50 protein-coding genes (2 of these 50 cut by a window edge) are annotated in these 57,671 nt (G+C 53.9%); 16 read left to right on the top strand and 34 right to left on the bottom strand.

Going from position 1 to position 57,671, the window contains the following annotated elements:
* The 3 genes in view from ftsX to ftsY are tightly spaced (at most 5 nt apart) and all read right to left on the bottom strand, a layout consistent with a single transcriptional unit that may run on beyond the window.
* On the bottom strand, positions 1–189 hold the start of the coding sequence (ftsX, locus tag DAQ1742_RS00495; RefSeq protein WP_035345104.1) for a permease-like cell division protein FtsX. The gene continues 780 nt to the left of window position 1, outside the view; 189 of the gene's 969 nt are visible here — the first part of the coding sequence; the start codon lies at positions 187–189; its stop codon lies beyond the left edge, outside the window.
* Positions 179–847 carry a cell division ATP-binding protein FtsE gene (gene ftsE / locus DAQ1742_RS00490; RefSeq protein ID WP_035345108.1) on the bottom strand — a complete coding sequence of 223 codons (669 nt, stop codon included), beginning with the start codon at positions 845–847 and terminating at the stop codon, positions 179–181. The genes ftsX and ftsE overlap by 11 nt, the downstream gene beginning before the upstream one ends.
* Positions 848–852: 5 nt before the next feature.
* Positions 853–2,238 carry a signal recognition particle-docking protein FtsY gene (gene ftsY, locus DAQ1742_RS00485; protein ID WP_180706202.1) on the bottom strand — a complete coding sequence of 462 codons (1,386 nt, stop codon included), beginning with the start codon at positions 2,236–2,238 and terminating at the stop codon, positions 853–855.
* A 338-nt stretch (positions 2,239–2,576) separates the two neighbouring features.
* Between ftsY and rsmD the strand changes: the two genes are divergently transcribed.
* Complete coding sequence (gene rsmD / locus DAQ1742_RS00480; protein ID WP_035345115.1) at positions 2,577–3,200, top strand: 16S rRNA (guanine(966)-N(2))-methyltransferase; 624 nt, start codon at positions 2,577–2,579, stop codon at positions 3,198–3,200.
* Positions 3,190–3,471, top strand: a complete 282-nt coding sequence (locus DAQ1742_RS00475; RefSeq protein WP_035346419.1) for a DUF1145 family protein — start codon at positions 3,190–3,192, stop codon at positions 3,469–3,471. The genes rsmD and DAQ1742_RS00475 overlap by 11 nt, the downstream gene beginning before the upstream one ends.
* A 55-nt stretch (positions 3,472–3,526) precedes the next feature.
* Here DAQ1742_RS00475 and DAQ1742_RS00470 read toward each other — a convergent pair whose 3' ends face one another.
* The gene (locus tag DAQ1742_RS00470; RefSeq protein WP_035345117.1) at positions 3,527–3,847 is read right to left on the bottom strand and encodes a DUF1820 family protein; all 321 of its coding nucleotides are present in this window, start codon (positions 3,845–3,847) and stop codon (positions 3,527–3,529) included.
* A gap of 226 nt (positions 3,848–4,073) precedes the next feature.
* The gene (gene tusA, locus DAQ1742_RS00465) at positions 4,074–4,319 is read right to left on the bottom strand and encodes a sulfurtransferase TusA (RefSeq protein ID WP_035345120.1); all 246 of its coding nucleotides are present in this window, start codon (positions 4,317–4,319) and stop codon (positions 4,074–4,076) included.
* A gap of 207 nt (positions 4,320–4,526) precedes the next feature.
* Here tusA and DAQ1742_RS00460 point away from each other — a divergent pair, with 207 nt between their 5' ends.
* Entirely contained in the window at positions 4,527–5,198 is a 672-nt protein-coding gene (locus tag DAQ1742_RS00460; RefSeq protein ID WP_035345122.1) for a 7-cyano-7-deazaguanine/7-aminomethyl-7-deazaguanine transporter, read from the top strand.
* Positions 5,199–5,452: 254 nt separating this feature from the next.
* On the top strand, positions 5,453–6,022 hold the full coding sequence (locus DAQ1742_RS00455) for a DcrB family lipoprotein (RefSeq protein ID WP_035345124.1): 570 nt from the start codon (positions 5,453–5,455) through the stop codon (positions 6,020–6,022).
* A gap of 39 nt (positions 6,023–6,061) precedes the next feature.
* Here DAQ1742_RS00455 and DAQ1742_RS00450 read toward each other — a convergent pair whose 3' ends face one another.
* On the bottom strand, positions 6,062–7,255 hold the full coding sequence (locus DAQ1742_RS00450) for an MFS transporter (protein WP_035345127.1): 1,194 nt from the start codon (positions 7,253–7,255) through the stop codon (positions 6,062–6,064).
* A 140-nt stretch (positions 7,256–7,395) separates the two neighbouring features.
* On the opposite strand from DAQ1742_RS00450, the gene yhjD reads away from it, so the two are divergent.
* From yhjD to kdgK, 3 genes are all read left to right on the top strand, one after another.
* The gene (yhjD, locus tag DAQ1742_RS00445; RefSeq protein ID WP_083961115.1) at positions 7,396–8,376 is read left to right on the top strand and encodes an inner membrane protein YhjD; all 981 of its coding nucleotides are present in this window, start codon (positions 7,396–7,398) and stop codon (positions 8,374–8,376) included.
* A gap of 22 nt (positions 8,377–8,398) precedes the next feature.
* Positions 8,399–8,602, top strand: a complete 204-nt coding sequence (locus DAQ1742_RS00440) for a 2-hydroxymuconate tautomerase family protein (protein ID WP_035345133.1) — start codon at positions 8,399–8,401, stop codon at positions 8,600–8,602.
* A 182-nt stretch (positions 8,603–8,784) separates the two neighbouring features.
* Entirely contained in the window at positions 8,785–9,717 is a 933-nt protein-coding gene (kdgK, locus tag DAQ1742_RS00435; RefSeq protein WP_035345136.1) for a 2-dehydro-3-deoxygluconokinase, read from the top strand.
* Between the two features lie 97 nt (positions 9,718–9,814).
* On the opposite strand, the gene DAQ1742_RS00430 is transcribed toward kdgK, so the two are convergent.
* From DAQ1742_RS00430 to dppA, 14 genes are all read right to left on the bottom strand, one after another.
* Positions 9,815–11,263: a M16 family metallopeptidase gene (locus DAQ1742_RS00430; RefSeq protein WP_035345139.1), complete on the bottom strand. Its 1,449-nt coding sequence runs from the start codon at positions 11,261–11,263 to the stop codon at positions 9,815–9,817.
* A 408-nt stretch (positions 11,264–11,671) separates the two neighbouring features.
* Positions 11,672–12,958: a dicarboxylate/amino acid:cation symporter gene (locus DAQ1742_RS00425; RefSeq protein WP_035345142.1), complete on the bottom strand. Its 1,287-nt coding sequence runs from the start codon at positions 12,956–12,958 to the stop codon at positions 11,672–11,674.
* 419 nt (positions 12,959–13,377) lie between these two features.
* Positions 13,378–14,379 carry a glycosyl hydrolase family 8 gene (locus DAQ1742_RS00420; RefSeq protein ID WP_035345148.1) on the bottom strand — a complete coding sequence of 334 codons (1,002 nt, stop codon included), beginning with the start codon at positions 14,377–14,379 and terminating at the stop codon, positions 13,378–13,380.
* Positions 14,380–14,392: 13 nt separating this feature from the next.
* Positions 14,393–14,869, bottom strand: coding sequence for a cellulose biosynthesis protein BcsD (gene bcsD, locus DAQ1742_RS00415; RefSeq protein WP_035345151.1), 477 nt, complete (start codon positions 14,867–14,869; stop codon positions 14,393–14,395).
* A gap of 2 nt (positions 14,870–14,871) precedes the next feature.
* The gene (locus DAQ1742_RS00410; protein ID WP_180706201.1) at positions 14,872–18,969 is read right to left on the bottom strand and encodes a cellulose biosynthesis protein BcsC; all 4,098 of its coding nucleotides are present in this window, start codon (positions 18,967–18,969) and stop codon (positions 14,872–14,874) included.
* 11 nt (positions 18,970–18,980) lie between these two features.
* Positions 18,981–21,617: a cellulose biosynthesis cyclic di-GMP-binding regulatory protein BcsB gene (bcsB, locus tag DAQ1742_RS00405; protein WP_232046571.1), complete on the bottom strand. Its 2,637-nt coding sequence runs from the start codon at positions 21,615–21,617 to the stop codon at positions 18,981–18,983.
* Complete coding sequence (gene bcsA / locus DAQ1742_RS00400) at positions 21,614–23,719, bottom strand: UDP-forming cellulose synthase catalytic subunit (RefSeq protein ID WP_051124147.1); 2,106 nt, start codon at positions 23,717–23,719, stop codon at positions 21,614–21,616. The genes bcsB and bcsA overlap by 4 nt, the downstream gene beginning before the upstream one ends.
* A gap of 105 nt (positions 23,720–23,824) precedes the next feature.
* Positions 23,825–24,640: a cellulose biosynthesis protein BcsQ gene (gene bcsQ / locus DAQ1742_RS00395; RefSeq protein WP_035345157.1), complete on the bottom strand. Its 816-nt coding sequence runs from the start codon at positions 24,638–24,640 to the stop codon at positions 23,825–23,827.
* Positions 24,631–25,242, bottom strand: coding sequence for a cellulose biosynthesis protein BcsO (gene bcsO / locus DAQ1742_RS00390; RefSeq protein ID WP_035345160.1), 612 nt, complete (start codon positions 25,240–25,242; stop codon positions 24,631–24,633). Before bcsO ends, bcsQ begins: the two co-directional genes overlap by 10 nt.
* A gap of 564 nt (positions 25,243–25,806) precedes the next feature.
* Positions 25,807–26,802, bottom strand: coding sequence for a dipeptide ABC transporter ATP-binding subunit DppF (gene dppF / locus DAQ1742_RS00385; protein ID WP_180706305.1), 996 nt, complete (start codon positions 26,800–26,802; stop codon positions 25,807–25,809).
* 8 nt (positions 26,803–26,810) lie between these two features.
* Positions 26,811–27,791 (bottom strand): dipeptide ABC transporter ATP-binding protein, encoded by a 981-nt coding sequence (dppD, locus tag DAQ1742_RS00380; protein WP_035345166.1) that lies wholly within the window; start codon positions 27,789–27,791, stop codon positions 26,811–26,813.
* Between the two features lie 28 nt (positions 27,792–27,819).
* Positions 27,820–28,725: a dipeptide ABC transporter permease DppC gene (dppC, locus tag DAQ1742_RS00375; protein ID WP_035345169.1), complete on the bottom strand. Its 906-nt coding sequence runs from the start codon at positions 28,723–28,725 to the stop codon at positions 27,820–27,822.
* Between the two features lie 13 nt (positions 28,726–28,738).
* A complete protein-coding gene (gene dppB, locus DAQ1742_RS00370; RefSeq protein ID WP_035345172.1) occupies positions 28,739–29,758 on the bottom strand; it encodes a dipeptide ABC transporter permease DppB in 1,020 nt (339 codons plus the stop codon).
* A gap of 174 nt (positions 29,759–29,932) precedes the next feature.
* On the bottom strand, positions 29,933–31,540 hold the full coding sequence (dppA, locus tag DAQ1742_RS00365; protein WP_035345175.1) for a dipeptide ABC transporter periplasmic-binding protein DppA: 1,608 nt from the start codon (positions 31,538–31,540) through the stop codon (positions 29,933–29,935).
* A 1,233-nt stretch (positions 31,541–32,773) separates the two neighbouring features.
* On the opposite strand from dppA, the gene DAQ1742_RS00360 reads away from it, so the two are divergent.
* Complete coding sequence (locus DAQ1742_RS00360) at positions 32,774–34,114, top strand: 2-hydroxycarboxylate transporter family protein (RefSeq protein ID WP_035345181.1); 1,341 nt, start codon at positions 32,774–32,776, stop codon at positions 34,112–34,114.
* A gap of 106 nt (positions 34,115–34,220) precedes the next feature.
* Here DAQ1742_RS00360 and dcuR read toward each other — a convergent pair whose 3' ends face one another.
* The 5 genes from dcuR to ibpA form a co-directional block, all read right to left on the bottom strand.
* Positions 34,221–34,943 (bottom strand): two-component system response regulator DcuR, encoded by a 723-nt coding sequence (dcuR, locus tag DAQ1742_RS00355; protein ID WP_035345183.1) that lies wholly within the window; start codon positions 34,941–34,943, stop codon positions 34,221–34,223.
* 12 nt (positions 34,944–34,955) lie between these two features.
* The gene (locus DAQ1742_RS00350; RefSeq protein WP_035346425.1) at positions 34,956–36,569 is read right to left on the bottom strand and encodes a sensor histidine kinase; all 1,614 of its coding nucleotides are present in this window, start codon (positions 36,567–36,569) and stop codon (positions 34,956–34,958) included.
* Between the two features lie 132 nt (positions 36,570–36,701).
* Positions 36,702–38,114 (bottom strand): anion permease, encoded by a 1,413-nt coding sequence (locus tag DAQ1742_RS00345; RefSeq protein WP_035345186.1) that lies wholly within the window; start codon positions 38,112–38,114, stop codon positions 36,702–36,704.
* Positions 38,115–38,842: 728 nt separating this feature from the next.
* A complete protein-coding gene (gene ibpB / locus DAQ1742_RS00340) occupies positions 38,843–39,280 on the bottom strand; it encodes a small heat shock chaperone IbpB (RefSeq protein WP_035345189.1) in 438 nt (145 codons plus the stop codon).
* Between the two features lie 140 nt (positions 39,281–39,420).
* The gene (ibpA, locus tag DAQ1742_RS00335) at positions 39,421–39,834 is read right to left on the bottom strand and encodes a small heat shock chaperone IbpA (protein ID WP_035345192.1); all 414 of its coding nucleotides are present in this window, start codon (positions 39,832–39,834) and stop codon (positions 39,421–39,423) included.
* 337 nt (positions 39,835–40,171) lie between these two features.
* Between ibpA and DAQ1742_RS00330 the strand changes: the two genes are divergently transcribed.
* Positions 40,172–40,543 carry a YceK/YidQ family lipoprotein gene (locus DAQ1742_RS00330; RefSeq protein ID WP_035346428.1) on the top strand — a complete coding sequence of 124 codons (372 nt, stop codon included), beginning with the start codon at positions 40,172–40,174 and terminating at the stop codon, positions 40,541–40,543.
* 50 nt (positions 40,544–40,593) lie between these two features.
* On the opposite strand, the gene DAQ1742_RS00325 is transcribed toward DAQ1742_RS00330, so the two are convergent.
* Complete coding sequence (locus tag DAQ1742_RS00325; RefSeq protein WP_035345196.1) at positions 40,594–41,880, bottom strand: DUF3748 domain-containing protein; 1,287 nt, start codon at positions 41,878–41,880, stop codon at positions 40,594–40,596.
* 232 nt (positions 41,881–42,112) lie between these two features.
* Between DAQ1742_RS00325 and bhsA (DAQ1742_RS00320) the strand changes: the two genes are divergently transcribed.
* Positions 42,113–42,370, top strand: coding sequence for a multiple stress resistance protein BhsA (gene bhsA, locus DAQ1742_RS00320; RefSeq protein WP_035345199.1), 258 nt, complete (start codon positions 42,113–42,115; stop codon positions 42,368–42,370).
* A gap of 72 nt (positions 42,371–42,442) precedes the next feature.
* Here bhsA (DAQ1742_RS00320) and DAQ1742_RS00315 read toward each other — a convergent pair whose 3' ends face one another.
* Together DAQ1742_RS00315 and DAQ1742_RS00310 are read right to left on the bottom strand one after the other, a co-directional pair.
* Positions 42,443–43,147 carry a FadR/GntR family transcriptional regulator gene (locus DAQ1742_RS00315; protein ID WP_035345202.1) on the bottom strand — a complete coding sequence of 235 codons (705 nt, stop codon included), beginning with the start codon at positions 43,145–43,147 and terminating at the stop codon, positions 42,443–42,445.
* Between the two features lie 140 nt (positions 43,148–43,287).
* Positions 43,288–44,676 (bottom strand): glutamine synthetase family protein, encoded by a 1,389-nt coding sequence (locus DAQ1742_RS00310; protein ID WP_035345205.1) that lies wholly within the window; start codon positions 44,674–44,676, stop codon positions 43,288–43,290.
* A 486-nt stretch (positions 44,677–45,162) separates the two neighbouring features.
* Between DAQ1742_RS00310 and uxuA the strand changes: the two genes are divergently transcribed.
* A complete protein-coding gene (gene uxuA / locus DAQ1742_RS00305) occupies positions 45,163–46,347 on the top strand; it encodes a mannonate dehydratase (protein WP_035345208.1) in 1,185 nt (394 codons plus the stop codon).
* A 34-nt stretch (positions 46,348–46,381) separates the two neighbouring features.
* On the opposite strand, the gene yidA is transcribed toward uxuA, so the two are convergent.
* Positions 46,382–47,197, bottom strand: a complete 816-nt coding sequence (gene yidA, locus DAQ1742_RS00300) for a sugar-phosphatase (protein ID WP_035345209.1) — start codon at positions 47,195–47,197, stop codon at positions 46,382–46,384.
* 226 nt (positions 47,198–47,423) lie between these two features.
* On the opposite strand from yidA, the gene DAQ1742_RS00295 reads away from it, so the two are divergent.
* The gene (locus tag DAQ1742_RS00295; protein WP_035345211.1) at positions 47,424–49,433 is read left to right on the top strand and encodes a methyl-accepting chemotaxis protein; all 2,010 of its coding nucleotides are present in this window, start codon (positions 47,424–47,426) and stop codon (positions 49,431–49,433) included.
* A 113-nt stretch (positions 49,434–49,546) separates the two neighbouring features.
* Here the strand turns inward: DAQ1742_RS00295 and uspA are convergent, their stop codons facing one another.
* Entirely contained in the window at positions 49,547–49,981 is a 435-nt protein-coding gene (gene uspA, locus DAQ1742_RS00290) for a universal stress protein UspA (protein ID WP_035345213.1), read from the bottom strand.
* Positions 49,982–50,541: 560 nt separating this feature from the next.
* Between uspA and uspB the strand changes: the two genes are divergently transcribed.
* On the top strand, positions 50,542–50,877 hold the full coding sequence (gene uspB / locus DAQ1742_RS00285) for a universal stress protein UspB (protein WP_035345215.1): 336 nt from the start codon (positions 50,542–50,544) through the stop codon (positions 50,875–50,877).
* A gap of 139 nt (positions 50,878–51,016) precedes the next feature.
* On the opposite strand, the gene pitA is transcribed toward uspB, so the two are convergent.
* Positions 51,017–52,522 carry an inorganic phosphate transporter PitA gene (gene pitA, locus DAQ1742_RS00280; protein ID WP_180706200.1) on the bottom strand — a complete coding sequence of 502 codons (1,506 nt, stop codon included), beginning with the start codon at positions 52,520–52,522 and terminating at the stop codon, positions 51,017–51,019.
* Between the two features lie 416 nt (positions 52,523–52,938).
* On the opposite strand from pitA, the gene DAQ1742_RS00275 reads away from it, so the two are divergent.
* From DAQ1742_RS00275 to DAQ1742_RS00265, 3 genes are all read left to right on the top strand, one after another.
* Positions 52,939–54,123 carry a BaiN/RdsA family NAD(P)/FAD-dependent oxidoreductase gene (locus tag DAQ1742_RS00275; RefSeq protein WP_035345219.1) on the top strand — a complete coding sequence of 395 codons (1,185 nt, stop codon included), beginning with the start codon at positions 52,939–52,941 and terminating at the stop codon, positions 54,121–54,123.
* 94 nt (positions 54,124–54,217) lie between these two features.
* Positions 54,218–55,657 (top strand): AAA family ATPase, encoded by a 1,440-nt coding sequence (locus tag DAQ1742_RS00270; protein ID WP_197731763.1) that lies wholly within the window; start codon positions 54,218–54,220, stop codon positions 55,655–55,657.
* A complete protein-coding gene (locus tag DAQ1742_RS00265) occupies positions 55,641–56,273 on the top strand; it encodes an HNH endonuclease family protein (RefSeq protein ID WP_035345224.1) in 633 nt (210 codons plus the stop codon). The genes DAQ1742_RS00270 and DAQ1742_RS00265 overlap by 17 nt, the downstream gene beginning before the upstream one ends.
* 97 nt (positions 56,274–56,370) lie before the next feature.
* Here DAQ1742_RS00265 and bhsA (DAQ1742_RS00260) read toward each other — a convergent pair whose 3' ends face one another.
* From bhsA (DAQ1742_RS00260) to DAQ1742_RS00250, 3 genes are all read right to left on the bottom strand, one after another.
* Positions 56,371–56,622, bottom strand: coding sequence for a multiple stress resistance protein BhsA (gene bhsA, locus DAQ1742_RS00260; protein ID WP_035345227.1), 252 nt, complete (start codon positions 56,620–56,622; stop codon positions 56,371–56,373).
* Positions 56,623–56,774: 152 nt separating this feature from the next.
* Positions 56,775–57,029, bottom strand: coding sequence for a hypothetical protein (locus tag DAQ1742_RS00255; protein WP_035345229.1), 255 nt, complete (start codon positions 57,027–57,029; stop codon positions 56,775–56,777).
* A gap of 278 nt (positions 57,030–57,307) precedes the next feature.
* Positions 57,308–57,671: the final stretch of a hypothetical protein gene (locus tag DAQ1742_RS00250; protein ID WP_035345232.1), read on the bottom strand. It continues 692 nt past the right edge of the window; 364 of the gene's 1,056 nt are visible here — the last part of the coding sequence; the start codon falls outside the window, past its right edge; the stop codon is at positions 57,308–57,310.

The raw sequence follows: 57,671 nt of genomic DNA, 5'->3' as shown, positions 1-57,671 counted from the left end.
CAGATAGCAGATGCTCGGCAGCGTCAGGGAGATGGCTATCACCATAATGGTCAATAACGTGGCCAGCGGCTGGCGCAGCATATCGCGCAGCGTATCGGCCCAGGCATAGCGCCACTGCTCTTGCCAGCCCCCTTGCAACGAGCGGCTTTTCGGGTGGCTCGCTCTTGATGCACGGCTCTTATTCGCCATGGTGACCTCCCAGGACACGGCCCTGTGATAACGTCAACACCCGATACTGTCGGCGGGCAATCAGCCCGGTGTCATGCGTTGCCATCAGCACCGTCACACCAACGCGGTTGAACTCCTCAAACAGACGTAAAATCCCCTCAGACAACGCATCATCCAGATTACCGGTCGGTTCATCCGCCAGCAGCACCACCGGTTTATTCACCACAGCACGGGCAATGCCGACCCGTTGCTGTTCCCCGCCGGACAACTGAATCGGATAATTGCGCGCTTTATCAAGCAGCCCGACTTTATCCAGCGCGGCCGACACCCGGCGGCGGATATCTTCCGTCGTCGCCCCCGAGATGATTAATGGCATCGCGACATTTTCGTACACGGTGCGATCCATCAACAGATGATGATCCTGAAAGATCATCCCTATCTGCCGACGCAGAAACGGCACTTCGCTTTTCCGCAGGCGACTAATATCGTGCCCGCCAAACAGGATATGACCAGCACTTGGGCGTTCAATGCCACAAATCAGCTTCAGCAGGGTGCTTTTCCCTGCGCCCGAGTGACCGGTCAGAAACACCATCTCAGCCGGGCGGATGTGAAAATCCACCCCTTGCAACGCCTGACGGCCGCCAAGATAGGCTTTGCTGACCTGCTCAAACCGAATCATCCGTTTTAATCCTCACGGGCAAACAAGGCTTCAATAAAATCGTCTGCCTTGAACGGCCTCAAATCATCAATACCTTCACCCACGCCAATGTAGCGAATGGGGATACCAAACTGGTCGGCAATGGCGAAAATCACCCCGCCTTTGGCGGTACCATCCAGTTTAGTCAACGTAATACCACTCAGCCCGACCGCTTCATTAAACAGTTTGGCCTGACTGACGGCATTCTGGCCGGTGCTGGCATCCAGCGTCAGCATGACTTCGTGCGGTGCATCTTCATCGAGCTTTTTCATCACGCGCACAATCTTTTTCAGCTCTTCCATCAGGTGTGATTTGTTTTGCAAACGTCCGGCGGTGTCAGCAATTAACACATCAACCCCACGCGCTTTGGCCGCCTGCAACGCATCAAAAATCACCGAGGCAGAATCCGCGCCCGTATGCTGTGCCACCACCGGCACATTATTGCGCTGACCCCAGACCTGCAACTGCTCAACGGCGGCGGCACGGAAGGTATCACCCGCCGCCAGCATCACCGACTTACCCTGCGCCTGATACTGACGCGCCAGCTTACCAATGGTGGTGGTTTTCCCCACACCATTGACCCCGACCATCAAAATAACAAACGGCGTTTTGCGCTCAATGTCGAGCGGCGCATCCACCTTCGCCAGAATCTCGCTCATCTCGGCTTTAAGCAGCGCAATCAGCGCTTCGGCATCTTTGAGCTGCTTACGGCTGGCATGTTCTGTCAGTTGGGCGATGATCTTGCGGGTGGTTTCCACCCCGACGTCCGCTATCAGCAGTTGCTCTTCGAGTTCATCAAATAAATCATCATCGATTTTCTTACCCCGGAACAACCCGACAAATCCGGAACCTAAATTCTGACGGGTTTTCACCAGGCTGCGTTTGAGGCGGGCGAAGAACCCCTCTTTGGTCGGGCGCTCTTGCTCTTGCATCGGCAGAGCCGCTTCAACCACTTCAACCGCGTCAACCACCGGGCAGCGGCGCAACCACGCTCTGCGCCGCGACGATTTCGGCGTCCTCAGCATCTGCCGGGGCTGGTGGCGTAGGCTCGGGCAGCGCTTCAGGTTGCTGTTGCGCCTGCGGCTCTTAAGGGGGGCTTTTTCCTGCGTGTGATGCGCCTGTACCTCAGGCGTTGGCTCGACAGGCTCGGACGCAGGGGCCACCGCGTCCTGCGGCGCAGTTACTGCAACGGGCGGCTCGGCGGAAAGGGCCGCTGTGTCGGGCTGTACCGACGCAACAGGCGTCACCTCATCGGCGGTTGATGCCTGTGCGGTTGGTGCCTGCGGTTGTTCTTGTGTCTTCTCTTCTGCCTTCTCTTCCTGACGACCTAAACCCAGCCAGGAAAAAAAACCGCGCTTTTTCTCTTTCGCCATTATGTAATTGCGCTCCTGCCACCCAGTGCGGCTAATCAATAACCATGTCAATAAACATGACTCCGGCGATACGCGTGCGACCGCCACGAGTCCAATAAAACAACGAGTTTAACACTTTCCCGCCGTCAGCAACACGCACCGCGCCACCGGGCACACAGACAATCTCCGTAACCAGGTGTGTCAGGCACCACGGCATAGGCCGGATTGGGCGCATTTTCTCGCGCCGCCTCCCATTAACTGCATCTTTACATTTGCCTGACAGGTTTGCGCCGTTAGAATAACGCCTTAAAAACCCGGCTCTCAGCTGCCGGTTTCCTCTTTTTGACAAATACAAGGTTATGGCAAAACATCAAGCGACATCCGCTCCCGGCCAAATCCGCATTATTGGCGGGCAGTGGCGCGGCAGAAAACTTCCCGTTCCAGATAGCCCCGGTCTGCGCCCGACCACCGACCGTGTACGCGAAACGCTGTTTAACTGGCTGGCTCCCGTTATCCAGCAATCACGCTGCCTCGACTGCTTCGCCGGTAGCGGCGCACTGGGGCTTGAAGCCTTATCGCGCTATGCCGCTCACGCAACACTGCTCGAATCAGAACGCAATGTCGCCCGACAGTTGACGCAAAATCTGTCACTGCTGCGAACGGGCAATGCTGAGGTGATCAACATCGACACACTGCAATGGCTAAACCAGCCTGTGGCCGGGCTGCCTTATGAGGTGGTGTTTCTCGACCCGCCCTTTCGTCGCGGCCTGCTGGATGACACGGTACAACGGCTGGAAAACGGCGGCTGGCTGGCACAGGAAGCCTGGATTTATATCGAAACGGAAGCAGAAAACCACACGCTGGCCCTGCCTTCAAACTGGACGCTGCACCGCGAGAAAACCGCCGGTCAGGTTTCTTATCGCCTTTATATCCGCCACGCATCTGATGCACTCACCGGGGGCCGTGATGAACATTTGGATTAATCTTGGCCGCCTGCTCATGCTGGGGATATGGAGCTTTCTCATCCTCAACCTGATTCACCCCTTTCCGCGCCCGCTGAATATCTTCATGGTGCTGGCGATGGGGTTCATGCTGTTGATGCATGGCGTACAATTTTTGCTGCTCAAAGCCAGCCAGCCGAAGGATGCCCCCGCGCTCAGCGGCATGCTGCAATTGCGCATTTTCCTGTTTGGGGTGTTTGAGTTGCTGGACTGGCAGCGCAAGCAACCTGCTACGCCACGTAAACCACGCTAATATCCGTCCCCCCGGATAACACGGCACGCCGTATTATCCGGGCTGGCGCTAAAGATCAGGGCTTCTTACCGGGCAAATAAGGGAACGGGGTCACATTGTCCCCCAGCTCAGAAATGCGGGCAATACCGCGTTCATTGACGGCATCAATACGAATAACGGCCTGCATCGGGATATAGCTGCGTCCAACCCCCGCAAACTCTGTCTTGAGTTTTTCCGTGGTCGGGTCAACCAGCAGAGCAGACGGGTTATCAAAAACGAAGTCAGCGATTTCAATAAATCCGAACAGACTGCTTTGTACCAGTTCGCGTACATACAGCTGATAATTTTTGCCGTTATTCATGAACTGAATGCGGTAAAGGACGGGCTCATTGCTCATTAATCGTTCGTCTCCTCCGGGGTCACCGGGTATCTGAGGGTGCCTGTGACAAATTCGGGCGTTACGATAGCATGAAGCCCGGCAGGTGGCAGCCCCTGACAGGCGGCCATCAGACACGAAGGCAAGCACGAGAAATACCGCCATCATCCGTGTTGCAGTTGTTCGTCGCCACCGGGCTCACCCCATAACGAATGAGCAGGATTTTCTCCCTGCATGGTGCTCTCTGTTACGCCCCTTTGCGCAACAGATAACGATAGGGCAGCGTTTCGGTTATTTGCGCCAGTAGCTCGTGCTCCATATAGCGGCAAAAGCCGGGAATATCACGGGTTGTTGCCGGATCATCGGCAATAATCAGCAGCGTTTGTCCGGTTTCCATCTGGCGTACCGTTTTGCGTACCATCATCACCGGTTCGGGGCAGCGTAACCCCTGGGCATCGAGTGTTCGATCCGGGTTAGCAAAAATATCGGTCATACAGGTTCTCGTTACGAATATCACAGGAATCGAGGGCTAATTAGTTTACCCATCAGGGCACGGGGTGCAACCAGCATGAACGCGCGGGGATTAGCCATTGCAAAGCCTTAACAACGCGGTATGATGCCGACACGTTAGCGTTAAAAGCACGCATAACGAGGCAATTTATCTGGGTTCCCTCACCCCAATAACCAAAAAGGTCATACTATGTTTCAGTTCACTGCACAACAGCGGCTGACAGCACTGTGCTGGCTGTCCCTCTTTCATATTTTGGTGATTATCTCCAGTAACTATCTGGTGCAATTACCGATTACGATTTTCGACTTTCATACTACCTGGGGCGCATTTACGTTCCCGTTTATTTTTCTGGCGTCGGATTTAACCGTGCGAATTTTCGGTGCGCCGCTGGCACGCCGCATTATTTTGACCGTGATGGTGCCAGCGCTGATCGCCTCTTATCTGTTCTCCTCGCTGTTCTACAAAGGCGAATGGCAAGGGCTGGCGGCGCTCGGTCAGGTCAACCCAATGGTCGCTCGCATTGCCATCGCCAGCCTGATGGCATACGTTTTAGGCCAGATTCTGGACGTCCAGGTTTTCAATCGCCTGCGCCAGCTTAAAGCCTGGTGGGCCGCCCCCGCAGCGTCGGCGATATTGGGCAACCTGAGTGATACGGTGGCATTCTTCTTTATCGCGTTTTATCGCAGCACCGACCCGTTCATGGCAACACACTGGATGGAAATCGCCAAGGTGGACTACTTCTTCAAAATAGCCATCAACCTGGTCTTTTTCCTGCCGATGTATGGCGTAGTGCTCAATATGCTGCTGCGTCGCCTGAGCCAGTCTGTTAGCGGTACGCCTTATCAGGATCAAACAGCCTGATCGCCGGTTTTAGTAAAACGGATTTCTCTGCCACCGTTCGCCAATACAACGGTTCTTCGCGACAACGTGGTGATTAGGAATAACCGGAAAATTGCCTGCCTTAAGCCTGATTCAGGGCTAAAACAAGTGTGTTGACAACAAAACGCTTGTTTTTATGCCCCGAATCAGGTGCCATAGCGCCACTTCTGCTTATGTTCATATGCTTGTGCTGATATTGCGTCAGTCTGTATTCGTAATGGAAAGAAAGGATACCCATGCCAAATTTAGCGAAATATCTCGGTATTGGTCTGCTGGCCGCCACCCTGGCCGCCTGCGATGGCAACAGTGACAAGAAAACCAGCGTACCGGCGGCAAAACCGGCAGCGGCGGCAGAGAATGCCACGTCACCCAACGTGTCCCTGCTCTCCGGCAAGCTGACATTCACGCTGCCTGATGGCCTGAGCGACCAAACCGGCAAACTGGGCAACCAGAAAAACAACATGCATGTTTATGCTGACCCAAGTGGTCAGAAAACCATTATTGTCATTGTCGCGGACGACACCCCGCTGGATCTGCCAACCTTTGGCCAGCGCATTGAAGAGCAGCAACGCGGGCGTGATGCCAGCGTGCAGGTGCTGAGTAATAAACCGGTCACCTTAAGCGGCCAGCAGGTACAGCAGTTTGACAGCGTGACCACCAACAACGGCCAGAAAGCCTTCTCTTCGATTGTGATGGCTAAAGTGGACAACCATTTGGTGACGCTGCAAATCGGCTTGCCTGCTGATAACCTGCCTCAGGCGCAGAGCGATGCAGGCAAGATAATTGCCAGCCTGAAACTGAATTAATGTGAACCATGAATGCGCTGCGCATGACGCGCAGGGCATTCATGCCGCTGTTCTGGCGCGATATAACTGCGCCGTCAGCAACAGCCCGATTAGCGAAAGCCCCGCAGCGGCCAGATAAATGGCATCGACACCGGTATAGGCAATCATGCCCCCGGCCACCGGCCCGACCACGCCAAGCGATAAATCGAGAAAAATGGTGTACGTTGCCAGCGCACTGCCCTGATTCTGTGCCGAAACGGCTTTAACCGCCACCACGCCCAGCGCGGGAAACACCAACGAAAAGCCGCCGCCAGCAAGCAATGCGCCGATTTGCACCATCAACGGATTGGCCGCCTGCCACACCAGCAACAGCCCCGTCCCTTCCACCACAAAACACACCAGCGCCACCCGCAAGCCACCGAATCGGTTGATGGCATTAGGAAAGAGTAATCGCGCACCAACAAACGCCACACTAAACAGACTCAGCGTGAACTCCGCGCCAGGCCAGTGTCGGCTGGCATAAAACAGCGTAATAAACGTGGAGATGACGCCAAACCCGGCAGAGGCCAGCGACAAAATCATGCCATATAACCAGACTTTACCCAGCACCTCGCGAAAAGGCAGTTTCTTACCCGGCGTCACCTTTACCACCGGGCGAGGCAAGGCCAGCGCGATGGCCAGCGCCGCCACCAGCATGATAACCAGCGCCAGTAGCCGCAACCCGCCCTGCTGGTATATCCACACACCAAGCGGCGCGCCAACGGCCATTGCGCCGTAAGTCGCCACGCCGTTCCACGAAATCACCCGGCCAATATGCCGTGAGCCGACAATGCCAACGCCCCACAGCGTTGCACCGGTTCCGGCAAAACTCTGCCCCACACCGAGGATCAAGCGCCCGACGCATAACAATATCAGGGCCAGCATCGGCGAGCTGTCATTCCAGGCCGCCAGCGCATAAAAGCCCCCGCTCAACAGTGCCCCTGCCAGCCCTAACACCACCACCTGTTTCGGGCCTTTTTCATCAGCGTGACGCCCGGCACGCGGGCGACTGAGTAAGGTGGAGAAGTATTGCAGGCTTATCACCAGCCCGGCCCAAAATGTGCTGAATCCCAGATATTCGTGGACGTACCCCGGTAATACCGCCAGCGGCAAACCAATATTCAGGTAGCTGGCAAAATTGAACATGACCACAGACATAATGCGTACATTCAGGCGTAATGCGCCAGGCGTCGTTTCTGGTGGTGTGACAGACATGGGGCGTTAACTCGCTTTACGGCCGCGTTAGCAGACCAACACGGCAACACGGGGTTGGTATTTGGTATTTTTCAGCCTAACACACTGCAACAGGATATTGGTTATAATCAACAGGATGAATCGCCGAGGAGAGCACGCCGTTGAAGCCAGACCGCCCACGCATTCACACCGGGCAAAACGCGCCACCCAGCGCAGCTCGCCCCGCTGTCAGGCCGCTGACCGGCTTTTGGCACCGTGTGTGTGCTGTTGCGGCCATTGCCCATTTCATTCGCGCCGGCGAGCGGTTTAATGACCGGATGGGCAACCAGTTCGGTGCCGCGATTACCTATTTTTCGTTTCTGTCATTGATTCCTATTCTGATGGTGTCATTCGCCTGCGCCGGGTTTGTGCTGGCCTCCAACCCTGACCTGCTTACCGGGCTTATCAACCGTATTGTGAACAGCATCAGCGACCCAAGTCTTGCACACACCCTGAAAGACACTGTCAATACTGCCGTGCGCCAGCGCACGACCGTCGGCATAACGGGTTTGCTGATGGCACTCTATTCCGGTGTCAACTGGATAGGCAACCTGCGTGAAGCGATTCTGGCGCAGTCACGAGACGTTTGGGAACGGCAGCCTCATGAAGAGGAAAAATTCTATCTGCGCTACTTTTGGGACTTCTTATCGCTCATAGGCCTGCTGCTGGCGCTGGTGATCACCCTGTTTTTAACCTCGGTGGCAGGTAGCGCACAGGCGCTTATCGTGCAGACGCTGGGCCTTGGGGGCGTGGGCTGGTTGCGCCCGGCGCTGACGCTTATCGCACTTTCTATCTCTATTTTTGCCAACTACCTGCTATTTTTATGGATTCTGTGGGTGCTGCCGCGCCATAAACCTCGCCGCACCCCGCTATTACGCGGTACGCTGATGGCCGCAGTTGGTTTTGAGGCGTTAAAGTTCGCGATGACGATGGCATTGCCGCAACTGGCCACCTCCCCCTCAGGGGCCGCCTTTGGTTCAGTGATAGGCCTGATGACATTTTTCTATTTTTTTGCCCGTCTGACGCTGTTTTGCGCCGCCTGGATAGCCACTGCGCTGCCTCAAAGCACAACAGATAAACCGGTGCCGCTTACGCGCACCTGACCCCGACACCACAGGAGCCAGCATGCCTTTTGTTAACATTCGTATCACTAAAGACGGCGCAACCGCCGAGCAAAAACAGCAGTTAATCGCGGGAGTCACCCAGCTATTGGTCGATACACTGGGTAAAAACCCGGCGACAACCGTGGTGATTATCGATGAGGTGGAAACCGATAACTGGGGAATTGCCGGAGAAAGCGTGACAACCCGGCGGCAAAAAGGGTTATAAGGGCAAAGATCGCGCTCAAATAGCAACCTGCCGTTCAGGAGAGGGATTACCACAGGTTTTCCCGATCCATATCATGAAAAAATAAAACATCGTTTCATCACTATTGACTACGCGCCATGTAATGTTGAGACTGGCGCTAATTTCCACTTACATCCCCATCTCTTTTTTACAGGTCAGCGGTCATGACGACGAAGAACATTGCGATTATTGGCGAATGCATGATTGAACTGTCACAGAAAGGCACGGATCTCAACCGTGGCTTCGGTGGCGATACCCTCAACACAGCGGTTTACCTTTCCCGTCAGGTAAAGGCTGACGCGCTTGGCGTGCACTATGTCACCGCACTGGGCACCGACTCGTTTAGCAGCGAAATGCTGGCTATCTGGCAGAAGGAAGGGGTAAAAACCGACCTGACGCAACGTCTGGACAATAAACTGCCGGGGTTATATTTCATCGAAACCGATGCCAGCGGCGAGCGCACATTCTACTACTGGCGTAATGATGCCGCCGCCCGCTACTGGCTGGAAAGCGCAGAGGCTGACGCCGTTAGCCAGCAACTGGCGAAATTTGATTATCTGTACCTGAGCGGTATCAGTCTTGCCATTCTGAATGCCGCCAGCCGCGAGCGCCTGCTGGCCGTGCTGCGCGCGTGCCGCGCCAACGGCGGTAAAGTGATTTTCGACAACAACTACCGCCCACGCCTGTGGCAGAGCAAAGAAGAAACCCGGCAAGCGTACAGCGACATTCTGGCCTGTACCGATATCGCGTTCCTGACGCTCGATGATGAAGACATGCTGTGGGGCGAGTTGCCGATAGAGGACGTACTGGCGCGCACTCACGGCGCTGGCGTGACCGAAGTGGTTATCAAACGCGGTGCGGATGCGTGTCTGGTTTCCATTCAGGGCGAAGCCTTGCAGGAAATCCCGGCCATCAAGCTGCCCAAAGAGAGCGTTGTCGATACTACCGCCGCAGGCGATTCGTTCAGCGCAGGCTACCTGTCAGTCCGTCTTAACGGCGGCAGCGCCGCAGACGCTGCAAAACGCGGGCATTTGACCGCCAGCACAGTGATTCAATATCGCGGCGCGATTATTCCACTGGACGCGATGCCAGCGTAAGTTAAGAAATCCCGTCAGGCTTTCTGCCCAGAGAGCCTGAAAACGAAAACGCCGGTTAAGTGATACACGCTTAACCGGCGTTTTTACTGTGGCGGCACTACGGTGTTGCTGGCGCAGCGCTGTCTTGTTTCATCAACTCTGAATAAGTTTCCTGCAACGCTTTCATGTTCGCCTCGGGTTCCCCCTGCGGTTGCAGCATAATGAGCGTGGCATCCTGGGACAATTGCTGATGCAGTTCCTGATTAAGCCGCTCCAGCGTCAGCGATGCCAGATAATTCTGACGCAGTTTTTGGTATTGCTCCGGTGCAATATCCACCACGCCATTCTTCTGAGAACGCAGGCGCTGATCGATCAAAATATCGGTACTGGTGCGCGCATAAGTCGCAAACAGTTTACTCAGTTCTTCTGTCTTGCGAGCCATTAACGTCTCAAACTCTGCGGCTGACAGCCCCTTATCACGCAAGGTGCGCAGCTCTTTACCGAGGAAGGTCACGCCCGCCAGCGCAGACTCGCTGGTGACATTATCGAGATGGATGGCGCACTGGGCGCGGCCATACACCACATTGCAGTCAAAACGGACATTGGTTTCCTTGAGCGGGCTTTTACCCAGCGACTGCTGGACATGCCAGAACAACGCTTCACGCGCCACATCACTTTGCCAGTAACGGGCCAGCGCCTGCGAATCGCGGATCGGCTGCCACGGCATATCCCACACCAGCGACAACGTATCCTGTTTAATGCTGCTATCCATCAGGCTAATCGGCGCAGAAGGCATCGCCGACAGCACCGGCAAGGGAGAAGGCGTTCCCCGTTTGCCCTGAAGCGGCGAAAACGCTTTTTCGATCTGCTCGCCTATCATACGGCTGTCCACATTACCTGCGATATACAGCGTCATGGCATCCGGCGTGTACCAGGTTTTGTAGTATTTACTCACCTGCTCCGCGGTTGCCGAGGCTTTCAGTGGCTGCCCTGGCGCAAACGACAACAAGGATGAGCCTTTCAGGCGATAGCGCCAGGAGGTGTCCTGCGGGTTGGTGGGCGCAGTGGCTACCGGATCTATCATCTTCGTGGCTGCGGCAATACGCTTCTCATTAATTGGCAATTTTCCCGCCGTCTCTGCCAGCCAGCTCAAGGCTTCTTTTAACAGATCTGGCCGGTTATTCGGCAGGCTCAGGTTGTAAGACGTGAAATCATAAGAGGTTGTTGCCGGTGGTAGTGGCCGGATTTCACTCTCGGACTGCTGCCACATTGAAGGCAACTGAGCCGCAGAAAACGTATCACGCGGCAGTAATGCCAGACGTGGAATAAGATGAGAGAACCCCGTTTGCTGCGTACTTTCCGTCAGCGAGCCGGTGTTAACCATTAAACGCAGCTCGATGCGATCACTCGGACGCTGGGGGGTCGAAAGCAGTTGCCAGTTAAAGCCGTTATCCAGCTTACCCTGTTGCCACGCGGGATCGGGTTGTAGTGCTTCAGCCTGCACGTTACCAGCAACCAGCGCCAGCAACACGCCACCAACGAAAAGACCAGATTTGGTGCCCTGCATGTGAACCCCTACTTTAATCACTATCCAATACGATGTTTTTGTGAATTCGGACGGCCTTATCCTGCCGTCTGACGTGTTATACCCCAAGTCACTTACATTACAGAAAGACAACACCCTGACGAGGAACCCGATGCCGAATACATAACAAACCGGTGCCCGCAAAGGCCGTCAACGCGCCTGCAAGGTAAACTATGACGGGTATGTTCGCCACACTCTTTCGCCACGCAATAAAGAGAGGCGAAGTGTACCACCCCGTTAGACAGCGTGCTTTCGTCTATGTCACTCAACAGCGTGAAATAAGAGTAAAAAAAATCGGCGGCGAACAAATTTAGCACAGAATGAATGAAAAACACCCACCGTTCGCCAGACGAACGGTGGGTGAGGCAAGCGTCAACAACCGCTATCTAATCAGGAGGGACGGGACGGGGCGACAGCATCGCCATCGCGGCCAGACAGCACGTTATCCATCTTATTGCTGTCGAGTTGCTTACACCATTTGGCAACCACGACGGTGGCCACACCGTTACCCACAAGGTTGGTCAGGGCGCGGGCCTCGGACATAAAGCGGTCGATACCCAGAATCAGCGCCAGACCGGCAATCGGCAAATGACCGACGGCTGAAATCGTTGCCGCCAGAACGATAAACCCGCTACCTGTGACACCCGCGGCACCTTTAGAAGAGAGCAGTAACACAACCAGCAGCGTTATCTGATGCCAGATATCCATGTGGCTGTTGGTTGCCTGGGCGATAAACACCGCGGCCATCGTCAGGTAAATAGACGTACCATCAAGGTTGAACGAATAGCCGGTCGGAATGACCAAGCCCACGACCGATTTTTTACAGCCCAGTTTTTCCATCTTCTCCAGCATACGCGGCAGCGCAGACTCAGAAGATGATGTCCCCAGCACGATCAGCAACTCTTCACGGATGTAGCGAATAAACTTGAAGATACTAAAACCGGTGGCTCTGGCAATAGAACCCAGCACCAGTACCACAAACAGAATACAGGTAATGTAGAAGCAGATAATCAACTGCCCGAGCTGTATCAGCGTACCCACACCGTATTTACCGATGGTGAACGCCATGGCACCAAACGCCCCCAGCGGAGCCAGACGCATAATCATGTTGATGATGCCAAACACCACTCTGGAGAAGCTGTCTATCACATCAAAAATCAGCGCGCCCTTCTCACCGAGGTGATGCAGCGCAAAACCAAACATCACGGCAAACAGCAGCACCTGCAAAATATTGCCGCTGGCAAACGCCCCAATCACGCTGGAAGGAATAACATCCATCAGGAACGGCACCACACCCTGCTTACCGGCTTCAGTGGCATAATTGGCCACTGCCGCCGCATTCAAGGATGACGGGTCAACGTTCATCCCCACGCCCGGCTGTAAAACGTTAACGACCACCAGCCCAATGATAAGCGCCAGTGTACTGACAATTTCAAAGTAGAGCAGCGCGACAGCACCCGTACGGCCGACGGCTTTCATGCTTTCCATGCCGGCAATACCAGTGACGACGGTACAGAAGATGACGGGCGCAATCACCATTTTGATGAGTTTTACGAATCCATCGCCCAGAGGCTGCATCTGCTGCCCCAGTGCCGGGTAGAAGTGACCCAACAATATCCCAACAGTAATCGCTAAAAGAACTTGAAAATAAAGGCTTTTGAATATTGATGTTTTCATAGTGTGACGTCCTTTGATGGAAAAACACACGGAGGACAAAGAACGAAAAGTTGCCGCCTGTGCTTGCGCCGGAAAATAACACCCCGATAACAGGCCGGATACTTTTATAACTTTAGTTTGTGAACATCAGGTTAAAAACAAGAGCTGAATCGCTTCAACCAAATCATATTTAAAACATTAAATTAATTTATAAGCAACATCACCCCGAAAGAGACGGCGATCATTCCCCGAAAGCGCGCTCCGTTAAGCTATTCTGCGCGGATTCATAAGCATCGTTTGTGAATAAGATCACAAGTAACAATTTAGTTAACGGCGGGTAAAATATTGCATCAACACACGCTGGCACAGGTAATGCCAGCGGCAGGAGGCGGCGAGGCAACTCCTTCGCCGTACTTATCTGGCGCATTGAAGCGCCATTCTTATCTGCTGTTTTTGGCCAACAGAGCAAGCAAATGCAGGCTGGATGAATAGTAATCTTCTGAGGGGCCCAAATCGCTCTCAATGCCTGCCAGATTGCCCATCGTCAGATCGCGTACCGCCAGCAACCCACCCTGCATCGCGTAAGGCGCGACATTGCTATTCAGCACATCAATCCAGGCCGGAGTGCTAAGGCGGGCATAATTGCGCCAGTAGAGCTGGAACGGCACCAGCGCCGTGGTTTTCGCATCATACCAGTACAGGTAGAGCGGAATGCGGATGGCGTCATAACTAAAGCGTGACGGCCAGGCGGTCGCCGGGGCCATCGAGCCATCGGCATTCAGTGCCACCCAGTCTGTCGGCAGACCGACTGAGCCAAATCGCATATCGCCAACCAGCGATAAACCGTCATCGATCAACTGCCGCCACACTTGCAGGTGGCTGCGATTGGCAAAATCACGCCAGGCCGGGAATAAAAAGTAGGAAGGATTGAGAATGACATAGCTGTTTTTATTAAAGCCATACGCCCCCGGTAACATGACGGTGCGCCCGGCAAATTGCAGCACATTGCCCGCCAGAATGGCTTTTTGAATACTGTCCGAGGCTTGCAGATATTCGGCGTTCTGCCATGTTGTACCGGCTTTTAACAACGCCCAGGCTATCAGTACGTCACCGTCCGAGGCGTTGTTTTTATCGGCTACCGGCGTGGTGGATGCCGGATCATAGCGCCAGTAAAACAGGCCGCTGGTGTTATTTTTAAGATTCGCCCGCGTCCAGTTCCACAGATTATCAAACGCAACCCGATCGCCGTATTGTACCGCCATCAGCATGGCGAACCCCTGACCTTCGGTATGGCTGATGTTTTTATTGCCGGTATCCATTACCCGCCCTTCCGGCGTCATAAAACGGCTTTTATAGCTTTCCCAACCGGTTGCTGCACTTGCCGAGGCACTCAACCACACCATCAACACCCATACCCAGCCACGCCATATTGGCTTTACCATGACATCTCCCGTTTCAGCGCATTTCGCCGTGGTAATGAAATACCAGGCCAGACTCGCTGTTAATCCCTTCACAAGACAACACGACATGCTCGGCCCCGCCTTGCTCACGCAACCAGCGACCGTAGACACCTTGTAGCACCGCGGCCATCGACATCCGCCAGCGGGCACCCCGCCCTTCCCCTACCGGTTCAGGGAGCGCCAGATGATGAATTTCAAGCCGGGTTTCACGCGGCTGCAAGTCAACACAGCCCCAGTCAAACAACGACAACACCCGGTTCATTTCTCGCTCCAGATCCATCACCGTTTCAGCCTGCGCAAGCGGATAACGCCCCGCCAGTTGAATCCCCATCTGGCGCAAAAACGCCAGCCCGTCCTGTTCACCGGCGTTATCCATCATGCCATCAATAATGACCCCGAGCAGATCCGCCCAGCCGGGTGGCAATTGTTGCTGGCGATAATAATTCAGCGCATGTTGCGGTAATTCCATCATGCTTATTTGCCTCCCAGCCCATAGCGGAAATAGAGTTGACCGGTGGTTTCATTATAGTTGCCAAAGGTGTCATAACCCATCTGCCCGCCTACGGTAATATCTTTGGTCACGCGGTAATCCGCTCCAACATGCACGTTATAGCCAACACCGCTCTTGCTATCACTGGCATAATGCGACTCTTTGGCAAACCCGTTGGTCACCGCATTATCCAGAAATGCCTGCCAGTCCGGGTTATTCGGGAAATAATCGCTCTTATCGCGCGTATAGGACTGATAGCCCACAGAAACACCCGCCTTAATATTCAGGTCATCGTATCGTTGGCTCCACTCGATGGGCACGGAAACCGACACATAATTCTGCGGGCTAAAATAGCCGCCCTGACCGTAGCTGTAATAACTCAGGTTCTTGTCAAAATCCATCCAGCTCAGACTGATGCCGGTTTTCAACTCGCGGTCACGATCGTGTACCGGGCGAATATAGGCACCGGCATTCGCCATCAATGCCCGGTTGCTTTTAACATTCTCACCAAGATAGCTGTAGGCTCCGCCACCACCATAGAAGCCGACATCGCCGTTATCATAGCTCAGTAACACGTTACCGCCATTCTTGGTGACTTGCCCCCAGCGCTGGCCGCTAAACGCCTCTTTGCTGCCAACATAAGAGAGCAGGCTATCCGTCACCGCGCGGCGCTCGCCTGTCACCACCAGCGTAAGAAAGTCCGTCAGTTTTGGCGACCACTGCACCCCACCGACCAGCGTGTTCAGCTCCTGGCCAAGCGGCGTGCTGCCGAAATCCAGTTTGTAGTTTTTGCCGATCAACGCCAGATTCAGCTCAACGCCGGAGGCTTTTTGGGTATCTGTTGCGCTGGAGCTTGCGGTATTAACATTCGGCTTATTCGACGAGGCCAGAAGATAGTTTCGAATCGCGGTATTACCGTTAAGTGCCGTCAGATTGGCTTGCCCCTGAGTGGTCAAAGGATTCAAGGTGTCAAAATTAATGGTATTTACAGTTGCAGGATCAATATTCTGACTGCGTAACAAGGTAGCGAATGCAGACGTATTACCGCTGGCAAGCTGCGCCTGCATGTTACGAATCTCTGCATTGATTGTGTCAACCATACCTTGTACCGCCTGCGCCCCGGCACCGGCACCGTAACGCCGATAGGCATCGCCGCTGGCACTGCCAGAGTTCATGGTCATTGGCGTCACGCTAAAATTGATGCGGGTATCGCTAAACGAGCTGCTCGACCAGGTCAGCGGCGCTTTGGCTTCGGTCAGGCGGCTCAGGCCGGACTCCCCATCACGGGATCGCACCTGCACGCCGCCCTGTAGCCAGCCGCCGCTGTCGCGCTCCAAATCATCCATCATTGGTGTTGATTTGGTTAAGCGTCGCAGCCTGTTGTTGGGTGGTGGCGGATACCACCACCGCAGTGTCGCCAATGGCGACACTGCGGTGGTGGTATCCGCCACCACCGCAGTGTCGCCAATGGCGACACTGCCGCGTTGCTGCCACGGCAGCACACGGCCGTAAGAAGACGCAGTCTGGCTCGTGCCCGCGGCACTCGCACGATGAATAAACGGGTTATCCGCCATCGCCAACCCGCCAATTGTCGTGGCCTTGCCGGATGCGACGCCATCCAGTCCCACCGCTTTAGCGCGGGCAGAACGCAAATAGGCTAGTGCCTGATCGCGGTTGCCCTGCGCATCAGCAAGCCGCGCCAGCAGCAAGAGTCGATCCGGCGTTGGCTCACCCTGTAAACCGGCCGACAGCGTATGGGCTTTCGCCACATCATTGCGGGCCAGTGCCATATTAATGGCTCCGACGCGGGCTTCCTGCGTCGGCGAATCATGCGACAGCAGATAGTCATACACATCGGCAGCTTCTTTATTCATCTTGCTCGACTGATAGAGCCGCGCCATAGCAAACATCAAATCGGTGTTTTTCGGTGAGCGCTGCAACGCCCGCGCCAGCGTGTCGTAAGCCTGAGCATATTGCTGGTTTTCACGCAGACGGTCAGCATCACGAATGACAAAACCGGTGCGTAAATCATCAAGCTGGGCGGCGGTGCTGCGTGCCACCAGTTCAGGGCGATTGAGCCACGATTGCGCCTCATCGCTCAGCCCGGCCTGATTGAGTACGCCAATCTGGGCGGCATAATCACCGGCATTGCCCTGCACGCCACGCTGCATGTTGTTACGCACGACAGAAACCGCTGCCGGTGTCTCCCCGGCGGCCGCCAGCGATTGCGCGAGCTTACCGGCATCGACCGGATTCTCGGGCGGTGTTGCCGACAATGCCCTTAATGTATTGGCCGCTGCGGCATTTTCCCCGCGAGACAGGTACGTCTGCGCGGTGGCCATCTGGAGATTGAAATTCACCCGGCGCGCCAGCGCACGCGTCTCTTCGTTCTGGTTGTGAGCCGGAATACGCGCAAGCAGTGTGCTGGCTTGTTGCCAGGCGCTGTTTTCACTGGCAAACAGCGCAGCCGCGTATAAATCATCCGCACTGGCCGCAGGCCGAAATAACGGCTGCATCAGCGCGGTGGCTTCAGCGGTATTGCCCTGCTGCTGGTAAATCCGCGCCAGATCAAGCCTGAGCCAGCCGTCATTAGGGAAACGCGCAATCCCTTGTTGCAACAGTGCGATGGCACGCGCCCTGTCGCCGGCTGCCAGCGCCTGCTGCGCCTCTTTACGCACCGGCGAGCTGGTCACGACCACGGCCGGACGCGGTGTCATACTCTGGCGCACGCTTTCAGGCAGTGCGGAAAACAGGGTATTGGCCTCTGCGCTGCGGTTTTGCTCTCGCAACACATAAAACAGGCCTTCTTTGGCGCTGCGGTTATCTGCATCGGCTTGCAGAATGTCGCGGTACAACCGTTCAGCCTGGGCAAAATTATTGGTACGGCGCAGCACATCGGCGCGGAACAGTTTTGCCGCCAGTCCCTTCTCCCCGCTGGCCTGAACCAAGGGTTCGCTTATCGCCAGCGCCTGGGTGGTATCACCGTTTTTCATGGCTTGCTGGGCGGAGGCGAGCTGGGCATAGAAACGGGCATCCTCCGCCTGCTGCTGACGCTGGGCGCTGTTTTCACCGCCCTGACGCGCCGCACGCTCCAGATACGCCGCGGCGGAGGCAAAATCGCCGCGGCGCTGGGCGGCGTAACCCATGCCCGCCAGCGCATCCGCATCTTGCGGATTGGCTTTCAATACCTGATCAAACGCCGTCTGGGCGCTGGAAATATCGCCGCTATTGAGTGCGGTAAACCCTTTGTCTTTTTCTGCACCACCGACGTTTTTACGGTAGTAATCCATGACCGCCGAATCCTGCGGATGACGCTGCTGATAAAGCTGATACAACGACGCATCGTCACTTTTGGGCGACAACCACAGCAGGGCCTGACGCATCGACTGATCGGCATCTGCACTACCGGAAGCCAGCCCGCTTAATATCTGCAATCCTTCACGCCGGGTCGGCTCCTGATAGGTGAGTGCTTTGCCAAGCGCCACGCTGGCATTGGTGTCTTGCGGGTGGGCGGCGACAAATTCCCGCAGGTGGTCAACCGCCTGCGGCAACAAGGTGCGATCGCCTGCCATCGTCAGATAATATTCTGCCGCAATGCTGGCGGGCGGCTGTGCGCCGCTAAACAGGTTGCGCCAGGTCTGTAATGAAGCGCTGATGTTGCCGCTGCGCGCCTGCTGACGCGCCAGTGCCAGCTGCGCCTGCGGCACGGTAGCCGCCTGCCGCGCATTATCCAGTGCCTGTAAACGCGAGTCTTGCGGCGAGGCTTTACTGAGCCGCTCACGCCACTTTGCCGCTTCCGTATTGTCACCGTTGTTTTGCGCGTACAACGCCATCAAATACAGCGCCTGCGTATTGTTGGCATCCACCATCAGGATTTTCTGCAACGCATCGCGAGCCAGATCATCATGAGAACGCTGGTGCCAGTAATCGGCCTGATCAAACAACGCCTGTAGCGCCGGGTTTGTCTGGGCGGCCAGTGCCGGGGTCAAGAACACGCCCCCCATCACCGCTGCCGTGCTTATCATCACCGAGGTAAACGCGCACGCCTGACGAATTCGGGCCGTTAATGTCGTAATCTTCATAAGTGGCTCGCTTATTTTTTACCTGAACCCGCATCACGCCGGGTAGACAGCCGTTTCTCTGCCTGCATTCTGAGCAGGGATGTCAGCCCAGCCCCGATTACCGCGGCCAGCAACAACGCACTGAGCGCCAGCAATACCGAGTGCTGGTTGGCATACCAGATAATCATCATATACCAGGGCATTTCGCCCACCGGGAACTGCGGCCCGACCCGGAAACTGCGCACGCCATTTTCGTTGGTGATAATTGCCGTATCACCGCGAATGGCCGCATTAATACCCGGCGAATTCAAATCGCTGTAGAGGTGCGATAACTGCTCATCACTGCTGCCGGTGGCCACCACCACGACCCGTCCGTTATTCCACGGCGAGCGGTAGCTCAGGAACCCACGCCAGGCTTCGTTCGATGAAAAATAGCGATCGGCATCGATTGGCGTGCGATCCCAGTCGCCGGTCAACAACGTGCGCACATGTTCCCAGCTACTCTGGGTTCTGACCGAGAAGGCGCGATCGTTCACACCAAAAGGAGAGTCCGCCAGCAGGCTCTTGTTAAACGCGCTCTGCCCAAGGGATGTCACTGCCAGCACATCGCTGTTCTCAAGCTTCAGGCGATCGCCCGCATTGGCAGGCAGGCCAAACATCACTTTAGCCGCATTAAGGCTGACGCCGGTGGCATCACCCGCCCGGCCCGCCAAATCCAGCAGCAGGCCAATCTCCGCATTGGTGGGTTTTTCCGGCAGCAACATCACCGTCTGGGCGTAATCCGCCAGCCGGGAGAACGGGAACGCAGCCCCGACAAAGTAAGACAGGTTAGGCAACAGCGTGAAATGGCGCGTCCGGCTTAAGTCGATAGAGGCGCTGTCTGCAATCTGACTTTTGATGTTGTTATTTTGCAACACACTGCACGGGGCATCATCTTTGGCGCGAATATTAAAATAGAGCTGGAACTGGTTGTAACCGTAGATAAGGTAAGGATCGACCTTAAGCGTGTAGGTTTCCTGACGGCTGTCGCCGCCCATTTCCCGCCATGCCCGCTGCAATAACCCCACTTTGTTGACCGTCAGGTTACGCAGAAACGTGCCGTTGAGCATCACATTGAGGTAGGAGCGATCTTCATCAATCCAGCTCTCTGAAGGAAAACGGTAATCCACTTTTACCGGAATGGTGTCGCCATCCCACAAGAACAGATCCGGGGCCGCCCGAAAGTTGATACGTAACGCTTCATGCCAGATACCGCTGACCGTCATGTTCTGGTCTTTACGCAGCAGTTCGCTAAACCGCACCGGACGGTCAGTATTGATCCAGCGCGGCGCATCATACGGGCGGCGGGGCGTGATGGTCTGAGGCGGCACCGACAGCGTCGCCCCGTCACCGTCCAGCGGTTGGCTGACCAGACGGTAAGCGGCCTGACGCAACTGTACTTCGTCCTGACCAATGACCAGCATCAGCTTGTAGACCGGGTTTACCGGGTTATCCACCAGTTGCAGCGTAGGGCCGCTCACCGGCGGCAACACCAGCGTCCCCACTTTGTCACCGGGGTGGCCAAACACGATGCCGCTTTTCTCCGGCAGCGCATCGCGTATCACCGGAAAGCTCGCGCCGTAACCATCCATACGCATACCAAGCCAGGAAGCCACCAGCGATGCCGCACCAACCTGGCCTGGGTTTACCTGCTCGGGGAACACCATCGGCACCACCGCTGGCGTCATTTGCAGCGGGTCAATAAACGGGCGCGGGAAGTTGCTCAAGCGGGTGCCGATATCTAACTGCTGGCCTTCGAGTTGCAAGGTCGTTTCAGGCAAAATAGTCAGGTTATAACGGGTCGCGCTGTCGCGCTCACACAGCAGGCGCTCGGCATCATTAATACGAAAACTGAGGTTATTGCTCGACACCACCATCGCGGCGGGAATATCGAGCTGAAAGCGGGTACTTTCACCGGTTGCCGCACTCAGCGGCACCGTGCCAAGCGGCTGGCCATTGAGCATCAGTTGCATCGACGCATTAAGTGCCGCCAGCTCCGGTGACACCCGCAGCGATAAATCCAGCATCGCATTGGTCACAACCTGGTCGCCCGGCAGGGTAAACATTACACCCGCCTGCGTCTGGCCACCGGCCAGTGTAATCCCGTGGGACTGCCCCATTTGGGCAACGGAAACCCGGCTGGCCAGCGGCTGATACCCGGCATCGCCGCCCACAGGCAGTGGCATTGATGGCGTCGTTGCGCCCGCGGCATCCGTCGTCGCGTTATCCGGTGCGACGATGGCAGGAAGCGGCGGCGTGGTGGCAGGCAAATCCGCACGGGTAGCATCACCGCCCGGTGCAGGCACAGCCGGAACAGACGAGTCCGACGGCACAAAAAACGGCGAGGTTACTGCTGGTGAGGCCGAAGGGGTAGCAACCGGCGGTGACACAATGGGCGGCATCGCCGGAATATTAGCCGGGCCCGTCGCCGGGGTCGTCACCGCATGCTGGGCTGCATTCCCGCCAGGGCTTAACATCATCGGCAACGGCGCGTCATCATTCTCTGGCGCAGCCAGTACCGCGGCTGAACTCAGGGCCATCACACCGGCTATCCACAAAGACAGCGGCAGTCTCGCTGCCAGCGCGTTCGCGTTAACACGCAGGGTAGTCAAAAAACCGGGTGTCATCATGTTGCGGCATCCTCTTTTTTCACATCCACCGGTGCAGACGCCGGTTTTTTACTGCGCGTTGTGAGACTGAGCCAGAAGAACTCGCACACCGTTTTGACCACCGCCCACAGTGAACGCAACGGGCGATCCTGAGCATAGGGCGGATTGATCCAGGCATCGGCACGCGAGAGCACCACCCGCACCAGCGCCCGGCGCTGGGAGAGCGGAATATCATCAAAACGCAGGCGAATTTTGCCATCATCGGCCGCCACAGACTGCACCGGCAGGCAAATCTCGCTCGATTGCAGTAACAGCTCAATGGCTTCGATTTCATCATGCTCGTGGCGTTTGTCCGGGGCGTTTAGCTGCGCACCGCCCATCGACAGGTTGACCGTGGTGGTACGTGATGCAATGCCACTGGCATAGTGAATAATCGCCGGAACATCCACATCAACGCGGATGGTTTTACGCACCTGTTTGGTTTCCCGCGCCACGGCAATCGCTGCCAGTAACGTCAGCAGACTAAACATCGCCCACACCAGATTGAGCACAATCACATAGGGGTCAACGTTGAAATAATCATGGGCGACGATGCGGGTAATCCCGGCCACGACCCCAGCCCCAAGCAGCAGCGACGCGATGAGATGCGGCCGGACGATACGAAAATCAAAAAAGCCTTCGTCCAGCAAGCCGCCTTTATCGGTCACGTTGAATTTGCCATGTTTGGGTGAAATCAGCGTCACCAGCGTTGGGATAACCAAATGAAACGCCATCACCGTTTCATAAATTTCACCCCAGAAACTGTAGCGAAAGCGCCCGGTCATCCGTGAGTTGACGTACATCGAAATCACCAGATGCGGCAGCGCATAGGCAAAAATCATCAACGCCGATGAGTGAATGATATTGAGATTAAACAGCAAATAAGCGAGCGGAGCCGTCAGGAAGGCGACTCGCGGCAAACCAAACTGAAAGTGCAGCATGGCATTGAGATAGCACAAACGCTGCGGCAACGTCAGCCCGCGCCCCAGCAACGGGTTATCCACCCGGAAAATTTGCGCCATGCCGCGCGCCCAGCGGGTACGCTGAATCACATGCAACACCAAACGTTCGGTAGCCAGGCCCGCAGCCAGCGGAATCGCCAAAAACGCGGATTTCCACCCTTTACGCTGCATTTTCATCGCGGTGTGCGCATCTTCGGTCACGGTTTCAACCGCGAACCCGCCGATGTCATCTAACGCGGAACGGCGAATCACCGCACAAGAGCCACAGAAAAAGGCCGCATCCCACAAATCATTGCCTTGCTGCACCGGGCCGTAAAACAGCGCCCCTTCGTTGGGGATCTGCCGCGCCGCGCGCAGGTTACGTTCAAACGGGTCGGGCGAGTAAAAATAGTGCGGCGTCTGTAACAGCGCCAGTTTCGGGTCTGACAGGAACGGGGCGACGGTCGCTTGCAGGAAGATTCGCTTGGCTACGTGGTCGCAGTCAAACACGCAAATCAGCTCACCTTGTGTCAGTTTCAGGGCATGATTGAGGTTGCCTGCTTTGGCATGGGCATTGTTATCACGAGTGATATACCCGACCCCTGCCTGAGCGGCGAAAACGGCAAATTCGCTGCGCTTACCGTCATCAAGCAGGTAAACCTTCATTTTATCGCGTGGGTAATCAATACATTGCGCCGCCAGCACGGTATCGCGTACCACATCCAGGCTTTCGTTATAGGTGGGAACATATACGTCCACCGTTGGCCACACGTCCGTGTCTTGCGGCATCGGCTCGATAGTGCGTTCCAGCGGCCAGGTGGTTTGCAAAAAGCCCAGCATCAGAATGACCCATACGTACAACTCGGCGACAAACAGCCCGATGCCCAGAATCGCTTCGATTTCCGAGTTAAAGTGCAGGGTTTCCGTCGCCCGCCAATAGATATAGCGAGTAGACGTCAGTGTCGCCATCACCACCAGTATGACGGTCACCGTCCGGCGTTTGCTCTGCCCTAATAAAAGCATCAATCCGATACTGATCAGGCCGAAGATATATTGTTTTTCACTGTCCATCGGGGTGATAACCACCACCACCGCAACCGGCAGCAAAACCAACAATAACGCCAAAAACAGGATCTTTTTCATAGATTATCCTGAAGTCGATGGATGAAAAAAGTCCGTAAGAACATGCCCTGCCCCCACAAAGGGCCAGGGATGTGAGTCCATGCAGGGTGTCAGGTTATGTTCGCATTATCGACCTGACACGGCCTGATATGCAGGAAAATCAGCCTGTACTTCGCCATTACCGATGCGGATATCCAGCAACGCTGCCACACGCTTTCCGATAAGCTCAATATCAAACGCCGCCGCAGACACCGGGCTGAAATCAAAAATCGAACGCTGGGAGGCATTGGCTTCAGCAACGCTCTCATCACGGTGTACGCTGCCTATCAGTTTGTCCGGCATACGCTGCTGAACAAACGAGGCCACCTGACTACAGAGCGCACGGCGATTATCCGTCTGATTTAAAAGCAGATAAGTGCCTTTTTTGCGGTTGAGCTCCTGACCGGTCAGTTTGTTGTTCTCAATCTGTGGCATTAACGATAACGAAGCAGTATCCGCCATCATCACCACCAGATGGAGATCGGCAAGCTCGGTCATGGCTTTCAGCGCCGGACTCGGGCCGGGTGGAAAATCGGCAATCACCACCAGGCCGGGATAATTCATCACGGTACTCAGGCCACGACGCAAAAACAGCGGGTCATTGGCCAGATTATGCTCAAACGCCAGCCGCTGTTCTTCCGTTACGCCGCCGTAAGGCAGCACAAAAATATTGTCGTCACTGGTCAGAATGGACTGGCTCCAGTCCGGCGTTTCAGCGGATTTGGCGACGAATCCCCGCTCGTCGGTAAGCGGCACACCAAAATGCAGGCGCAATGAATTTTGTACATCAAAATCAATCGCCAGCACTTTACTTCCCCCACGGGCTAACGCATAAGCCAGATTGGCTGCCATGGTGGTTTTTCCGACACCCCCTTTCGGAGAACACACACACACTAACGGCATAACGCAATCTTCTCCAGCAAGGGTTTTAATAACATCGTTTTTGATAATGAGGGGGTATTGTCTGGTTGGCTGCGGCTACTGAACAACGCCCTAAAACGACCGTTTTCCGCCGCCTCCCCAGCGGCGGCGGCAAAGGCCGCCGGGCGCACCGCAAGCGGAGCAGCCGGTGTTTGCCATTGCTCTTTATGCAGCAGCGTGACCTCAGCCACCGGCTCAGCAGGTGCACTCACCGGTTGTGGCAGTGATGGTTGCACTGGCGCGACCGGCTTTGTTGCCACCACAGGCGGCAGCGACGCGGCCACGGCACTCAACAGCGAAGGCGCGGCATCCGGCACGGCCGTTTTCGGCGTTAAACGAGGGAGATGAGGCGCGGCAGCCGCCGGTTCGTTAAATAACGAAGCGCTGACCAGCACAGGTTGCGCCACACCGGTTAATTGCGTACCAGACAATGAGTTATCCTCAGCCGGGTTGCGCAACAACTGTTTCATCAATGGCCATGCAACAGCATCTGACTGCAACATCTGGCTGGACATGTCCCTGAAATCAATATCTTTTATTTGGGCTTTGTCCCTAAAGCGCTGCATATCATCATAACTGTTCATCTGACTGTCATTTCCCTGGGAAAGGGTGGCCGAAATACGCCGCCGGGCGGCAGCGCAAAAAACAATCTTTTAAGATTAGTCTTATACCTATGTTTGTGACGAAGGTAAATTCCCTCTGAAAAATAAATAAGTATCCTGTAAGTAATCCGGCCTTTAATACGAATAAACAGCACAATTACTTATGCGACCATAAATTTATGTGATGGACTGTCAAAAGGTCGATAATCACCGTATAAATTAATCTATTCACGCCGAGCACTTCATAAAAATTAAAATGAAATTTACATATTTCACAAAAAAACAGCGGCGATTAGCCTGCAAAACAGTAAAATAAATTAATCATTCTTATTAGAATCACAGCTTATTTATTGAATTTTTCTAAAGGTTATTGCGTTTCTCTCCGCGTCGCCTCATGAAACAGGCACAATACAGGGATACAAATAGGGAACATCAGGCGCGAAAGATCCAAAACGCCTCATCAATGATGAACGGGCCGATGTTTGTGCATAAAAAAACGGCCCCGCTGGTTAACCGGAGCCGTCCTGATGCTTCACTGCCCGCAGGTCAGCTTGCCTGACTGTCTTCCTGCTCTACCGCAAAGCAGGCGACCAGTTGCTCGCCGTGCGGTTTCAACTGCGGTTGCAACTGGGTGCAGGTGCCGAAACGGTGCTGGCAACGTGCGTTGAAGGCGCAGCCCGGCGGCGGACTGAGCGGGCTTGGCAGCTCGCCGGTCAGCTTGATGCGCTCACGGCGCGCGTCCGGGTTCAGGCGCGGCGTCGCAGACAACAGCGCCTGGGTGTACGGGTGGCGCGGGTTGTTGAAAATCGCGTCTTTGCTGCCTTTTTCGACGCAGCGGCCCAGATACATCACCATCACCTCATCCGCGATGTGCTCCACCACCGACAGGTCGTGCGAAATAAACACGTAAGACAGCCCCAGTTCCTGCTGCAAGTCCATCATCAGGTTTAGCACCTGTGCGCGCACCGACACGTCGAGCGCAGACACCGGTTCATCAGCGATCACCACATCCGGGTCAAGCATCAGCCCGCGAGCGATAGCGATACGCTGGCGCTGGCCGCCGGAAAACATGTGCGGGTAGCGGTCGTAATGCTCGGTTTTCAGCCCCACTTTCGCCATCATCGCCAGCGCTTTTTCGCGCCGTTCGGCTTTGGTGAGCTCGGTGTTGATAACCAGCGGCTCTTCCAGGATCTGCCCGACCTTTTTACGCGGGTTGAGCGACGCATACGGGTTCTGGAACACGATCTGAATTTTCTGGCGACGCAGCTTCTGCGCCGCCGGGTCTGGCTTGAGCAGATCCTGACCCTGATAATACAGCTCGCCGTGTGACGGCGTTTCAATCATGGTCAGCAGGCGGCCCAGCGTGGACTTGCCGCAGCCAGACTCGCCCACTACTGCCAGCGTTTTGCCGCGCTCCAGCGTGAACGAAACGCCATCGAGCGCTTTCACCAGTCGCTCCGGCGCGAATAGCCCTTTTTTCACCGGGTAGTGTTTTTTCAAATCAATCGCTTCCAGCAGGTATGGCTGCCCGGCAGCGTTCATGGTCTGGCTCATACGCTTGGCCTCCCGGCATCATCCAGCGGTGTGTGACATTTCACCTGACGACCGGGAATGTCCCGCATCTCAGGCTCTTCCTGACGGCAACGATCGCTGGCATAAGGACAGCGCGGATTGAGCAAACAGCCGTTCGGCCGGTCATATTTCCCCGGTACCACGCCCGGCAGCGACGCCAGCCGTGATTTGTCTGCGGCAAATTCCGGCAGCGCGCGCAGCAGCGCCTGGGTGTAGGGGTGGCGCGGGGCGCGGAAAATGTCCGCCGCCTTGCCCGATTCCACCACCTGCCCGGCGTACATCACGATGATGTGGTGCGCCGCTTCCGCCACCAGCGCCAAATCGTGGGTAATCAGGATCAGCGCCATGTTCTCTTTTTGCTGCAACTCCAGCAGCAGTTCGATGATCTGCGCCTGAATGGTCACATCGAGCGCGGTGGTCGGTTCGTCTGCTATCAACAACTTCGGCCGACAGGCGATCGCCATCGCAATCATGACGCGCTGGCTCATCCCGCCCGACAACTGGTGCGGATACACATCCAGCCGCGATTCCGGGTCAGGAATCCCCACCTGATTGAGCAAATCAATCGCGCGCGCGCGCCGGGTTTTACGGTTGCCACCCTGATGCACTTTGATGGCTTCCATAATCTGGTAGCCCACGGTGTAACACGGGTTAAGGCTGGTCATCGGGTCCTGGAAGATCATCGCCACTTCCGCGCCCACCAGCTGACGCCGCTCCTTATCAGAGAGCGTCTGTAAATCACGCTGGTTGAACTCCAGCTTACCGGCCATCACTTTGCCGGGGAAATCAATCAGCCCCATGATAGCCAGTGAACTGACCGATTTGCCGGAGCCGGACTCACCGACGATACCGACCACCTGCCCTTGTTCCACCTGATAGCTGATGCGGTCTACCGCACGAAACGGCAGCGCCCCCTCGCCAAAGTGCACCGACAGTTTATCTACATTGAGTAACGCCATCTCTCTACCTCTATCGCCGCTTGCGCTGTCACTGCTTGAGTTTGGGGTCGAGAGCATCACGCAGGCCGTCCCCCATCAGGTTAAATGCCAATACCGTCAGCAAAATCGCCAGTCCGGGGAACGTCACCACCCACCAGGCGCTCTGCGCAAATTGCAGCACGTCGGAGAGCATGGTGCCCCATTCCGGTGTAGGTGGCTGTGCACCCATGCCGAGGAACCCAAGCGCAGCCATATCGAGAATGGCATTGGAAAAGCCCATCGATGCCTGCACAATCAGCGGTGCCAGGCAGTTGGGAAAAATGTTGATAAACATCTGGCGCAGCGCCCCTGCGCCCGCCACGCGTGATGCGGTCACATAATCACGGTTGACCTCCATCAGCACCGCCGCGCGGGTCAGGCGCACATAGTGCGGCAATGACACGAAGGTCAGCGCCAGTGAGGCGTTGAAAATGGAGGGGCCGAAAATCGCCACCAGCACCAGCGCCAGCAGCAGGCTCGGCAACGCCAGCATGATATCCACCAGCCGCATGATGCCAGCATCTATCGAACCGCCGAAGTAACCGGCTACCAGCCCGAACACAATGCCCAGCACCAGTGACATCAGTACCACCAGGCAGCCGACCAGTAACGACAGGCGTGCGCCGTACATCAGGCGTGACAGCACATCGCGCCCGACATCATCGGTGCCAAGAATAAACTGCCAGCTGCCGCCTTCCTGCCAGACCGGCGGCTTTAACAGCGCCTCACGGAACTGTTCGGCAGGCGCATGGGGAGCCAGCACACTGGCCCCGACAGCCACGATCAGCATCAAAACAATGTAAACCAGGCCGACGACGGCCCCTTTGTTGCGTTTGAAATAGTGCCAGAACTCCTGAAGCGGGGTCATCGGCGCTGGCGCAGCCGTTTGTGCTGCGGGTTGCGTGATTTGCGTCATTCTGCGCCTCCTGTTATTTCTTATGCCGGATACGCGGGTTCACCACGCCGTATGTCAGGTCTACCAGCAGGTTCACCAGAATTATCATGGTGGCAACCAGCAATACCCCCCCTTGCACCACCGGATAGTCACGGCGTTGCAGCGCATCAATCAGCCAGCGCCCGAGCCCCGGCCAGGAGAAAATGGTTTCCGTCAGGATCGCGCCAGCGAGCATGGTGCCCACCTGCAAGCCAATCACCGTCACCACCGGCAGCATGGCGTTGCGTAGCGCATGTACCACAATCACCCGCAGGCGGCTTAATCCTTTGGCACGGGCAGTACGGATATAATCCTCACCCAACACTTCCAGCATTGCCGAGCGCGTCATACGCACAATCACCGCCAGCGGAATGGTGCCCAGCACCACCGCGGGCAGCACCATGTGCATTACCGCATCCTTGAAGTCACCGTCCGCGCCCCAGATTAGGGTATCGATCAGCATAAAGCCGGTCAGCGGCAGGGCATCATCTAAAAACACCGTATCGCCAACGCGCCCGGACACCGGCGTCAAGTTCAGTTGCACGGAAACCAGCATGATAAGCATCATGCCCCACCAGAAAATCGGCATGGAGTAACCGGTCAGCGCCACACTGACAGCGGTATGATCGAACACGGAACCGCGTTTGACCGCCGCCAGCACCCCGACCGGAATACCGATGATCACCGCGAAAATCATCGCGCAAACACCCAGTTCCAGCGTGGCTTTAAAGCGCGGTACGAACTCGTCCAACACCGGTATCCGGCTTTTCAGTGACATGCCTAAATCACCGTGCAGCACGCCATAAATGTAATGCAGGTATTGCTCCCACAACGGCTTGTTAAGCCCAAGCTCTGCCATTAACTGCGCATGGCGCTCTGGAGAAATACCGCGCTCCCCTGCCATGATCATTACCGGGTCACCGGGGATCATGTGCACGAAAGCGAAAGTCAGTAGGGTAATACCGATAAACGTTGGGATAACCAGCCCCAAACGCCGGAGTATGAACTGCAACATATCCCGAACTCTCTGTGCGTTCTCTTATTAGAGATAAAGGGCCCAGCGGTCTCGCCGCCGAGCCTGACATGGCTCACTGAAAAAACGGACGCCGAAGCCTCCCCGCTATTCCCCGATAGAAACAGCAGGGGCGATAGCACAGCTATCGCCCGTGAATATAACGTATATGGATGATTACTCTACGGATACGTGATTAAAGTTATGCACACCGCGTGGCTCGATAACATAGCCTTTCACGTTTTTACGAATCGGTTCATACACGGTGGAGTGGGCAACAATCAGCGCCGGAGCCTGATCGTGCATCACTACCTGAGACTGCTTGTACAGCTCAATACGCTTGGCCTGATCGGATACGGAACGCGCTGGCTGAATCAAGTCTTCAAACGGCTTGTAACACCATTTGGAGTAGTTGGAGCCTTTTTTCGCCGCATCGCAGCTAAACAGCGTCGCCAGGAAGTTGTCCGGGTCCCCGTTGTCGCCAGTCCAGCCCATCAGCACCGTCTGGTGTTCACCGGCTTTGGCACGTTTGAGATACTCACCCCACTCGTAGGTCACGATTTTGGCTTTCACGCCGACTTTGGCCCAGTCAGCCTGGATCATCTCGGCCATACGGCGCGCATTCGGGTTGTACGGACGCTGTACCGGCATCGCCCACAGATCAATCTCAAAACCGTTTTCCACACCCGCTTCTTTGAGCAGTGCTTTGGCTTTGGCAGGGTCATAGGCGTAATCTTTCACGTCATCGTTATAACCCCACATGGTTGGCGGGATCAGGTTCTTCGCAGCCTGACCGGCCCCCTGATAGACCGCATCAATGATGGCCTGCTTGTTCACCGCATAGGTCAGCGCCTGACGGATTTTCACGTTATCCAGCGGTTTTTTCTCAACGTTGAACGACAGATAGCCCACGTTCAGACCTGGCTTTTGCAGCAGTTCAATGTTCTTGTCCTGCTTCATGCTGGCGAGATCGGCCGGGTTCGGGTACGGCATAATCTGGCATTCGTCTTTTTGCAGCTTGGCATAACGCACCGAGGCGTCCGGGGTGATGGAGAAGACCAGGCGGTCAATGCTCGGTTTCGTGCCCCAGAAGCTATCAAAGCGTTTGTAGAGAATACGGGAGTCTTTCTGGTATTGCTGTAACTGGAACGGCCCGGTGCCGATAGGGTCAAGGTCAATTTTCTCCGGCGTACCGGCTTTCAGTACCTTGTCGCCATATTCAGCAGACAGAATCGAGGCGAAATCCATCGCCAGGTCAGCCAGGAACGGCGCTTCGGCACGGGTCAGTTGGAAGCGGACTGTGTTGTCATCCACTTTCTCGATTTTGCTGATCAGTTCATTCATGCCCATGCCTTCAAAGTACTCGTAGCTACCGCCGGAGACTTTGTGGAACGGGTGGTTGGCATCCAGCTGACGCTGGAAAGAGAACAGCACGTCATCGGCATTGAGGTTGCGGCTCGGTTTAAAATCTTTACTGTCCTGCCACTTCACATCTTTGCGCAAATGGAAGGTGTAAGTTTTACCGTCAGCACTGATATCCCACTTCTCAGCCAGACCCGGTTCGATTTCGGTGGTGCCGTTTTTGAACTCGACCAGCCGGTTATAAATTGGAATGGAGCTGGCATCAAAGGTGGTACCAGAGGTGAACAGCTGCGGGTTGAAGCCTTCAGGAGAACCTTCTGAACAATACACCAGGGTTTTTGCCTGTACACCGGCGGCAACAGATAGCGCCAGAAGACCAAGGCTGAATTTCATCACCCTTGATTTCATCAGGGATTTAGCCATTACATGAACTCCATTGTGGATGTTGTGTGTGAGTCAGACCCGTTGTTGTGCTCGCGAAGTGAGGTGATCGCAACCGCTATCGCGCCGGAGATTATCGCGACCCTTGTTTATCGCGGTGGTCTGTACGTCTTCTTTTCTGTGTCAGTCCTGGGAAGCCCAAAAACGAACACGAGAGTAAACAGGGAGAGACAACAATGCGGGACAAGCAGGAAACCCCGCCAGCCCTGTCGGATCAATCATCATGATTCCGGGTACTCTGCCGCTCTCCTCCTTGTGACGCCCACAATGTGTCAACAGATCACAATCGCGTCAATATCGCCTGTTAGGATTTACAAACAGAAACCACAGGATCACCAAGGTATAAAGTTAGCCTAATATCGGCAATTTTTGGTGACTAAATCCACATAAAAACAAAAAATCAACAGGTAAAACCAGAAAAACCGCACACACCAATAATTATCACCACACAATAACTCATAGGAAAATCCTCTCGAATGGTGAATTAGTGCACAATAAAGCGTGTTAAAAAGGTTAAATACAGGTGAAAATACTGACAAAACGACGCCAGGAGTGATGTATTCCTATCATCGGTGTGAACATGCACCAACTATTTGCGCAATATAAAAAAACTTTATCGCACAGCGGGAATGCCGACCTGACGAGCATCGCCTTCATTCATCATGACTGCCAGCCACCACATCGCCTGCTGAGTCGATAAACCGCCACGCACAGGGTCAAGGGCCGTTCTGCGACGCTACACGCAAAGCGCTATGTGATACAGCTTTTTCATGCCCGTCACCGGCGGTTTTTGATATTTTTACGCCGGGGTTTTTATTTATGTAACTTTTAAAAATTTATTTTTATTTTCGTCACGACATGATATTTTTCAACTATTACGTCGCTTATCTGCTTTCAAAATTATTTCTTTATCAGAAAACCCTTCACTATTTACTCCGCAAACAAATTTTAATTACAAAACGACTAATTAAATTACTTAAAAGCGAATTGGAGCGCAGTTCACAACTCTTTCATGTTTGTAGCGAATGCCTATTATTTTTAACATTTGCCTATGCTAGATTACCTAAAGAATATATCGTCATAATAATAACATCGCCTGTTTATTTTGATGGTGTGACTGATGGTTATTGTGCGCCGCACTTTAACAAAACGTTTCCACGCCTTGCAGAGCAAGCCTTATCCTCTGTCCTATGCCGCTACAACAGGGTGAATATAATGAAAAACATTGAAACTGAAATACTGAGCGACAATACGCTTACAGCCGCACCATCAGGTTTACTGGAGAATATTAACAAAACCCGTATCGGGTCTGTGCCGTTTATTCTTTTCCTCGTTATCTCTGCTATTGTCTTTATTGCGTCTTACGCCAGTTATCTGCCTAAAAATATGATTGGCGGGTTCGCGGTGATTATGACGATGGGTTTTTTACTGGCCTATATTGGTCAACGTATTCCTGTGCTAAAAGAAGTCGGCGGGCCAGCCATTCTTTGCCTGATGGTGCCGTCGGTACTGGTTTACTTCCATTTGTTTAACGCCAACACGCTGGATACCGTCAAGCTGTTGATGAAAGACGCCAACTTCCTTTACTTCGTTATCGCAAGCCTGGTGGTCGGCAGTATTCTGGGTATGAACCGCGTCATCCTGATTCAGGGGATGATTCGCATGTTTATCCCACTGGTCATCGGTACGGCGACCGCCGTGATTACCGGTCTGCTGGTCGGTAAAGTGTTTGGTTATAGCTTCTACCACACCTTCTTCTTCATCATCGTTCCTATCATCGGCGGTGGTATCGGCGAAGGCATTCTGCCGCTGTCGCTGGCTTACTCGTCGATTCTCGGCCAGACGCCGGATGTCTACGTCGCCCAGCTCGCGCCTGCTGCCGTTGTCGGTAATATCTTCGCCATCATCTGTGCCGGCGTACTGGCGCGTATCGGTATCTGGCGCAGTGATCTGAATGGTAATGGCAATCTGGTACGTAACGCCGATGACAGTGCGCTGTTTGCGGTGAAAGACGCACCCAAAACGGTGGATTTCCACCTGATGGGCGGCGGTCTGCTGCTGATCTGTACCTTTTTTATCGTCGGCGGGCTGTTTGAGAAAGTGCTGCACATTCCCGGCCCGGTACTGATGATACTGATCGCCGTGCTGTGTAAGTATGGCCGCGTCATTCCCGCCAGCATGGAAACCGGCGCGAACAGCTTCTACAAATTTGTTTCCAGCTCACTGGTTTGGCCGCTGATGATTGGCCTTGGCATGCTGTATGTCCCGCTGGAAAGCGTTGTCGCCGTGTTCTCTGTCGGCTATGTGGTGGTGTGTGGCTCGGTGGTGCTCTCGATGGCGCTGATAAGCTTCTTTATCGCTCCATACCTGAAAATGTACCCGGTTGAAGCCTCTATCGTCACCAGTTGCCACAGTGGTCTGGGCGGTACGGGCGATGTGGCCATTCTTTCTGCCTCTAACCGTATGTCGCTGATGCCGTTCGCGCAAATCGCCACCCGCATCGGCGGTGCGTCCACCGTGATTGCCGCTACCCTGCTGCTGGGCTGGCTGGTGTAATTCTTCAGCGGAGTTAATGCGACAAGGCCACGGATTCCGTGGCCTTTTTCATTTCATTGCGTCGGATAAACAAGCCACGGTAATCGTGGCTGGTTATGTATCGATGTTATTCGCAATACTGGCGCAGGGCGTCCTGTTTTTCCGGCAGTAACCGATAGAGATAAACCGGGCGACCTGTCGAGCCGTAGAGAATATTGGTATCAAGAATGCCGGTATCCGCCAGATAGATAAGGTATTTGCGGCAAGATACGCGGGAAATACCAATCGCATTGGCTAACATCTCAGTGGAAAACTCAGCGCCCTGATTACCTTCAATCCACTCGCAAACCGTGCGCAATGTCAGGCTGGTTAAGCCTTTCGGCAGTTTCTTACGCTCGACAGTCGGCGTACCGCTGGTGCGGCGGATGAGATTATCGATGTCCGATTGCGCGACAAACTCACGGTGCTTGAGCAAATTAGCTTCTTCACGATAGGCGGTCAGCGCCTGCTCAAAACGAGCAAACTGGAACGGTTTAATCAGGTAATCCACCACGCCATAATGCAGCGCCTTTTTGATGGTATAGACATCGCTGGCAGATGAAATGATGATGACATCCGTGTGTTCACTGAATTCACGGATGGTCGGCAGCAAATCGAGGCCATTATCCTGCTGCATATAAATATCCAGCAACACCAAATCGATAGCACAGTCTGGCTGCATTAACAGATTTCGTGCCTGCTGTAGCGTTGGCACGGTCGCATAGCAGCTAAACCCGGAAATCTGATTCAGATAACACTTATTCAACTCCGCTACCATAGCGTCGTCATCAACGATCAGTACATTTATCATGGTCAAATTGCCTTAATCATGGTCAAACTGCCTTGCCTGATACGGGATATTCACAAAAAACTGGGTGTAAACGTCCGGTTCGGATTCAAAATCAATAGTGCCGCCAATTTTCTCAAGGCTCTGTCGGGTGAGATACAACCCGATGCCCCGTCCGGCACCTTTGGTGGAAAAGCCTTCCTGATAGATGCGCTGCTGGATCTCCGGCGCAATGCCCGGCCCATCATCACTGACCGTACAATGCAGATGCCCGTCCTGATGGTGAAAGGTGACGGTAATTTCACGATTCTCCAGGCCGGAGAGCGCATCCATGGCATTTTCGATCAGGTTGCCCAGCACGGTGATCAATTCATTGGTGGCACGGGCATCGTCGGTATCGGGTAACAGGCTGTCTTCACTGACAGACAGCGTGACCCCTAAATCCCGCGCCCGATTGATTTTACCTAACAGGAACCCGGCAATCACCGGAGATTTCACTTTGCGGATAATCGAGCCAATCTCCGCCTGATAATTATTGGCGGTTTTTAAAATATACTCTTCAAGCTGTGGATAGTATTTCAAATGCAACATACCGAGGATCACATGCAGCTTATTCATGAACTCGTGAGACTGGGCGCGCAGCGCATCGGCGTAGTAAGACATCCCGGTCAGGCGCTGAAGGAGCTGACTGACTTCGGTTTTATCACGGAAGGTCGCAATCGCGCCGATAATATCGCCCTTGACCACCACCGGCACCGTGTTAATCAGCAACAGGTTGCCGTTGAAATTGATCTCTTCATCCTGACGCGGCAACCCGGACTCCAGCACCTTCTCCAGGTTCATCAGCGCAGGCCAGCGGCGTAACGTGCTACCTGCGGCCAGCGTTTCACCAGAACCATGCTGGCTGAACACCCGCCGCGCCTCATCATTGATGATGGTGACACGCAGGTTAGTATCAACCGCGATCACCCCCTCTTTGATCTGTTTAAGCATGGCGTTGCGCTGCTCAAACAAGTTGGAAATTTCGAACGGCTCAAAGCCCAGCATGATGCGTTTAAGGGCTTTGACCAGGAAGTACGTCCCCAGCAGCCCGACCAACGCGCCAAACAAGATAGTCCAGGGGATTATCCAGCGGTTTTCATCGATAACCGACTGGACGCTGGTCAATGAGATGCCGACGACAACCACGCCAACCTGCTGATTATTTTCATCAAACACCGGCGTGAACGCGCGTAATGCCGGGTCCAGCACCCCGCGATTTACCGCCGTATTCTCAAGCCCCAGCAACGCCGGATACAGGTCATCCCCGATAAAGTGGCGGCCGATTTGCCCCGGCTCCGGGTGGGAATGGCGGATACCGCCCATGTCCGTCACAATCACAAACAGCAGGTGATTGCGGCTTTTCACCTCTTCGGAGAAACGCTGAATCAGCGCCGGATTGCCGAGTCCTTTGAGATCGTCAATCACGATAGGTGAATTGGCAACGGTGCGGGCAATGGCAAACGCTTTGTCTTTCAGGTGGCTTTCGGTTAATTCGGTAATGCGAAAAAACAGCAGTGCATACACCACCAGTAACACCGAGCCTATCACCGCCGATACCATCAGGATTATCGAGGTGCCAAGCTTCAGCGGCGTTTTTTTCTTCCCCATGTCATGCTCCGCAATACGCATCATCTATCCTGTTATCTTAACCTGTTCATGCGGTTTCTGCGCCATTTCCCACCCGCTAATAACAACGCCGCCGCCCTTCTACAGGCGGCGGCGTTGTTACAGCAGCGGACGTTACCACATCCCCAAAATCTTCCACCACAGGCTACCAATACCCAGCCAGATAGGGATGACCACCAGACCCACCAGAAAACCTATCCGCCACCAGGTGCCTAATGGCAAATAACCACAGCCAAACATAATCGGGGCCGGGCCGCCGGAGTAATGGGTCGTTGCCATAAACAGGTTACTGAATGCGGCGAACGCCAGAACGGTTAATACCGGCGGTGCACCGGCGGCGATGGCGATAGAAACAAAGATGGCATACATGGCGCTAATGTGCGCCACAGCACTGGCCATAAAGTAGTGGCTGTAGTAGTAGACCAGCAGCAGCAGACCAATCATCGGCAGCCAGTGCATCCCGGTAACGGCATGGCCGGCCATGCCGCCAAGCCAGGCGATGAGCCCCATTTTATTGAGCTGTGTCGCCAGCATCATCAACACGGCAAACCACACCACGGTATGCCAGGCTTCTTTCTCACCGGTGACATCTTCCCAGCTCAGCGCGCGGGTCAACAGCAACACGCTCAAACCGCCCAGTGCCGTCAGCGTGGCATCAATGTTCAGCGATGCACCCAACACCCAGAACACCACCAGGCCGAGGAATACCGCCAGCACAATCCACTCGTTGCGGCTCATTGGCCCCATTTCCTGCAAACGGACTTTAGCCAGCTCGCGCATTTCCGGGGTTTTCTTCAGTTCAGGGGGATAAAAACGATACAACACCAGCGGAATAACCAGCAGCGACAATACGCCCGGCACCAGCGTCGCCAGCGCCCATTCCGTCCAGCTAAGATGCACGCCGAACTGGGTTGCCAGTTTGCTGATGAGCGGGTTGCCCGCCATTGAGGTCATAAACATCGCGGAGGTGATGGCGTTACACTGAAAAATCGTCTGCACCAGAAAGGCCCCGATACGGCGCTCGGTGCCTTGTTCCGGGGTGGAGCCATAGGCTTCGGCAATCGAGCGAAACAGCGGTGTAATAATGCCGCCACAGCGCGCCGACGTAGACGGCATCGCCGGTGAAAACAGCAGGTCGGTAAACACCAGGCCGTAGGCCAGCCCAAGACTGCTGTTACCCAATTTGCTGATAAACAAAAAGCCAATACGGCGGCCAAAACCGCTTTTGATAAAACTGCGCGAAATGAAGAACGCACAGGCAATCATCCAGATAGTCGGGTCGCTAAATCCGACCAGCACCTCTTTTACGGGCAGCAAGCCCAGCGCGGCCACGGCGGTAATACTGAAAATGGCGATAGCACCAAGAGGGTAAGGAGAAAGGATCAGGCCAATCACTGTTGCCACAAATATGGCCAACAAATGCCATGCTGAAGCATTGACTCCTTCAGGAACGGGAATAAACCAGAATAGAACGGCAATACCAAGGATAATAAAAAGCTTCACTAACCTGCCATTATTTGCAGACATACCAACACCACTCAAGATTAAAACGAAATCAGCCTTATTTACCGGAGGGCCCGTGTCGTGAGTGGGGGATCTATTTTATTTCTTCATCTCATCATCGCAAAAACAGCGGGTGCAGCTTCAGTAAAATTAATAATAAAAACATCAACAGTAAAAAAAAGACGAGAAAATAAAGTGACTAGGGTGCTTTTCTCGTCCCATCAAAATCAAGTGAAGTAATCAACGAAGGAATAGTATTATAAAAACAAAACGCATCATTGTTATTTTAATTACTAAACAGGTTTAATAATTTACCTTTCAAAAAGAAAACAGCATTTCAGAAAATCTTCCACCATCAACTTAATGCCTGCAAATAACATTTAACGAACATACAATTAACCACAAAGCACATAATTATTCATTAAAGATAAAGTATGTTAATTACATTATTTATTACATAACTTCGGCGGGTATTAAATAATATTTGAGTATAGCGAGGTGAGTACAATGAGCTTTAAGAAATAATCATTATCATATCGTCTTGATCGTGAGCTGAACCGACCGATATGGCTGCAAAATAGCGGTTCATCCATCAGAAAATGCGCCACGGTCAATTCGATAATCACCCGGTGACTTATCAAATCACCCTAATGAGAGCACGATTTCGCTGCTGGCTTATCGCTGCCGTGGTCACGCGACATGTTAACAAACCGCGCCCGGCCATATCACTGGCACAGGCGCTGTTTTACACATTATGACGGTGCGTTATTGGCCTCTTCTGGCTGGCGGCCAATGGCGATGCGCTGTGGTTGCAGCGCCAGCGGCACCTCACGCACCAGATCAATATGCAACAAACCATGCTGGAACTGCGCCTGCGACACATGCAGGTGTTCTGCCAGCGTAAAGCTCAGTGAAAAGGGTTTAAACACCAGCCCCTGATGCAGGTACTGCGCTTTTTTCTCTGCCAGTTCCGGGGTGCCTTTAACGGTCAGGCGCTGACCTTCTACCTCAATGTCCAGCTCCGGCTGGCGAAACCCGGCCAGCGCCAGCGTAATACGGTAGTGGTTGTCATCGATTTTCTCGATGTTGTAGGGCGGAAACTCAACCGCTTCCTGACTCCCCATACTGCTGGCAAGCTTGTCAAAACCAATCCACTGACGCAACAGCGGGGATAAATCGTAATTACGCATGATAGAAACTCCTTCTGTGAAGCGAGATAACGGTTTTCGGCCAGGGCCGAAGCGTTCCCAAATGGCGAACGGATACCCAGGCAACCCGGCTATCGGCCCGGTTGCACGTCAAACATCAAAGCCTGAAAAGAGGCCTGCGGTTATTTGATTTCGATACGGCGCGGTTTGAGGGTTTCTGGAATGATCCGCTGCAAATCGATAAACAGCAGCCCGTTTTCCAGATTGGCCCCTTTAATTTGAATGTGTTCGGCCAGTTGAAACTTGCGTTCGAAATTGCGCTCGGCAATGCCCTGATAGAGATAATTACGCACGCTGGCTTCGCCGCTGTGCGCACCTTTGACAATCAACATATTGTCGTGAGCCGTGATTTCCAGCTCATTCTCGGCAAACCCGGCAACGGCAATGGCAATGCGGTATTGGTTTTCATCAACCAATTCAACGTTATAAGGAGGATATCCGCCATTACCCTGGCTCTGGCCGGCTTCCAGCAGATTAAACAGGCGGTCAAAACCAATTGCAGAACGGTACAGCGGGGAAAAATCGGGGTTACGCATAAACTGCCTCCTAACGTGCAGCGAGGTCTCACCATGATTGCCCTCCTTAACGGACGGGCTCCTGACCACAACAGCATGAGTCAAACATCGGGTTTGCCTCACGACGCGATACCCTGTCGGCGTATCTCTGCGGGTCTGTTATCTATCTGGTGTCGGCTCGGCGTTTTTCAACAGCGCTAACAAAAATTTCTGATTCTTTCCGCACATTGGGCAGAATCACACGTTGCTACTGGACAGCGAGCACATTTTGCTAAAACATGTGAAACGCTTGGCGAATTCGCTGTGCGAGAACACCGCCGTCAACCACGTAACCGGGACGCTTTCTCAAGGTAACATGATGACCATACTGAAAAAGACCTCACTATCATTCATTCTATGCGGGGGAATGTTGGTGACGTGTGGCGGTTGCTCAAGCGTAATGACCCACTCCGGTGGTGAACAGGGTTACTACTCCGGTACAAAGGCGAGCGTCGCCACGCTAAAAGATGACAACACCAGTTGGGCGATGATGCCGATGGTGGTGCTGGATGTGCCGTTTTCCGCCACGCTCGATACCCTGTTGCTGCCTTATGATGCCTACCGCAGCCACAGCGACCAGCACAGCACCTCGGCGCGTGACAGGCTTGAGGAGTATGAACGCCGCAAACAGCCCAACCCGCCTATCTTACCGACTCAAATACCGGTCACGCCCAACACGGCCAGCCACTGACAGGGAATCACAGCCCCTGACGTGGCAGGCGCAAAGAAAAGCCGCTCCGGCTAAACGGCCAGCGTCACCACGAAAATCTGATTCACGCCCCCGATATTGCGTAGATAGGCAATACGTCGGCCATCAGGTGAAAACACCACGGCATCGCCTTCTGGCGGCATGTCGCTACGCACGGTCTGGCGAATCAGGCGACCGGTCGCAACTTCGCACACCATCACGCTGTTATCACAGATAAACGCCAGGTACTGCCCGTCTGGATGCCAGCTAAACGCAGACTGTATCGGCCAGTCTGCGTGCGTGACCTGCCGTGGCGCGCCGCCATTTGGCGACACCGTCCACAGTTGCACCACGGCGTTATCATCTTTCATTAAAAACGCGATTTCGCCGCCATCCGGCGAAGCACGTAACCAGTGACGAGGCTGATTCACCAGCCCCGGATAAGGTCTATCGGCGGTGAACGTCAGGCGGCGTTGGCGTACACCTGCCGGTGGCGCAGGCAAGGCGCTGTCACTGCCACCCAAGGGATGCACACCAGAAACGGCATAAGCCTGCATTTGTTCGGGTAAATCAACAATAAACACGTCTGCCACCCGCTCCCCGCGCGCCGAGCAGGTGTCGCCGATAAAAGCCAGCGCCCAGCGTTGACGTTGACCATCCGCACGTAAGTAGCCTTGATTGCCAACCCACCCCTCTTCGTAAGCGCGGTTAATCTCATCGCTGCCGGGGCGAGGGTGAGGCGTTGTCTCGCTGACCAAAACGCAAAAGTGGCTACCATCATGCTCGCGGGGATGGCGGTGCGGAGCGACGACCGGATGTAACGGCACGGCGACCCCGACATTGCGCAAATCCAGCGCGGGATCGCGCGCGTGCAGCACATGGTCGTTATAGGTAAAACTGAGTCGGCTGCCATCAGCGCTGAAAACATGCACATGGCTGCCGCCGCGCAACGCACCGGCAAGATAAGGGGGCGTCAACACGCAGGCATCCAGCGTCGTTGCCCGCGTGCGGTTCTCATCCGCAACCACCACGCCACGGCGATGGTGGAAATCATATTGCCAGTGCTCATCAGGTTGTTCCGGGCCATGAATAAATACATAGCGCTGCGGCAAGGTTGGGCTACCTGTCGCCACACCGACGTGGGCACCTTGTGTGGCACGGTAAATCACTTCACGCTGGCCGGTATCCACCTGCACCCGTTCAATCGTCAAGCCAGTGAATGAAGAACCGTGAGGGCGAACATCGTAAATCAACCACTTGCCGTCACATGTCCAGATATTTATATTGGTTAACTGATGTGATGAAGCATCAAATGTTACCTGCCTGTCTTCATTTGTCACAAATTTACCACCTTAATTACTTAACCCGGCATATCATAAAAAAACCCACAAAAAACAACAAAACCAATAAAAATCATTGTATTGATTGCAAACCCTGACTGTATTTTCCATCAAAAAAATAGAAAGATATCGTCAACAACCTCCGTTTTCCACGCAGGTCTGTGAGGCGTAACCTTGGCGTCATCGAAAGGACAAACGCCTTTCAACACGATTATCGAAAAAGGAAAGAGAGATGAAAAACGTCAAAACCCTGGCGATCGCCGCTGTACTGACCACCCTGTCATTTGGTTCATTCGCCGCGCAGAGTGTTAACTACGCGCAGGCACAGCAGCTGGAAAAAATCGGCGCGGTGTCCGCGACTGCCAACAGCCTGAGCACGTTGCAGGATAAACTGGCAGAGAAAGCCCGTGCAGCAGGCGCGTCTGCTTATACCATCACCTACGCTGGCGGCGACGATACCCTGCACGGCAACGCCGTTATCTACAAATAACCGCGCATAACAGCATGACCCTCAACCCCGGTGCCTGTGTCCCCCCGGGGTGTTTTTATTTCCGGGCGAGGCTTAATTGGCGGCGTCGTCATCGCTAAACAAATGATCATAAACATGTTGCAGATGCTGCATCATACTCTGGCGCGCCCGCGCCGGATCGCGCGCTAAAATGGCGGCGGCTATCTCGGTATGATCCTGATTCATAATGTGGGGAATATCGGGGTCGGCATAGAGCGTTTCCAGCCGCATAAACCGGCTACTCTGGCGCTTGTTCCACAGGTATTCCATCATGTCCTGCAATACCTCATTGCCAGACATTTCGCTAATCAACAGATGAAAGCGTTTATCTTCATGCAGAAACTGCGCATCGTTAACGTGCAGTTGACTCAATGCCTGAGCAAGCTCGGAGAGCGCTGCGCGTTGCTCGTCCGTGGCATGCACCGCCGCCAGTTCAGCCATCATTGACTCATACACCTGACGCGCCTGAATAAATGCCCGCAGGCTGAACTCGTCTTCCGGCAGCGCGGCACCAGGCACATCGGGCAGCGGGTCGTTAACGTAAATCCCATTACCGGTGCGAATCTCCACCCAACCGGTTATCTCCAGCGCAATCAACGCCTCACGAATTGATGAGCGACTGACGCCCAGCTGTTTTGCCAGCTCACGCTCTGAGGGCAGCAACTGCCCGGCAGCAAACTGCCCGTTTTTAATGCAGCTAATCAACAAATTAGAGATTTGCCGATATAACCGCTCAACTTTTAGTGTGGGTAGCACCATATCCCCTCAGGCCCCTGTCAGCCGTTTTCCACGAGAAGCGATAAAATCACAACGCGCAGCTTACCATAGCTAACGGTGGCATCTCTTCCTCATGCTCCGTCCCTGCGGGCCTCTGCCATCATCGTATAGGGCGTATCGCATCAGTTTTCAAAGAACATCGCGCTTTCTTCCTGTGTGACTTTTCTTTCAAAGGCATCAAGCTCAGAACGCTTACAGCAGACCCACTGGCGAGAAAATTCATCTCCCAGGCTTTTTGTCAGGTAAGAATTTTGCTCAAATACCTCAATCGCGTGTTGCTGAAATAAAGGCAAATCAGGAATTACCATCATCGCCTCATTCAGTGAGTCCTCTGGCATATTTTCCAGCCCATAGAGAATTCCGCTAAGGATCGTTGCCATCACTAAATAAGGGTTTGCATCGGCCCCCGCCAGCCGATATTCGATACGACGGCTATTACTGTCAGAGCACGGAATACGTAGCGCGGCACGTCGATTATTATATCCCCACGAGTTAAAAATAGGCTCATTTAAGTTTTTACGTATTCGCCTGAAAGAGTTTACATGCGGAGCAACGATCGCCATTGACGCAGGCATCATATTTAACAACCCGGCAATACCGCGTTTCATAATGGTATTTAATTTATTATTTTGAGAATTAAAAACATTATTCCCCTGAGCATCATTCAAGCTAATATGAAAATGCAGGCCACTTCCTGAAACGTGTGAAAAAGGTTTGGCCATAAAATTTGCTTGATACCCAAACTCACTCGCCACGATACCGGTAAGCCGGCGTAATGCTAATACTCGCTCACAGATATCAACAACATGGTGAGAGTGAGGCAAATTGAGCTCATACTGCCCTGGCTCTGCTTCACTCACGATCCCGGCGAGCGCAATGTGCTGTTCTTCAGCAATATTTTCCAGTTTCTCGATAAATGGCCCATGTCTGGAGGGCACCGCCATATGAAAGCAACCTAATTGGGGCCTTGCCGGGCTCTGTTTATCGATTAAATAAAACTCAATTTCCGGGGCAATGACAGGGTAGAAACCATAACGCTGTAACTTCCCCACGATTTTTTCAAGAATTGCTCTTGGCTCAAGAGAATATAAATCACCTTTGGCATCTCTCATGGATAAAAGAAGCTGTGCATTATCTTTCGAGCCATATGCGCAGGGGCGCAATGTACCTATAACCGGCAGGCATAATCTATCTGGTTCATCGGAAAAAACGGGATCATGACAGACAACATGACCATCACCATTCATGGCATAGATTGATTGAGGGAAATAACATCCATTTGCGACAGCCAGCAGAGCGTCAACCGATATTCTTTTACCTCTGAAAATACCATTAACGTCATTCAGATAAATATCAACATGTTTTGTCTCGGGGTAGCGCATGAGATAATGTCGCACTTCCCGGTGGAAGTCGCTCTGCAATGAAGCATTGAGTAAATTAGTCACACCCTTATTCAGGCTTGAGCTGGCATTGTTTTTAGCACAAGAAGAGAAATGCATTATATCGTTCATAATATTCTTTCAAGAATGCCTGACGGCGACAGGTAAGATTATAAGAACTCTATTTCTGATTGATACAAATCAAATATAAAAATCACACCTCATCGAGTAAAAAAATCATATATAAAAATAACTGCACTTCCATACCACTCAGGCCCTCGTATTCAAAGACACGGCCTATAATCAGTATCAAGCGCACTCTGCGGCCTCCACCGCGAATGCCGCGATGGGCAGCGCCCATCAGGTGGGCAAGGGGTCATGGTACTGAGCGTGATAACCCCGCCAAGCCGCCCGATTCATACTGGTAATGTGTTGCCCCGTTCATGTACCACCCTCAATTAGTGATTCAGATCACAGAAAATTAGCTACAGGTAGTGAATAGTTATGCGGTCTGGTGGCCTGACCACCAGACCATGAGGGCATACTGACGTGTGTCCCTCACTCTGTCGTTTTAATGTCGTGGTTTTCACTTACGCAACCGCTTTAAGGAGCGACGCTATGGAACACACCTGGCGCTGGTATGGCCCTAATGATCCAGTTTCACTGGATGACGCGCGCCAGGCAGGCGCAACCGGTATTGTCACCGCCCTGCACCATATCCCGAACGGTGAGGTATGGAGCATCGAAGAGATTAAGCAGCGCCAGGCGTTGCTGGCAGAGAAAGGGCTAGTCTGGTCGGTCGTGGAAAGCGTGCCGGTGCACGAATCCATTAAAACCCAGACCGGTGATTACCGCCGTTATATTGCTAACTATCAGCAATCTCTGCGCAATCTCGGCACCTGCGGTATTGATACCGTGTGCTACAACTTCATGCCGGTACTGGACTGGACGCGTACCGATCTGGAATATCCGCTGCCCGACGGCTCACGCGCCCTGCGTTTTGATTACATCGCGTTTGCCGCTTTTGAGCTGCACATTCTGCAACGCCCCGGCGCACTGAGCGAATACAGTGATGATGAACAGCGTCAGGCAGCCGCGTGTTTTGCCGCCATGACGGAGGCTGAAAAAGAGAAACTGACGCGCAACATCATTGCAGGCTTACCCGGCGCTGAAGAGGGGTACACCGTCGAGCAATTCCGCGCCCAGTTAGCGCAGTACGATGGCATCGACAAGGCCACACTGCGCGAACACATGGCGGAATTCCTGCGCGCCATTGTGCCGGTGGCAGAAGAGGCCGGCATCGTGCTGGCGGTTCACCCGGATGACCCGCCGCGCCCGATTCTTGGCCTGCCGCGTATCGTCTCCACCCTTGAAGATATGCAGTGGTTAAAAGAGACCGTAGACAGCATCCATAACGGCTTTACCATGTGTACCGGCTCTTACGGTGTGCGGGCGGATAACGACCTGGTGAAAATGATTGAAACCTTTGCCGATCGTATTCACTTCACCCATCTGCGCGCGACTTGTCGCGAAGCTAACCCGAAAAGTTTCCACGAAGCCGCCCATCTGAATGGCGATGTGGACATGGTAAAAGTGGTCAAAGCGATTCTGGCCGAAGAGCATCGTCGCCGTCAGCAGGGCAATAACCGTGCCATTCCGATGCGCCCCGACCATGGCCACCAGATGCTTGATGACCTGAAGAAAAAGACCAACCCGGGTTACTCGGCCATTGGTCGGTTAAAAGGGCTGGCTGAAGTGCGCGGCGTGGAGCTTGCCATCAAACAGACGTTTTTTAACGACTGAGCCACCGCCCACTTGAACGTTTGGCCTCCGCTGGTCAAACGTTCAACACAAACTTCTCTATCGCGTAGGCGACGCCGTCCTCGCTGTTATCACGGGTGACAAACTGGCTGATGGCTTTAACAGATTCAATCGCGTTACCCATCGCCACACCCAGCCCGGCAAATTCGATCATCGCCAAATCATTTTCCTGATCGCCCAACGCCATCACTTCATCGCGCTCAAGGCCAAGGTGCTGCGCCAACATTTTTACCCCTTCGCCCTTATTGACGCGCTTATCCAGAATTTCCAGATAAAAAGGCGCGCTTTTCATGATGGTATAACGTGAGAAATCCGCCTGCGGAATACCGGCAATCGCCGCATCCAGGCGCTGCGGTTCATCTATCATCATCACTTTTGGGAAACGAAGTTGACTATCCATTTCCTCAACCGTGCGGTATTTAAGCGGCATTCCGGTCAAATGCGCCTCATGCACGGTATAGGCACTGATATCTTTATTGGCGGTATACAGATAGTTGAAATCAAGCGCATGCAGATGCACACCCAACTCGCGCGATAACGCCTCAAAGTAACGATAATCATCAAAACTCAATGTGGTTTGCGCCACGCACTCGCCATCACTGGTGCGCTGAACCAGTGCGCCGTTGTTTGTAATGCAATAATGCCCTTCGTGCTGTAACTGGAGTTCGCGCAGGTAACGCTCAACGCCGATAAACGGTCGCCCCGTGGCTAATGCGACATAAACGCCTTTCTCACGCGCGGCAGCCACCGCCTGTTTGACCGCCGGTGAAATGCGATTCTCCGGCGTCAGTAACGTGCCATCCATATCAATCGCAATCAATTTTATCGCCATGAAATTCCCCAATGATCTGACTAAACGCGGCTATCCTAACGCGATTAAACCGCATAAAACCAGAAAATCCACTGACGTGTCATCTGCATGTGATTAAAGAAACTTACGCTACGGTCGATGGTAATTTTGAATACAGTAAAAAAATAACCGTCTGTATCTGGCTGTATTTACTACCGCTGTTATTTTTATTTAATTCATTAATGAAGTTGTACAGTGGAGCGCTGCTATGCCTAACCCATTGGTTTCCTATACATCCTCTGAGATTGCATCCGTCAGTACCCTTGACAAACCAGCAGGGAAAAACGCCCTGTCTACACGGGCGCTGGTGCTCGTCACCACCGTCCTCATCATCACTCTGGGGTTTGCTATTACGATTGGTTTTTTACTGTGGCAATCCGGTCAGCAACATAAAGCCAGCGTACAAGATATCCTGGAGCAAACGGCGACAGCCAGCACCTATTCTGTGCAAAACCGCATTGACACCGCGCTGTTAGCCGCCCGCAGTCTGGCGCAAAGCGTTATCAGCCTGCGGGAATCCGGCACGCCGGATCGCGCCACCGCAGAGCAAATCCTGAAGAATGCGCTCAAAAGTCACCCGGAGCTTCTCTCCATGTCACTGGCTTTTGAGCCCAATACATTTGACGGCAAAGACGCACAGTTCGCCAGCCTGCCAGAGCAAGACCCGAAAGGCCGCTTCGTGCGCTATGTCGATCGCGATAACAATGGCCAGGTCGCCCTGCATAACCTGACCGATTACGAAACACCCGGTAGCGGTGATTACTACCTGTTGCCTCGCAAGCTGCAAAAAGAGGTGATTCTTGAGCCCTACAGCTATCCCTATAACGGGGTCGATGTGCTGCTGACGTCGATTGCCGTGCCAATCATGATTGACGGTAAATTCTATGGCTCCGTCACCGCCGACTTTTCGCTGGCGACGCTGCAAAAAATGGTCAATGAGATCAAACCGTTCGGTGGTGCCGGTTATGCCATGATGTTTTCTGCCAGCGGTAATTACATCGCCCACCCCGACGCCGGACGCATTACCAAAAAACTGGAAGGCGACCCCAAACTGCTGGAGAGCATTCAGTCAGGTACGCCGTTTACTTCCACGCGAATGAGTTCGTTCACCCAAAAAGAGATGATGAATGCCTACCTGCCGATTAGCATCGGCAATACCGGCACGCCGTGGATGCTGGGCGTCACGGTGCCGCAAGAGGTCATCCTCGCTCCGCTGGTCAGGCTGCGTTATATCGGCATTATCATGACGCTTATCAGCATTTTGGTGGTATCCGGGGTTATTGCTCTGATTTTTACCCGTAAAGTGCTGCGACCGGTCGGCGGTGAGCCCATCGCAGCGGCAAAAATCGCGCTGGCGGTCGCACAGGGTGATTTAACGCAGCACATTGTCGTGCCGCCGGGCGACACCCATAGCATCTTCTACGCCATGTCCGAGATGCAACAGCAGCTACGCAGTATTGTTGAGCAACTCATGAGCACCAGTGAGTCCGTTAGCCATGGCGCGGCTGAAATCTCGGCAGGCAATGTCGATTTAGCCTCCCGCACCGAGCAACAGGCCTCTGCGCTGGAAGAGACGGCGGCCAGCATGGAGCAGATAACCGCCACGGTGAAACAGAACGCGGATAACGCGCACAGCGCCACCCGTCTGACGCAAAATGCCGCGCATATTGCCCAGCGCGGTGACGAAATCGTCAGTCAGGTTGTGAACGTCATGAGCAGTATTGATGACAGCTCAAAGAAGATCAGCGAGATAACCAGCATCATCAGCAGTATCGCATTTCAGACCAATATTCTGGCGCTCAACGCAGCGGTTGAAGCGGCGCGCGCAGGCGAACAGGGGCGCGGTTTTGCCGTCGTCGCCGGAGAAGTGCGTAGCCTGGCGCAGCGCAGCGCCAACGCGGTCAAAGACATCACCGCCCTGATAGGCGAATCCGCCGAACGCGTAGGCCAGGGGGTCAGCATGGTGGAAAATGCCGGTAAAACCATGCGCGATATGTTATCGGCGGTCACATCGGTTAACGACATCATGAGCGAAATCGTCGCCGCCTCGGATGAACAATCCAAGGGCATCAGCCAGGTGACGCAGGCAGTGCATGAAATGGATGGCGTCACTCAACAAAACGCCGCGCTGGTTCAGCAGGCAACCGCAGCGGCCGCCTCACTTGAGGAGCAGGCGCGGCAGTTGGCCGAATTGGTACAGGTGTTCCGGGTGCACTAATTCCGGTGTCCATGCAAAAATTCCGGTGTCCATGTAAAGAGGCATAGCCAATGGCTATGCCTCTTGTCTCTGACTTCTGATGCTTTTTAGCCCGTTACCCTGCGTTGTACGGCTTATTCCTCTTCATCGCGCAGTGGCACAATCAGCATATCGATGTGTACGGTGTTGATAAGCTGACGAGCAGAGGACATCAACTTGCTCCAGAAGTCCTGATGATGACCGCACAGCACCAAATCAACTTCATATTTGCGGATAGCATCCACCAGCACTTGCCCTAAATCACCGCTACCGCTCAGGGTTTGAGTAATCGGATAACCCGCATTATCGGCAAGGGTTTTCAATGCATTCTGGGTTTCTTCGGAAATCCGCTGCTGCATATCACCCAGATTGACATCAATAAGCCCGGTATAAAGATCGGAGTAATTCACGTCAACATGGATCAAAGAAACCTTGGCATCATAGGGGCGCGCCATCGATACCGCTTTTTCCACTAACACTTTACTTTCCGGTGACAGATCAACCGCGATAAGGATGTGTTTATAAGCCATGATAAGCTCCTTCCTTAATGACTACCTGATGGGTAAGCAGATTATGTCTCCTGCCAGTTCGATAATCTGTAGCGATGAATTAAGCATAGCACCCGCACTTTGCGGGGTTATGTTCAGCAGATCACAACGCTACATATTTTGTAACGGTTGTGCGAAGGCAGGCGGCCGGTGCCCCTGAAGCCCTCGCCAATTACGCCGATAAGGTTCATAGAGGCGCAACATCCCGACCGTGCTTTACAGTGTAGCCGTGTCGCTGGAAAGTTCATTGCACTCCCCCGGTAAAACCGATGTCGCTTCAAAAGAAATCGTGATGTTTAGCATTTTTATGAAGCGTGTGCAGGGGGGTGGAAAAAAAACGCCTGGCTCTTCTACAATGAAATTGAAGGGGGCAATAAACCCACCTCCAGGCAGGGAAAAGAGGTAACGCAAAAATAGGGCGACTCGCCAGGCTGGCTGCCCATCGCATCAATAACCTGTGGCATAACCCCCCACAGATAGGGTGTTAGCAAAAGCCGACACATGAAACCATCTGATGGGTCATAATCCGGGAGGGGAGCATGATGATAAGTACAATTGCGCTTTTCTGGGCTTTATGTGTTGTCTGTGTAATCAATATGGCGCGATATTACTCCTCACTGCGTGTGCTGTTGCTGATATTAAGAGACTGTGATCCACTGCTCTATCAGTATGTGGATGGCGGGGGGTTTTTCACCTCACACGGTCAGCCCAGCAAGCAGTTGCGGCTGGTGCGCTATATCTACGCACAACGTTACCTTGACCACCATGACCCGGCCTTTATCCGCCGCTGCGCGCGGGTACGCGGTCAGTTTATTTTAACCTCAGCGTTATGCGGCCTGGTGGTTATCAGCCTCATTGCGTTAACCATCTGGCATTGAATACGGGCGACAACACAGGGTTGTCCCACCCGGTGCGGGTCATGATGGTAATGCTTCCCCGTTAAGGTTGAGGGGAAAGGGCCAGACATAAAAAAAGCGACCTCACGGTCGCTTTTTCACGAGACTCACGCGAAAACCGTTAAACCAGTTTCAGCGCCAGCCAATAGAGAATCCCCGACATCAGCATCGATACCGGCAGGGTAAACACCCAGGCCAGCAGAATGCTTTTCACCGTCTTACTCTGCACGCCGCCGCCATCAACAATCATGGTGCCCGCCACCGCAGAGGAAAGCACATGGGTGGTGGAAACCGGCATACCGGTATAACTGGCAATACCAATCGATACCGCCGCGGTCATCTGCGCCGATACACCCTGGGCGTATGTCATGCCCTTTTTGCCAATTTTCTCACCGATAGTCACGGCAACGCGTTTCCAGCCGACCATGGTGCCCAGTGATAACGCCAGCGCCACCGCCACAATAATCCAAATCGGCGCGTACTCCACGGTATAGAGCAGATCGCTGCGCAAGTTATTCAGCAGGCGTTTGTCATCTGCCGACGTTTCTGGCAGCTTCGCCACTTTATCCAGCGTATCGGAAATGCACATCAGCAACCGGCGAGCCCGGGCGCGATCGTCCGCGGGCAGTTCCTCATAGTGTTTAACGTTGTTTAACAACACCAAGGCCCTGTCGATCGCTATCATCGCGCGTGAGGTATCGCAGTGGAAATCCGGCTTATTCCCGGTAGACGGGATCACCGCTTCCGGGGCAGGAATGGTCGGCTGAGACAAATCAATCACATGCGCCAGCGAAGCACTATGGGATTGATAATATGTCTGCAAATTGACCACGGCATCACGCGTGCGGCTAATATCATAGCCAGAAGCATTCATGTTGAGCATAAACCCGGCAGGCGCGACACCAATCAACACCAGCATGATGAGGCCAATTCCCTTCTGGCCGTCGTTAGCGCCGTGAGAGAAGCTCACCCCCACCGCCGAGAGGATCAGCGCAGTACGTGTCCAGAAAGGCGGCTTGCGTTTGCCGTCCTGCTTTTCACGTTCAGCAGGCGTCAGGTGCACGCGCTGGCGTTTTTTATTGCCGCTCCAGTAACGGCGCAGCAAATACACCGCCAGCCCGGCCATGATCATCCCAACCACAGGAGACACCAGCAGCGAGAGAAAAATACTGATAACTTTGGGCAGATTAAGCGCATCCACCACCGAGGTATGGGTCATCAGCGCATTGGTAAGACCAATACCGATAATCGAACCAATCAAGGTATGGGAACTGGAAGCCGGTAAGCCGAAATACCAGGTGCCCAGGTTCCAGATAATTGCCGCCAGCAGCATGGAAAACACCATTGCCAGCCCGTGAGCTGAACTGACATTCAGCAGCAGGTCGGTCGGCAACAAGTGTACGATGGCATAAGCGACACTGCCCCCCAGCAGCACACCGAGAAAATTAAATACCCCCGCCATGACAACCGCCAGTTGGGCACGCATCGCACGGGTATAAATAACGGTGGCTACCGCGTTGGCGGTATCGTGAAAGCCATTAATGGCTTCATAGAACAGAACGAAAAGCAGGGCAAGTACCAGCATCAGACCGGTGTGGAAATCAAGCCCGGCAAATAAATGTAGCATAAGTGTTAGGCCATGTAGTGGTCATGAACGCGGCGCATTATCGGCGACAAGCTGAAACGGGAAAAGCAAAATATGACTTTTTTTTGACTTAATTTACGCCAATTTAGCGCCGGAAAACCATTTAGTTAATGAAAATCAACACATTATTGTTTTCAATCAGCGAACTCTCTAATAAATCCACCGCCTGCGCGAAACCCACCGCCGAATCCGGCAAAGAGCGTCAGGTCGCGCCAGTAAGAGGCGACGTCCCACCTGCCACTTGCCGAATGAGCAGGCTATAATCGGCCGCCCGCTGCGGTACTGTTCGCTCAGTGGGCAGCAAGATAACCATAAATACCTGTATGGCTGATAACATAGCCAACGTGACTGATAGCATCGCAAGAGTGATTGCGCGATAACACCCAGGGGAGAGTGATGTGGAACAATTTGACGTTATCGTAATCGGAGCCGGAGCCGCCGGGCTATTTTGTGCCGCGCAGGCAGGCCAGCAAGGGCTCCGGGTCGCCTTGGTCGATAACGGCAAAAAACCAGGCCGCAAAATCCTGATGTCTGGCGGCGGGCGCTGTAATTTCACCAACCTGCACACCGAGCCTGCGGCCTACCTGTCGCATAACCCGCATTTTTGCAAATCCGCCCTCGCCCGCTATACCCAGTGGGACTTCATCAGTCTGGTCAATCGCCACGGTATCGCCTGGCACGAAAAAACCCTCGGCCAGCTGTTCTGTGATGACTCCGCCCAGCAAATCGTCGATATGCTGCTGAAAGAATGCGATGCAGGCAACGTCAAACTGCGCTTACGCAGCGAGGTCATCTCGGTAGAAAAAACAGACCAGTTTCAGATAACCCTCGCTCAGGGCGTGATGCAGGCACCGGCATTGGTGGTAGCAACCGGCGGTTTGTCGATGCCCGGACTCGGAGCCACACCGTTTGGCTATCAACTGGCGACACAGTTCGGCCTCAACGTGTTGCCAACCCGCGCCGCGCTGGTGCCATTTACGCTACACAAGCCGCTGCTCGAGCAATTACAAACCCTTTCCGGCGTTTCTGTTCCGGCGGTGGTCAGCACAGATGATGGCACCCTCTTTCGGGAAAACATCCTGTTTACCCATCGTGGGTTATCCGGCCCGGCTATTTTACAAATCTCAAGCTACTGGCAGCCGGGCGAGTTCGTCAGCATCAACCTGCTTCCCCACCTTGATCTCAGCGCATCCTTAAACACTGAACGTCAGGCGCACCCGAACCAAAGCCTGAAAAACACGCTGGCGCAGTGGCTGCCCAAACGGCTGGTGGAATGTCTGCAAACACTGGGACAATTACCGGAGGTGACGTTAAAACAACTCAGCCCATCACAGCAGGCCGGGGTGGAAACCACACTGCAACAGTGGCGAGTGCAACCTAACGGCACCGAAGGCTATCGCACCGCCGAGGTGACGCTGGGCGGCGTGGATACGCATGAGCTGTCTTCCAAAACCATGGAGGCGCGCAACGTGCCGGGGCTCTATTTTATTGGCGAGGTTATGGATGTCACCGGCTGGCTGGGCGGCTATAACTTCCAGTGGGCCTGGAGCTCTGCCTGGGCCTGCGCGCAGGCGCTGGGGTAAAACTTGCTCCCCGCAATGAATCCCGGAAAGGGATGAATCATTGCCAGAAGATTTGTACACTGCGCAGGCGGCTCAACGTCTGATTAAGGAACGGATGATGAAAATAAAGCAACTCAGGTTGCACAATGTCGGGCGCTTTACCTCTCTCGACGCGCTCATCGCGCCAACGGCTGATTATCCTTCCAATGTAACGGTGCTGGTCGGCAATAACGGTGCCGGGAAAACCTCCATTTTGCAGGCGCTGGCGACCTCGCTCAGTTGGCTGGTCGCCCGGGTACGCAGCGACAAAGGCAATGGTAGCGCCATCAGCGAAGATGACATCACCAACGGCCAGACATCCGCCGCCAGTGAGGTCATTGTGCAAGCGGTTCACCCGCAAAATAACGCGGCCGACAACAACGTCGAATACCGCTGGTTATTAGCAAAATCCCGGCGGGGCAAAAAAGGGCAATTTACCAGCCAGTTTAATGACGTTTCCAGGCTGGCAGACGAATACCGCACGGCATTAACACAAAATGAAAAAAGCAGCCTGCCGTTAATCGCCTTTTATCCGGTCGAGCGCAGCGTGCTGGATATTCCGCTAAAAATAAAAGGTAAGCACCGTTTCCAGCAAGTGAATGGATATGATAATTCGCTCAGGCAAGGGGTGGATTTCCGGCGTTTTTTCGAATGGTTTCGTGAACGGGAAGATATGGAGAACGAGGCAACGCCATCCCTGGTCGATACTCTTTCCAATATACTCGACAACAATCCAGAACAATTTATTACCCAAACGCTCGACCCTGAGAAAAATAAAAATGTCGATTTCAAAGACGAAATAGCTAAATTAAAAACAGCGTTATCAAAATTAAAACAATCCGAAAAATCGAATAAAGATCCACAGCTTGATGCCGTCAGACAGGCGATTTACCGCTTTATGCCGGACTTTTCTAATTTAAGAGTACGCCGCAAACCCCGCTTGCATATGTCCATCAGCAAAGCGGGTAAACCGCTTAACGTGCTACAACTGTCGCAGGGCGAAAAATCACTGATGGCATTGGTGGGCGATATTGCGCGTCGTTTAGCGATAATGAACCCGGCACTGGATAATCCGCTGCACGGGCAAGGCATTGTACTGATTGATGAAGTGGATATGCACCTGCACCCGTCGTGGCAGCGCAGCATTATCGAACGGCTCACCACCACCTTCCCAAATTGTCAGTTTATTTTGACCACCCATTCGCCGCTGGTGATCAGCGATTGCAAGGATGTGTTGGTGTATTCGCTGGATAACGGCGAACTGACCGTTGTGCCCTCTCAGTATGGTCAGGATGCCAATAGCGTGTTGCTGGAGGTGATGGATACACATATCCGTAACGCGCAAATCGCGAAAAAATTAGGTGATCTGCTAGACATGATTCAGCACCAGCAATTAACACAAGCCAAAACGTTGCTGGAAGAACTAACCGCCGAGTTGCCCGCCAGCAATCTGGAACTGACCAAAGCCCGCTTATTACTGCGCAAACAGGAGTTACGCGGTGAGAAAAATCACTAAAGGTACGGAGCCTGCCAGTCTGACAGACTGGAAACGCGCCAACCCCACAGGCCGCTATGACAATTTGACGGAAACCGAACGGCAGGACATCCGCGATGTCTGTGCCAAAGAACAGTTTTACTTGTGCGCCTACTGCTGCAAACCGATCAGTGGTGATAACAGCGACACCATGAATGAGCATGTTCAGGCAAGAAACGAGGCTCCTCAACGTAGTCTCGATTTCACCAACATCGTCGCCAGTTGTACCACGCCAAATCAGTGCGACGCCGCCCACGGTTCACAACCGTTTTCACTTACCCCACTCATGGCGGAATGCGAAACGGAATTGCAATTTATGATTAGCGGGCGCGTCGAAGGCAGGACAGAGCGTGCGCAGGAGGCCATCAAGGTACTAAACCTGGGTGAGCATGAAACACAGAACAAAAAGCTGATTGAGATACGTAAGCAAGCCATTCACTGCCTGCTCCTGGCTAACGGTATCGCCCCTAACGACGGGCTGGAAGATGATGATTTGCTCGCAGAAATCATTAACGATCTCAGCACGCCCCAAAATGGCAGGCTGGAGCCTTATGCTCCGGTGCTGGTGAATATCCTTAAAGCATGGCTTGCGGTATAACCGTCGGTTCGACGTCAGTACGCTTGTACCAAAATAACAAAGCCGCCCTGAGGCGGCCATTGTTGCTCAATATCACGCGGGCTTAATACGCGTATTATCAGTTATAGATTTCAGCGACGCCACGCAGTTGGTTGTCGTTGCCGGTGGCAGAGATGATACGAAATGATTTGGCACCCGCTGCCGTCGCTTTTTCAGACAAGCTGGCCTGCAAACCATCCAGCGTATTCGCGCTAGCGCTGACGGTGCCAATGCGCTCACGGGCAGACTGCTGCACTTCGGTTGCCGCCAGTGTGCCAAAAGAAACGCTAGCCAGAGCGATAACTGCAACAATATTTTTGATAGCTTTCATGGTCAATATCCTTCACGTTGAATTTGGTTTTTTCTTTACTGAAAGCGCGTTCGCTTTCGATGGAAGTGATAATAGACCGGTTGACTCGGCGTTAAAACCGGGTTTATTTGCTCTCATCTTTCAAAAAATATGATTAACATGTCATACCAGCATCAGGGCTGGCCCGCATGTTCGCCGTTAACAGGTATTGACGATGCAGGCAGGCACCCCGTTTCGGCGGGCATCGGGCGGGCTGCCTGAATCACCTCGGGGTGCATTAGCAAATACTCCATCACAATACGGCGGATCTCCGCTTGTTGTGCAGCGCTAAACGTATGGCCGTCTGATGCCGGATACGGTGCGATAGTGTGCCCTGACCACGACACAGCCAACAGCAGCACACCGCAAACCAGCCTGATGATATTCATGACCTCCTCCTTCCAGCAAAGTGACCCGCTATGGCAGGCCCACTCCCCCAATGAATGAACCTGCCGCACAGCAGATCATGATACACAGGCCGCAACACCGGCCATCTGTCGCCGCTGGCATCGCCAGCGCACCAAAGCAGGCTACGCCACGGGCAATAAATTTGCCGTAAAAGTGGTTTATCCCGGTATAAAATTTGTATAAAGCGTCTGAAAACGGGCTGAATAAACAGGCAACAGAGACGCTAGCCGGGTGCACAGGCCCCGGCCGGCAGCACCACTCAGGATGAGGATGACTGGGCGGGGGTGCCACAATCCGGGCAATAGTGATAAAAAGCGTTTTTGCGCAACCCGCAGGCCGCGCAGGTCGAGAGCAACTGCAAGCCGCAATGCATACAAAATGCCGGTGTCGCACCGTTTTGCATAATTAACGGCCGGTCACACCCTGGGCATTGATTGCGCGACAGCGCCGTCAATGCCGCTTCATAGTGAATGGACTCTTTACGCGCCTCTTGCGAGGCTTCCTGTTCCTGCTGTTTTCGCTCCAGATAGCGCTGTAAACCACGCAACAGCGCCCGCCCGCCGAAGTACGTTAAGACCACGCCAACGCCATAACGAATGTAGCCGCCAAAACTGGGCAGATAA

Source organism: Dickeya aquatica (assembly GCF_900095885.1).
In the GTDB taxonomy this organism is placed as follows: domain Bacteria; phylum Pseudomonadota; class Gammaproteobacteria; order Enterobacterales; family Enterobacteriaceae; genus Dickeya; species Dickeya aquatica.
This window is presented reverse-complemented; position numbering and strand designations above follow the sequence as displayed.

Bases quoted from the DNA above. Each gene is read 5' to 3' on its own strand.
- bcsB (WP_232046571.1), bottom strand. From the start codon at position 21,617: ATGATGACACCCGGTTTTTTGACTACCCTGCGTGTTAACGCGAACGCG.
- DAQ1742_RS00470 (WP_035345117.1), bottom strand. From the start codon at position 3,847: ATGAGCAATGAGCCCGTCCTTTACCGCATTCAGTTCATGAATAACGGC.
- DAQ1742_RS00310 (WP_035345205.1), bottom strand. From the start codon at position 44,676: ATGAACGATATAATGCATTTCTCTTCTTGTGCTAAAAACAATGCCAGC.
- bcsQ (WP_035345157.1), bottom strand. From the start codon at position 24,640: ATGCCGTTAGTGTGTGTGTGTTCTCCGAAAGGGGGTGTCGGAAAAACC.
- DAQ1742_RS00270 (WP_197731763.1), top strand. From the start codon at position 54,218: ATGATGAAAATAAAGCAACTCAGGTTGCACAATGTCGGGCGCTTTACC.
- DAQ1742_RS00315 (WP_035345202.1), bottom strand. From the start codon at position 43,147: ATGGTGCTACCCACACTAAAAGTTGAGCGGTTATATCGGCAAATCTCT.
- DAQ1742_RS00450 (WP_035345127.1), bottom strand. From the start codon at position 7,255: ATGTCTGTCACACCACCAGAAACGACGCCTGGCGCATTACGCCTGAAT.
- bhsA (WP_035345199.1), top strand. From the start codon at position 42,113: ATGAAAAACGTCAAAACCCTGGCGATCGCCGCTGTACTGACCACCCTG.
- rsmD (WP_035345115.1), top strand. From the start codon at position 2,577: ATGGCAAAACATCAAGCGACATCCGCTCCCGGCCAAATCCGCATTATT.
- DAQ1742_RS00420 (WP_035345148.1), bottom strand. From the start codon at position 14,379: ATGGTAAAGCCAATATGGCGTGGCTGGGTATGGGTGTTGATGGTGTGG.
- pitA (WP_180706200.1), bottom strand. From the start codon at position 52,522: ATGCTACATTTATTTGCCGGGCTTGATTTCCACACCGGTCTGATGCTG.
- dppC (WP_035345169.1), bottom strand. From the start codon at position 28,725: ATGACGCAAATCACGCAACCCGCAGCACAAACGGCTGCGCCAGCGCCG.
- dppD (WP_035345166.1), bottom strand. From the start codon at position 27,791: ATGGCGTTACTCAATGTAGATAAACTGTCGGTGCACTTTGGCGAGGGG.
- uspA (WP_035345213.1), bottom strand. From the start codon at position 49,981: ATGGCTTATAAACACATCCTTATCGCGGTTGATCTGTCACCGGAAAGT.
- DAQ1742_RS00425 (WP_035345142.1), bottom strand. From the start codon at position 12,958: ATGAAAACATCAATATTCAAAAGCCTTTATTTTCAAGTTCTTTTAGCG.
- bcsA (WP_051124147.1), bottom strand. From the start codon at position 23,719: ATGAAAAAGATCCTGTTTTTGGCGTTATTGTTGGTTTTGCTGCCGGTT.
- dppF (WP_180706305.1), bottom strand. From the start codon at position 26,802: ATGAACGCTGCCGGGCAGCCATACCTGCTGGAAGCGATTGATTTGAAA.
- bcsO (WP_035345160.1), bottom strand. From the start codon at position 25,242: ATGAACAGTTATGATGATATGCAGCGCTTTAGGGACAAAGCCCAAATA.
- ibpB (WP_035345189.1), bottom strand. From the start codon at position 39,280: ATGCGTAATTACGATTTATCCCCGCTGTTGCGTCAGTGGATTGGTTTT.
- bcsD (WP_035345151.1), bottom strand. From the start codon at position 14,869: ATGATGGAATTACCGCAACATGCGCTGAATTATTATCGCCAGCAACAA.
- DAQ1742_RS00295 (WP_035345211.1), top strand. From the start codon at position 47,424: ATGCCTAACCCATTGGTTTCCTATACATCCTCTGAGATTGCATCCGTC.
- DAQ1742_RS00345 (WP_035345186.1), bottom strand. From the start codon at position 38,114: ATGTCTGCAAATAATGGCAGGTTAGTGAAGCTTTTTATTATCCTTGGT.
- ftsE (WP_035345108.1), bottom strand. From the start codon at position 847: ATGATTCGGTTTGAGCAGGTCAGCAAAGCCTATCTTGGCGGCCGTCAG.
- bhsA (WP_035345227.1), bottom strand. From the start codon at position 56,622: ATGAAAGCTATCAAAAATATTGTTGCAGTTATCGCTCTGGCTAGCGTT.
- kdgK (WP_035345136.1), top strand. From the start codon at position 8,785: ATGACGACGAAGAACATTGCGATTATTGGCGAATGCATGATTGAACTG.
- DAQ1742_RS00350 (WP_035346425.1), bottom strand. From the start codon at position 36,569: ATGGGGAAGAAAAAAACGCCGCTGAAGCTTGGCACCTCGATAATCCTG.
- DAQ1742_RS00360 (WP_035345181.1), top strand. From the start codon at position 32,774: ATGAAAAACATTGAAACTGAAATACTGAGCGACAATACGCTTACAGCC.
- dcuR (WP_035345183.1), bottom strand. From the start codon at position 34,943: ATGATAAATGTACTGATCGTTGATGACGACGCTATGGTAGCGGAGTTG.
- DAQ1742_RS00455 (WP_035345124.1), top strand. From the start codon at position 5,453: ATGCCAAATTTAGCGAAATATCTCGGTATTGGTCTGCTGGCCGCCACC.
- DAQ1742_RS00460 (WP_035345122.1), top strand. From the start codon at position 4,527: ATGTTTCAGTTCACTGCACAACAGCGGCTGACAGCACTGTGCTGGCTG.
- DAQ1742_RS00330 (WP_035346428.1), top strand. From the start codon at position 40,172: ATGACCATACTGAAAAAGACCTCACTATCATTCATTCTATGCGGGGGA.
- tusA (WP_035345120.1), bottom strand. From the start codon at position 4,319: ATGACCGATATTTTTGCTAACCCGGATCGAACACTCGATGCCCAGGGG.
- DAQ1742_RS00430 (WP_035345139.1), bottom strand. From the start codon at position 11,263: ATGCAGGGCACCAAATCTGGTCTTTTCGTTGGTGGCGTGTTGCTGGCG.
- DAQ1742_RS00255 (WP_035345229.1), bottom strand. From the start codon at position 57,029: ATGAATATCATCAGGCTGGTTTGCGGTGTGCTGCTGTTGGCTGTGTCG.
- DAQ1742_RS00440 (WP_035345133.1), top strand. From the start codon at position 8,399: ATGCCTTTTGTTAACATTCGTATCACTAAAGACGGCGCAACCGCCGAG.
- uxuA (WP_035345208.1), top strand. From the start codon at position 45,163: ATGGAACACACCTGGCGCTGGTATGGCCCTAATGATCCAGTTTCACTG.
- yidA (WP_035345209.1), bottom strand. From the start codon at position 47,197: ATGGCGATAAAATTGATTGCGATTGATATGGATGGCACGTTACTGACG.
- DAQ1742_RS00410 (WP_180706201.1), bottom strand. From the start codon at position 18,969: ATGAAGATTACGACATTAACGGCCCGAATTCGTCAGGCGTGCGCGTTT.
- ibpA (WP_035345192.1), bottom strand. From the start codon at position 39,834: ATGCGTAACCCCGATTTTTCCCCGCTGTACCGTTCTGCAATTGGTTTT.
- ftsY (WP_180706202.1), bottom strand. From the start codon at position 2,238: ATGGCGAAAGAGAAAAAGCGCGGTTTTTTTTCCTGGCTGGGTTTAGGT.
- uspB (WP_035345215.1), top strand. From the start codon at position 50,542: ATGATAAGTACAATTGCGCTTTTCTGGGCTTTATGTGTTGTCTGTGTA.
- dppB (WP_035345172.1), bottom strand. From the start codon at position 29,758: ATGTTGCAGTTCATACTCCGGCGTTTGGGGCTGGTTATCCCAACGTTT.
- dppA (WP_035345175.1), bottom strand. From the start codon at position 31,540: ATGGCTAAATCCCTGATGAAATCAAGGGTGATGAAATTCAGCCTTGGT.